Annotated in this window: 46 protein-coding genes, 1 tRNA gene and 2 pseudogenes (1 of these 49 running past the window's edge); 14 read left to right on the top strand and 35 right to left on the bottom strand. The window is 73.6% G+C overall.

Annotated features, from left to right (window positions below; all coding sequences use genetic code 11):
- The 15 genes from ACZ7C5_RS09345 to bldG form a co-directional block, all read right to left on the bottom strand.
- On the bottom strand, window positions 1-1,367 hold the 5' portion of the coding sequence (locus ACZ7C5_RS09345; RefSeq protein WP_470322340.1) for a type I restriction-modification system subunit M. Its footprint begins 1,234 nt before the window's first position; only the first 1,367 of its 2,601 coding nucleotides appear in the window; the start codon lies at window positions 1,365-1,367; the stop codon falls past the left edge of the window.
- A gap of 92 nt (window positions 1,368-1,459) precedes the next feature.
- Window positions 1,460-2,125 carry an RloB family protein gene (locus tag ACZ7C5_RS09340; protein WP_470322339.1) on the bottom strand — a complete coding sequence of 222 codons (666 nt, stop codon included), beginning with the start codon at window positions 2,123-2,125 and terminating at the stop codon, window positions 1,460-1,462.
- A complete protein-coding gene (locus ACZ7C5_RS09335; protein WP_470322338.1) occupies window positions 2,125-3,381 on the bottom strand; it encodes an AAA family ATPase in 1,257 nt (418 codons plus the stop codon). Before ACZ7C5_RS09335 ends, ACZ7C5_RS09340 begins: the two co-directional genes overlap by 1 nt.
- 281 nt (window positions 3,382-3,662) lie before the next feature.
- Window positions 3,663-3,739: transfer RNA gene (locus ACZ7C5_RS09330), tRNA-Thr, on the bottom strand.
- A gap of 83 nt (window positions 3,740-3,822) precedes the next feature.
- Window positions 3,823-4,473, bottom strand: a complete 651-nt coding sequence (leuE, locus tag ACZ7C5_RS09325) for a leucine efflux protein LeuE (protein ID WP_401080464.1) — start codon at window positions 4,471-4,473, stop codon at window positions 3,823-3,825.
- 109 nt (window positions 4,474-4,582) lie between these two features.
- A complete protein-coding gene (locus ACZ7C5_RS09320; protein ID WP_470322337.1) occupies window positions 4,583-6,262 on the bottom strand; it encodes an alpha/beta hydrolase in 1,680 nt (559 codons plus the stop codon).
- Window positions 6,263-6,434: 172 nt separating this feature from the next.
- Entirely contained in the window at window positions 6,435-7,613 is a 1,179-nt protein-coding gene (locus ACZ7C5_RS09315; RefSeq protein ID WP_470322336.1) for an alpha/beta hydrolase, read from the bottom strand.
- Window positions 7,614-7,906: 293 nt separating this feature from the next.
- Window positions 7,907-9,118: a DNA polymerase III subunit delta' gene (locus ACZ7C5_RS09310; protein WP_188299953.1), complete on the bottom strand. Its 1,212-nt coding sequence runs from the start codon at window positions 9,116-9,118 to the stop codon at window positions 7,907-7,909.
- 270 nt (window positions 9,119-9,388) lie between these two features.
- Complete coding sequence (tmk, locus tag ACZ7C5_RS09305; RefSeq protein WP_470322335.1) at window positions 9,389-12,952, bottom strand: dTMP kinase; 3,564 nt, start codon at window positions 12,950-12,952, stop codon at window positions 9,389-9,391.
- A gap of 157 nt (window positions 12,953-13,109) precedes the next feature.
- Window positions 13,110-15,977, bottom strand: a complete 2,868-nt coding sequence (gene topA, locus ACZ7C5_RS09300) for a type I DNA topoisomerase (protein WP_470322334.1) — start codon at window positions 15,975-15,977, stop codon at window positions 13,110-13,112.
- 357 nt (window positions 15,978-16,334) lie between these two features.
- Window positions 16,335-16,793, bottom strand: a complete 459-nt coding sequence (locus tag ACZ7C5_RS09295; protein ID WP_401080474.1) for a DUF3592 domain-containing protein — start codon at window positions 16,791-16,793, stop codon at window positions 16,335-16,337.
- Between the two features lie 252 nt (window positions 16,794-17,045).
- Window positions 17,046-18,578, bottom strand: coding sequence for a DUF7059 domain-containing protein (locus tag ACZ7C5_RS09290; RefSeq protein WP_470322333.1), 1,533 nt, complete (start codon window positions 18,576-18,578; stop codon window positions 17,046-17,048).
- A gap of 324 nt (window positions 18,579-18,902) precedes the next feature.
- Window positions 18,903-19,622: a hypothetical protein gene (locus ACZ7C5_RS09285; protein ID WP_401080478.1), complete on the bottom strand. Its 720-nt coding sequence runs from the start codon at window positions 19,620-19,622 to the stop codon at window positions 18,903-18,905.
- Window positions 19,623-20,084: 462 nt separating this feature from the next.
- Window positions 20,085-20,504 (bottom strand): ATP-binding protein, encoded by a 420-nt coding sequence (locus ACZ7C5_RS09280; protein ID WP_401080480.1) that lies wholly within the window; start codon window positions 20,502-20,504, stop codon window positions 20,085-20,087.
- 160 nt (window positions 20,505-20,664) lie between these two features.
- Window positions 20,665-21,006 (bottom strand): anti-sigma factor antagonist BldG, encoded by a 342-nt coding sequence (gene bldG, locus ACZ7C5_RS09275; protein ID WP_188301204.1) that lies wholly within the window; start codon window positions 21,004-21,006, stop codon window positions 20,665-20,667.
- A gap of 222 nt (window positions 21,007-21,228) precedes the next feature.
- Here bldG and ACZ7C5_RS09270 point away from each other — a divergent pair, with 222 nt between their 5' ends.
- A complete protein-coding gene (locus tag ACZ7C5_RS09270; RefSeq protein WP_401080483.1) occupies window positions 21,229-23,658 on the top strand; it encodes a DEAD/DEAH box helicase in 2,430 nt (809 codons plus the stop codon).
- Here ACZ7C5_RS09270 and ACZ7C5_RS09265 read toward each other — a convergent pair.
- The 7 genes from ACZ7C5_RS09265 to ssd form a co-directional block, all read right to left on the bottom strand.
- Entirely contained in the window at window positions 23,653-24,216 is a 564-nt protein-coding gene (locus ACZ7C5_RS09265) for an Rv3654c family TadE-like protein (protein WP_401080485.1), read from the bottom strand. The two genes, ACZ7C5_RS09270 and ACZ7C5_RS09265, sit on opposite strands and share 6 nt — an antisense overlap.
- Window positions 24,204-24,647, bottom strand: coding sequence for a TadE family type IV pilus minor pilin (locus ACZ7C5_RS09260; RefSeq protein WP_470322332.1), 444 nt, complete (start codon window positions 24,645-24,647; stop codon window positions 24,204-24,206). The genes ACZ7C5_RS09265 and ACZ7C5_RS09260 overlap by 13 nt, the downstream gene beginning before the upstream one ends.
- Window positions 24,637-24,909, bottom strand: a complete 273-nt coding sequence (locus tag ACZ7C5_RS09255; RefSeq protein ID WP_470322331.1) for a DUF4244 domain-containing protein — start codon at window positions 24,907-24,909, stop codon at window positions 24,637-24,639. Before ACZ7C5_RS09255 ends, ACZ7C5_RS09260 begins: the two co-directional genes overlap by 11 nt.
- Window positions 24,910-25,042: 133 nt before the next feature.
- Window positions 25,043-25,642: a type II secretion system F family protein gene (locus ACZ7C5_RS09250; RefSeq protein WP_470322330.1), complete on the bottom strand. Its 600-nt coding sequence runs from the start codon at window positions 25,640-25,642 to the stop codon at window positions 25,043-25,045.
- Window positions 25,643-25,815: 173 nt separating this feature from the next.
- Window positions 25,816-26,877: a type II secretion system F family protein gene (locus tag ACZ7C5_RS09245; RefSeq protein WP_470322329.1), complete on the bottom strand. Its 1,062-nt coding sequence runs from the start codon at window positions 26,875-26,877 to the stop codon at window positions 25,816-25,818.
- 147 nt (window positions 26,878-27,024) lie between these two features.
- Entirely contained in the window at window positions 27,025-28,362 is a 1,338-nt protein-coding gene (locus tag ACZ7C5_RS09240; RefSeq protein WP_470322328.1) for a TadA family conjugal transfer-associated ATPase, read from the bottom strand.
- Window positions 28,362-29,486: a septum site-determining protein Ssd gene (gene ssd / locus ACZ7C5_RS09235; protein ID WP_401080498.1), complete on the bottom strand. Its 1,125-nt coding sequence runs from the start codon at window positions 29,484-29,486 to the stop codon at window positions 28,362-28,364. The genes ACZ7C5_RS09240 and ssd overlap by 1 nt, the downstream gene beginning before the upstream one ends.
- An 831-nt stretch (window positions 29,487-30,317) precedes the next feature.
- On the opposite strand from ssd, the gene ACZ7C5_RS09230 reads away from it, so the two are divergent.
- A complete protein-coding gene (locus ACZ7C5_RS09230; RefSeq protein WP_188300236.1) occupies window positions 30,318-31,115 on the top strand; it encodes an HAD family hydrolase in 798 nt (265 codons plus the stop codon).
- 383 nt (window positions 31,116-31,498) lie between these two features.
- Here the strand turns inward: ACZ7C5_RS09230 and ACZ7C5_RS09225 are convergent, their stop codons facing one another.
- Window positions 31,499-32,389: a Fic family protein gene (locus ACZ7C5_RS09225; RefSeq protein WP_470322327.1), complete on the bottom strand. Its 891-nt coding sequence runs from the start codon at window positions 32,387-32,389 to the stop codon at window positions 31,499-31,501.
- Between the two features lie 220 nt (window positions 32,390-32,609).
- Between ACZ7C5_RS09225 and ACZ7C5_RS09220 the strand changes: the two genes are divergently transcribed.
- The 7 genes from ACZ7C5_RS09220 (at window position 32,610) to ACZ7C5_RS09190 (ending at window position 43,127) form a co-directional block, all read left to right on the top strand.
- Entirely contained in the window at window positions 32,610-33,617 is a 1,008-nt protein-coding gene (locus ACZ7C5_RS09220) for an ATP-binding protein (protein ID WP_401080502.1), read from the top strand.
- A 443-nt stretch (window positions 33,618-34,060) separates the two neighbouring features.
- Window positions 34,061-36,604 (top strand): SulP family inorganic anion transporter, encoded by a 2,544-nt coding sequence (locus ACZ7C5_RS09215; RefSeq protein ID WP_470322326.1) that lies wholly within the window; start codon window positions 34,061-34,063, stop codon window positions 36,602-36,604.
- Window positions 36,605-36,846: 242 nt separating this feature from the next.
- The gene (gene acs, locus ACZ7C5_RS09210) at window positions 36,847-38,805 is read left to right on the top strand and encodes an acetate--CoA ligase (RefSeq protein ID WP_401080506.1); all 1,959 of its coding nucleotides are present in this window, start codon (window positions 36,847-36,849) and stop codon (window positions 38,803-38,805) included.
- Between the two features lie 450 nt (window positions 38,806-39,255).
- A complete protein-coding gene (gene nhaA / locus ACZ7C5_RS09205; protein ID WP_401080508.1) occupies window positions 39,256-40,674 on the top strand; it encodes a Na+/H+ antiporter NhaA in 1,419 nt (472 codons plus the stop codon).
- Between the two features lie 248 nt (window positions 40,675-40,922).
- Entirely contained in the window at window positions 40,923-41,399 is a 477-nt protein-coding gene (locus ACZ7C5_RS09200) for a phage holin family protein (protein WP_401080510.1), read from the top strand.
- A 363-nt stretch (window positions 41,400-41,762) separates the two neighbouring features.
- Window positions 41,763-42,761, top strand: a complete 999-nt coding sequence (locus ACZ7C5_RS09195; RefSeq protein WP_401081345.1) for an alpha/beta fold hydrolase — start codon at window positions 41,763-41,765, stop codon at window positions 42,759-42,761.
- Window positions 42,762-42,917: 156 nt separating this feature from the next.
- The gene (locus tag ACZ7C5_RS09190) at window positions 42,918-43,127 is read left to right on the top strand and encodes a hypothetical protein (RefSeq protein WP_159028462.1); all 210 of its coding nucleotides are present in this window, start codon (window positions 42,918-42,920) and stop codon (window positions 43,125-43,127) included.
- A gap of 62 nt (window positions 43,128-43,189) precedes the next feature.
- Here ACZ7C5_RS09190 and ACZ7C5_RS09185 read toward each other — a convergent pair whose 3' ends face one another.
- The 4 genes from ACZ7C5_RS09185 to nth all read right to left on the bottom strand — a co-directional run bounded on the left by ACZ7C5_RS09185 (window position 43,190) and on the right by nth (window position 47,011).
- Window positions 43,190-43,891: a metal-dependent hydrolase gene (locus ACZ7C5_RS09185; protein ID WP_401080513.1), complete on the bottom strand. Its 702-nt coding sequence runs from the start codon at window positions 43,889-43,891 to the stop codon at window positions 43,190-43,192.
- A gap of 189 nt (window positions 43,892-44,080) precedes the next feature.
- Window positions 44,081-45,268, bottom strand: a complete 1,188-nt coding sequence (locus ACZ7C5_RS09180; protein ID WP_188300225.1) for a MarP family serine protease — start codon at window positions 45,266-45,268, stop codon at window positions 44,081-44,083.
- Between the two features lie 94 nt (window positions 45,269-45,362).
- On the bottom strand, window positions 45,363-46,139 hold the full coding sequence (locus ACZ7C5_RS09175; RefSeq protein WP_188300224.1) for an NUDIX hydrolase: 777 nt from the start codon (window positions 46,137-46,139) through the stop codon (window positions 45,363-45,365).
- The gene (gene nth, locus ACZ7C5_RS09170) at window positions 46,136-47,011 is read right to left on the bottom strand and encodes an endonuclease III (RefSeq protein WP_401080516.1); all 876 of its coding nucleotides are present in this window, start codon (window positions 47,009-47,011) and stop codon (window positions 46,136-46,138) included. Before nth ends, ACZ7C5_RS09175 begins: the two co-directional genes overlap by 4 nt.
- A gap of 123 nt (window positions 47,012-47,134) precedes the next feature.
- Here nth and ACZ7C5_RS09165 point away from each other — a divergent pair.
- Window positions 47,135-47,497, top strand: a pseudogene (locus ACZ7C5_RS09165) (response regulator); the annotation flags it as partial.
- 587 nt (window positions 47,498-48,084) lie between these two features.
- On the opposite strand, the gene ACZ7C5_RS09160 reads toward ACZ7C5_RS09165, so the two are convergent.
- Window positions 48,085-48,585 carry a MarR family winged helix-turn-helix transcriptional regulator gene (locus ACZ7C5_RS09160; protein WP_401080518.1) on the bottom strand — a complete coding sequence of 167 codons (501 nt, stop codon included), beginning with the start codon at window positions 48,583-48,585 and terminating at the stop codon, window positions 48,085-48,087.
- A gap of 42 nt (window positions 48,586-48,627) precedes the next feature.
- The gene (locus ACZ7C5_RS09155; protein ID WP_401080520.1) at window positions 48,628-50,265 is read right to left on the bottom strand and encodes an FUSC family protein; all 1,638 of its coding nucleotides are present in this window, start codon (window positions 50,263-50,265) and stop codon (window positions 48,628-48,630) included.
- Between the two features lie 275 nt (window positions 50,266-50,540).
- On the opposite strand from ACZ7C5_RS09155, the gene ACZ7C5_RS09150 reads away from it, so the two are divergent.
- Window positions 50,541-51,215 carry a Crp/Fnr family transcriptional regulator gene (locus ACZ7C5_RS09150; RefSeq protein WP_030240972.1) on the top strand — a complete coding sequence of 225 codons (675 nt, stop codon included), beginning with the start codon at window positions 50,541-50,543 and terminating at the stop codon, window positions 51,213-51,215.
- 79 nt (window positions 51,216-51,294) lie between these two features.
- Here the strand turns inward: ACZ7C5_RS09150 and ACZ7C5_RS09145 are convergent, their stop codons facing one another.
- The 5 genes from ACZ7C5_RS09145 to ACZ7C5_RS09125 form a co-directional block, all read right to left on the bottom strand.
- Window positions 51,295-52,134 carry an MBL fold metallo-hydrolase gene (locus ACZ7C5_RS09145; protein WP_401080522.1) on the bottom strand — a complete coding sequence of 280 codons (840 nt, stop codon included), beginning with the start codon at window positions 52,132-52,134 and terminating at the stop codon, window positions 51,295-51,297.
- Entirely contained in the window at window positions 52,131-52,304 is a 174-nt protein-coding gene (locus ACZ7C5_RS09140) for a hypothetical protein (RefSeq protein WP_188295892.1), read from the bottom strand. Before ACZ7C5_RS09140 ends, ACZ7C5_RS09145 begins: the two co-directional genes overlap by 4 nt.
- A 127-nt stretch (window positions 52,305-52,431) precedes the next feature.
- A complete protein-coding gene (locus ACZ7C5_RS09135) occupies window positions 52,432-53,298 on the bottom strand; it encodes an NUDIX hydrolase (RefSeq protein WP_401080525.1) in 867 nt (288 codons plus the stop codon).
- A 115-nt stretch (window positions 53,299-53,413) separates the two neighbouring features.
- Window positions 53,414-53,881 carry a RidA family protein gene (locus ACZ7C5_RS09130; protein ID WP_401080527.1) on the bottom strand — a complete coding sequence of 156 codons (468 nt, stop codon included), beginning with the start codon at window positions 53,879-53,881 and terminating at the stop codon, window positions 53,414-53,416.
- Window positions 53,878-54,036: a DUF4177 domain-containing protein gene (locus tag ACZ7C5_RS09125; RefSeq protein ID WP_094743074.1), complete on the bottom strand. Its 159-nt coding sequence runs from the start codon at window positions 54,034-54,036 to the stop codon at window positions 53,878-53,880. The genes ACZ7C5_RS09130 and ACZ7C5_RS09125 overlap by 4 nt, the downstream gene beginning before the upstream one ends.
- A 212-nt stretch (window positions 54,037-54,248) precedes the next feature.
- Between ACZ7C5_RS09125 and bagA the strand changes: the two genes are divergently transcribed.
- Entirely contained in the window at window positions 54,249-55,322 is a 1,074-nt protein-coding gene (bagA, locus tag ACZ7C5_RS09120; protein ID WP_188295895.1) for an ATPase BagA, read from the top strand.
- A complete protein-coding gene (bagB, locus tag ACZ7C5_RS09115; RefSeq protein ID WP_188295896.1) occupies window positions 55,319-56,509 on the top strand; it encodes an ATPase BagB in 1,191 nt (396 codons plus the stop codon). Before bagA ends, bagB begins: the two co-directional genes overlap by 4 nt.
- Before the next feature lie 48 nt (window positions 56,510-56,557).
- Here the strand turns inward: bagB and ACZ7C5_RS09110 are convergent, their stop codons facing one another.
- A complete protein-coding gene (locus tag ACZ7C5_RS09110; protein WP_030240986.1) occupies window positions 56,558-56,881 on the bottom strand; it encodes a WhiB family transcriptional regulator in 324 nt (107 codons plus the stop codon).
- Window positions 56,882-57,304: 423 nt separating this feature from the next.
- Between ACZ7C5_RS09110 and ACZ7C5_RS09105 the strand changes: the two are divergent.
- Window positions 57,305-57,671 (top strand): annotated as a pseudogene (locus tag ACZ7C5_RS09105) (hypothetical protein); the annotation flags it as partial.

Here is a 57,671-nt window from a genome sequence, read left to right as displayed (position 1 = left end):
GAGAAGCCCGGTACCTCCGCGTACGCGTGGAAGGTGGAGGTGATCTTCTCGGCGTGCTCGGGCAGCAGGACGTTCTGCGCCGACTCCTTGCGGTACTCCCGGTCCGCGTTGATGAAAAGGACCTTGTTCGCCCGTGCGGGGTCCTTCTTGCCCGGAGGACGCAGAAGCAGAATGCAGGCCGGGATGCCCGTGCCGTAGAAGAGGTTCGGGGCGAGGCCGATGACAGCCTCGATCGTGTCGTCGTCGAGGAGCTTGGTGCGGATCTCCTGTTCTCCACCCCCGCGGAACAGCACACCGTGCGGCATGACCGTGATGACCATGCCGCCGTGCCCCTCCCGTTTGGTCATCCAGAGCATGTGCTGGAGGAACATCAGGTCGGCCTTGCCGCGCTCGCTGGTGGCCCCGTAGGCCGAGCGCTGTGCGCCGAACCTGAGGTCGCTGAGCACGTAGTCCATGGAGAACGGGGGGTTGCTGAGGACGCCGTCGAAGCGGTCAGTATCAGATGTCGGCACGAGCGCCGGCTCGGCAAGGGTGTCGCCGGTGTGCAGGTCGAAGCGGCGCACACCGTGCAGCACCATGTTCATCGTCGACATGATCCAGGAGCCGCTGTTCGCGTCCTGACCGGCGAAGTACATGTCCGTGGTGTCGCCGCCGTGCTCCTCCACGTACTCCTTCGCGTGGATGAGCATGCCCCCCGAGCCGACGCACGGGTCGTAGATGCTCATCCCCTGCCGGGGGCGGAGCAGCTCGACCATCATCCGGACGACGGCGCGCGGGGTGTAGAACTCGCCGCCCTTCCGGCCGGCCGAATCCGCGAACTCCTTGATCAGATACTCGTACGCGGCGCCGATCAGGTCGGGGAACTCGAAGTCGTCGGTCCGCAACCGGATGCGCCCGAAGTGGGCGATCAGCAGCTTCAGCCGCTGGTCGGCGAGCTTGGCCGCGCCCGCCGCCGCGCCGGAGCCACCGATGCGGTTGAAGTCGAGGTGGTCGAACAGACCCTTGAGCTGGCTGTTCTGGCCTTCCAGCGCCTGAAGGGCGGGGCGCAGCCGTTCCTCGGTGATGTTGTGGGTAGCCGAGGAGATCCGCTCCCAGCGGGCGTCCTGCGGCACGAACAGCACGTCGCGGTCGCTGTACGCGGCAGGCTCGTCCATGTAGCTGTCCAGCGCCTCGCCGGTGAGGTCGAGTTCCTCAGCGACATGCTCCCTGATCCGGTCGCGGGCAGCCTCGAACTCGTCATTGGCACGCTTCAGGAAAAGCAGACCGAAGATGTAGTCCTTGTACTCGGAGGCGTCCATCGTGCCGCGGAGGATGTCCGCGGCGGCGAACAGATGCCGCTCCAACTGCGCGAGCGTGAGCTTGGCCAACGTACGACTCCCTACGACCGGTCTGACGTAGGAACCCTACGGGGACGGGGCGAACGAGCGGAAACCGTTCGCCCGAACCGGTGGGCTTCCGCTCAGTACGACGCGATGCCGAGCCCCTTCTCGACGAAGTCGTGCACGTCGGTGTACGGGTCGCGCTGGGTCAACGGCACGTGCTTGCCGTGCTCCCCGTTCATCTTCTCGGCCCGAGCCTTGGCCTTGATGAATCCGCCCTCGATCTGCGTCGGCAGCACCACCTTGATGTTCCCGGGCTCCTTGACGAACGGCAGCCTGGCTTCCGCATCCCCACACACGCCGCCGAAGGTGCCGGTCACCGGCTTGTGGTGGAGCAGCCGCCACACCTCGAAGCAGGGGTGCGAAAAAGCGACCTGGACATCACCCTCGCGGGCCTGCTTGAGCGCCGTATCGATCGATTCGTGATCGTCCCGGTCGAACAGGCACCAGACCTGCGGCCACAGCTCCTTCTTCACTCCACTGCGCTTCGCACTGCGGGCTTCGTCCCGCATGAGCCGCACCGCCGCCTCGACCAGCTTGATCGGCTTGCGCTGGGAGCCCGGGGCACTCGCGTTGGCGATCCGGACTTCGACCCCCTGGTCGTGCAGGAGGACCAGGCCGGAGACCGCCTCGATGTAGGTGGGTTCGGTGACCTTCCCCTCGGTGAAGACATGGACCACTCGACGGCGCCGGCCGCGCTGCTGCTTCGCCGGCCCCAGCGATTCGTTCCCCTTCGTGCGCGCCATCAGCTCCGCCCCGCCCCTTCCTCGCGCTCCTGCTCGCCCACGGCCAGCAGCCGCCGGGCGATCTGCCCCTCCAGGAGTGAGGGAACCCCCCCGAACGCACCGACCAGGTAGGACCTCATCAGGTCCTCGTCCTCACCAGGCGCCGCGGCGGTCAGCGGATACAGCTCGGTGGCCCCGTCCTCGTCCTTCTCGGTCAGCCACACCTGGTCCGGTTCCAACAGGCGGCCACCACTCGGAGTGGTGAGGACGGACGGGTCGTGCGAGGTGAAGACGAGCTGCGCTCCCCTGGGGTTGGCCTGGGGGTCGTGGAAGAGCCGGACGACCTCGGCGGCGAAGCGCGGGTGCAGGCTGGCGTCCAGCTCGTCGACGAGCAACACCGCCCCCTCGTCGAGCGCCAGTAGGAGGGGGCCGAGCAGTGCGAACCAGGAACGGGTGCCGAGCGACTCGTCACGCCAGTCGAAGGCCACGTCACCGTCGGTCGACCGATGGGTGAGCCTCACCCTGGTTACGCCCTTTTCCTCTTGGACGATCTCCGCTCCGGTGATCCCCAGGTCGGCGACCCGCAGCAGTTCATTGATCCGGCGGGCCTGGTTGCCGGAGAGGGCACGTGTCGTGAACTGTTCCCGTTGCTCCCGTTCGTCCTCCGGATTGATGATCCAGAGATTCCGGCGGAACCAGTGGAAGAGCGCGGAGAGCTGAGGGTGGTTGTCCGTGCCCGCCGTGGACAGGAGAAGGGCATTGGGTCGGGTACGCCGCGCCAACTGCGCGCGGTCCTTGACCCGGCCGCCCGGCCACTCGTACACGTCGGGCCGTGCGGCATCACGGTCGAGCCACACCTGGCGATGACCACGCGGGTAGCTGTGGATCCACTCGGCTTCAACGCGCTTCGGCCCCAGCTCGAACCCGTACGTCCAGCGCACCTCGTCGATGACGACATCGACTTCGAAGAAGCTGGGTTCGTTCTCGTCCGTGGCCTTCAAGGCGAAGGGCCTTCGCGGGATCCCCTCGTACGAAGCCCAACGAGCGTATGAGTTGAGAACGGCCGACCTCATGTCGGTCAGGGCAGCCAGCACGTTCGACTTGCCTGAAGCGTTGGCACCGAAGATTCCGATCAGAGGGAGCACGGATACCGAACGGTCACCGCCGGTTCGAAGCTCACGCGACGCAATCTCCGACTCGCCCTCGGAAAGGATGAAGGACAGCTCCTGTTCGTCCCGTAGTGATCGCACATTCGCGACACGGAAACGGAGCAACATCCCGTCCCCCTCTCTCGTCGATGCGATCAGCGTAGCGGCGTAGGCCTCGCCGGACTGCCCGAACGATGATCTTTGACTCAGCCCCTAGGAACGATTCCTGGCCCAACCCCACCGCAATCGACGAAACCACAAGTCACATATGCCATCCGAGAATCAGTGACTCGGAGGGGAACGACGACCTACGCATTGTGATGTATGGCGTCCAGGCACCCGATCCGCCTTCCCCCTGCCCGCCACAACGAGAAAACCCCAGGTCGGATGCCCGACCTGGGGTTTCACCATGGAGCCGCCTGCGGGATTCGAACCCGCGACCTACGCATTACGAGTGCGTTGCTCTGGCCAACTGAGCTAAGGCGGCACCGTTGCCGTGTGTGGCGGCAACGCGGGCCAGTCTACACAGGTTCGCAGGTGATCCGTAACGGGATGCCGGGGCCGCGGTGGTCAGGCGGAGGAGACGGCGAGCTTGGCGGCGAAGCCGGCGAAGAGGACGGCGACGCCGCTGGTGAGGGAGGCGGAGAGGCGCTTGCGGCGGCGGAAGGCGGTGGCGAGGGTGGTGCCCGCGAAGATCAGGAGGGAGAGGTAGAGGAAGCTGAAGGTCTGGAGGATGCCGCCGAGGAGGGCGAAGGAGAGGGCGGGCTGTCCGTAGGAGGGGTCGACGAACTGGGTGAAGAAGGAGAGGAGGAAGAGGATGGCCTTCGGGTTGAGGAGGCTGATCACCAGGGCGCGGCGGAAGGGGTTCTCGGTGGACTCGGGGGCCGGTTCGGCGGTGGGGTCGGCGACGGCCCGGCGTTCGCGCCAGAGCTGGCGGGCGGCGCGGAGCATGCCGTAGCCGATCCAGAGCAGGTAGGCGGCGCCGCCGAACTTGACCACGGCGAAGACGGCCGGGTTGGCCTTGAGCAGGGAGGCCGCGCCCAGCGAGGTGAGGCTGATCAGGGTGAGGTCGCCGATGAAGACGCCGGCCGCGGCCCGGTAGCCGGTGCGGATGCCCTTGCGGGCCGCGACGGACAGCACGTACAGGGAGTTGGGGCCGGGCAGCAGGATGATGACGAGGGCGCCGAGGACGTACGTCGCCAGGTCGTTGACTCCGAGCACGATGAGCTCCGGTGCGGGGGGAGGGTGGCAGGGGGCGCTCATCGTAACGTCGTACCGCTGATCGGTTGAAGTAGAAATCACCTGTCGGACGGTCGGCGCCGGCCGGGTCCTACCGCTCGCAGCGCTTGCCCTGTTCCGGGGCCTCCCCGGTCAGCAGGAAGCGGTTCACCGCGGTGTCCACGCAGGTGCTGTGCCTGCCGTACGCGGTGTGGCCGTCACCGTCGAAGGTGAGCAGACGGCCGGACTCCAGCTGGCCGGCCAGCGACTGGGCCCAGGCGTACGGGGTGGCCGGGTCGCGGGTGGTGCCGATGACGACGACCGGGGCGGCGCCGGCGGCCCGGATGGTGTGCGCCGCGCCGGTGGCACGGACCGGCCAGTAGGTGCAGGCCAGCGCCATCCAGGCCATGTCGCGCCCGAAGTGCGGCGAGACCCGTTCGAACTCCGGCACCGCCCGCTGGACGTCCTCAGGACCGCCGAACGGGGCCGGCAGGTCGAGGCAGTTCACCGCGGTGTTGGCGAACATCAGGTTGGGGTACGAGCCGTCGGCCTCGCGCCCGTAGTAGTCGTCGGAGAGCTTCAGCAGGCCGGTGCCGTCGCCGGCCTTGGCGCCGGCGAGCGCGGCGCGCAGCTGGGGCCAGAGGAAGTCCGCGTACATGGCCTCGATGACGCCGGTGGTCGCCTGGGCCCCGGTGAGCCGGCGGCCGTTGCCCGTGGTGGGCAGCGAGCCGGCGTGGACGCCCGCGAGCAGGGCGGTGAGCTGCTCGCCGGCCTCCTGCTCGGTGCGGCCGAGCGGGCAGTCCTCGCGCTTGGCGCAGTCCTTGGCGAAGGCGGCCCAGGCGGTCTCGAAGCCGCCCGCCTGGGCGCGGTTGCCGGTGACGGAGTCGAGCGCCGGATCCATCGCGCCGTCCAGCACCAGCCGTCCGGCCCGGCTCGGGAAGAGCCCGGCGTAGGTGGCGCCGAGGAAGGTGCCGTAGGACTTGCCGACGAAGTTCAGCTTCTCGTCGCCGAGCAGGGCGCGCAGCACGTCCATGTCCCGGGCGGCCTCGACGGTGCTGAGGTGCCCGAGCGCCGCCCCGGCCTGCTGCCGGCAGCCCTCGGCGAACTCCCGGTCGGCGGCGATCAGCGCGTCGATCCCGTGCTGGTCGCCCGGGTTCAGGTCGACGGTGGTGTAGGCGTCCATCCGGTCGCCGCTCAGGCAGCTGACGGGGTTGCTGCGGCCGACTCCGCGCGGGTCGAGGCCGACCAGGTCGTACCGGGCGCGCACCCCGCGGTCGTACGTCCGGGCCGCGGCCTCCAGGTACTCGATCGCCGAGCCGCCGGGCCCGCCCGGGTTGAGCAGCAGGGAGCCGAGCTTCGCGCCCGGTGAGGCGGCGGCGGACGGGGAACCGGACAGGGAACCGGCGTCCGAGCCCTCCGGTTCGGCCACCGCGCGGGCGGCCGCCAGGGTGAGGTCGCCGTCCCCGGGGTGGTCGTAGTCCAGCGGCACCCGGAACGTCGTGCACTCGAACCCGCTGTCGCACCGCTGCCAGGCCAGCCCCTGCGCGTAGTACGGCGCGAGCGGGGCCGGGACGGCGGCCGGCAGAGGCTCCAGCGGGGTCGCCCCGGACGTCGGGGCGGATCCGGCCGACGGGGTCCCTCCGGCAGCCGGGGCCGAGGGCCTGCCGGAGCTGGCCGGGTCCGTGGCGGAGGCCGCCGGAGGCCCGGACGGGTCCGTGCTGCATCCGCCCGCCGCCAGACCGAGGACGACCAGCGCCGCAGCCAGTGCCTGTGCCCGCCCGAAGGCCCTCATCCGCCACCTCTCCGCAATCGACCAGCACGTGGAACACACCGGGAGACACGCTTCCGAGCCAGGCCGGACGCGCACGACCGGACGAGCAGGCTCGGACGAGCACGCCGGAGGAAACGCCGCTGCCCGGTACCCGCCCCGGGTACCGGGCAGCCTAGCGCCGCCGGACCCGCGCTCAGGACGCCCTGGCCAGCGCCTCGGCCAGGAACTGCGCGGCCTGCCGGACCAGCCGCAGCCGCTCCCGGTCGGGGGTGAAGTCCTGCACGTTGTCCGAGATCCGCACCTCGGCCTTGGCCGCCGCCCCCGGGCCGGCCTTCAGGGCGGACTGGAGCTTGCGGGCGGCGTCCAGCCCCGCGGAGTCGGACCTGGCGGCGGCCAGCAGCAGCTTGGCCGAGCTGCCCGCCGGGGCCTCGGCGCCGGTCTGGGTGAGCGCGGTGGCGTCGTACCAGCCGGAGACCGCCGCGGCCGCGCCGTACAGGTCGGGCCTGGCCAGCCCGGCGGCGGCCGCGCAGGGCGCGCCGCCCTCGACGCCGAGGGTGCCCCAGGAGGCCGGGCCCGGCGGCAGGGTGCGGAAGGAGGCCGCGATGGTGGTGCGCAGCGTCGCGTCGTCGGCGACGGCGGCCGGGGCGGCGGCGACCAGCTCGCAGGGGTGCCCGGTGCCGTTCGGCGCCTCGGGGGCGACCAGGATGAACGGGCGGGCCTTGCCGGTCTGGAGGGCCGAGCCGATGCCCTCGAAGACGTCCGGTACCTCGGCGTCGGCGGTCTTCTGGGGCGCGGCCGCCTGCATCACGACGACCGGGAAGCGGGCGTTCGGCTCCTTGGCGTACTGCGGCGGGAGCCAGACCCGGACGTTGCGGGGGTGACCGTCGGGGCCGAACACGGCGGACTGCAGCAGCTCGCCGCCGCCCGGGTGGCCGACGCTGTCGAAGCGGCTGACCACGGCGGGAGCCGCCGCAGCAGCGGGAGCCGCGGCGGCCGGCGGCTCGGCGGCCGCGGGCGGCGCCGCCTGCTGCTGCCGGCCCGCCGTCCCCGAGCCGCTCCCGGTACCCGAACCGGCGTCCGCCTCCGCCCCCGTACCCGCCGAGTCCACGACGGTCTCCGCCCGGTCCGGCTCCTGGCCGCTCCTACCGAGGCCACCGAAGGCACCGAGCGCGGTGAGCACCGTCAGGGCGGTGACGCACACCCCGCAGACCATCGCCCCGGCCGCCCGCAGCAGCATCGGCCAGCGGTCGCCGGCCAGCTCGTAGGTCTCGGCGGCGCGCAGGTCGTGCCAGCGCTGTCGGGCTCCCCTGGCCAGCCAGATCCCGCCGAGGGCGGCGGCCAGCAGGGGGATGACGAGGAGCGAACGAACCACGGGACGCACCACCTCTGGAGGGGGCCGCGCCGAACCTGGACCGGCGCGTGCGGGAGGCGACCGCCCCGGCGGCGGGCGCGGTCGGCCCCAGCGTGCACAACCGGCGGACGGTCACACGACGGTGTGCCCGGCGAGTGTCGCTCGTTCACTCGAAGGTGGGACGGCCCGGACTCCGGGAGGCCTACGGGCGGCGCCCGGTGGAGCAGTCTCCAAGCCTGCGCGCTCGACGCGCTCGGCCCGCACGCTCAACGGGCTCGGCCCACCCCCTCGGCCCAGCCGCTCAGCTCAGCCGCTCAGCCCGCGCGCAGTGCCACCGTCATCGCCTCGACCGCGAGCAGCGGGTCCACGTTGCGGTCCAGCGCCCGGCGGCAGGCCAGTACCGCCTCGATCCGGCGCAGCGTGCCCTCCGCCGGCCCTGCCTGGGCCACCCGGTTCAGCGCCTGCCGCTGGTCCTCGTTGGCGAGCGCGCCGGTGGAGCCGAGCTGGATCGCCAGCACGTCCCGGTAGAAGCCGAGCAGGTCGAGCAGGGCGATGCCGAGGGTCTCCCGGCGGGTGCGGGTGGCGCGGCTCTTCTGCCGCTTCTCCAGTTCCTTGACCGCCCCGGCCATGCCGCGCGGCGCCTTGGTCCCCTCGGCGGCGCCGTAGACGGCCTTGAGGTCGTCCGTCTCCTTGGCGTCCTGGGTCTCGGCGAGGGCCTCGGCATCGGCCTTGGCGGTGTCGACCAGGCGCTGGGCGGCGCTCAGGCAGCCGCCGATGTCGCCGACCTCCAGCGGGATGCGCAGCACGTCGGTCCGGCGCGTCCTGGCCTGCTCGTCGACGGCTAGGCGGCGCGAGCGCTCGATGTCGCCCTGCCCGGCGAGCGCGGCGAGCCTGGCGGTCTCCGGGTCGACGCCGTCGCGGCGGACCAGGTTGTCGGCGACCGCCTCGGCCGCGGGAGTCCGCAGCACCAGCAGGCGGCAGCGCGAGCGGATGGTCGGCAGCACGTCCTGGACGGAGGGGGCGCAGAGCAGCCAGACGGTGCGCGGGGAGGGCTCCTCCACGCCCTTGAGCAGCGCGTTCGCCGCGGCCTCGGTGAGCCGGTGGGCGGCGTCCACCAGGATCACCGACCAGCGGCCGCCGGTCGGGTAGCTGGAGGCGCGCAGCACCAGGGCGCGCATGTCGCCGACGCCGATGGAGAGGCCGTCGGTGCGGACGTACTTCACGTCGGCGTGGCTGCCGGCCAGCACGGTGTGGCAGCCGTCGCAGAACCCGCAGCCGGGCGTGCCGCCGAGCGCGAGGTCGGGGCTGGTGCACTGGAGGGCGGCGGCGAAGGAGCGCGCGGCGGTGACCTGCCCGGCGCCGGGCGGTCCGGTGAACAGCCAGGCGTGCGTCATCAGGGAGGCGTTCACGCCCTCGACCGGAGCGGCTCCGCGACCGGCCTCGACCGTCGCCCCGGCCGCCCGGGCGGCGGCGGTCAGCTGCTCGACCACCCGCTCCTGGCCCACCAGGTCGTCCCAGACGGCCACTGCTGCTCCCAAGCTCCGTACGGCAGCGCCATGGCGCCTCTTCCCCGCCGTCGAGCATACGTCTCCGGTCCGACACCCACTGCTCCGTCCGGGTCACGGCGGACGGGAAGGCCGGCCCCGCGGGTGGCGGCCCGCTGCCCGACTGCTCCCCCGACCACCGCCCGACCACCGCCCGACCACCGCCCGACCACCGCCCGACGGAACGCCGCGGCGCCGCCGGGGACCTGCCCCGACGGCGCCGCGCACACGTGTCCGATCAGCCCCTGCGGCTCAGCCCCTACGGCCCCAGCGACGGCCCTTGCCCTTGCCGTCGTCCTTGCCCTGGTCTCCCCCGTCACGGCCCTCGGGCCGCTCCGCACCGGGCTGCGGGCCGGCGTACGGGCCCTCCTGGCCCGGGCCGCCACGCTCCCAGCGCGACCACTCGTCGTGCGAGCCGAGCAGGGTGTCGGTGAGGCTCGGCAGGTCGTCCAGCGGCGTCTCCTCGGCCCAGTCCGGCCTCGGCCGCTCGGCGCCCGACTGCGGCTTCGGCTGCGGGGCGGCAGCCGGCTCCGCGCCGACCACCGGCAGCTCGCGAGTGCCGTCCACCGGCTCCGTCCGCCGCGGCCCCTGGGCCGGCCGACCACCGGGACGGCCCTCGGAACGGCCCTCGGGGCGTCCCTCGGAACGACCCGGCTCGATCCGCGGCAGCACCTCGGTCCGGTCGGCCTCCGCCGGAATCCTCGGCAGCACGGCCGTCTCGTCCACCGCCGAAGCCGGCACCACAGGCAGCTTGGCGGTCTCGTCCACCCCAGCGGACACCCCACCGGACGCCCCACCGAACGCCCCGCCCGCGGCCCGGCGCGCCTCGGCGGCCTTGCGCGCCTCGACGGCCTCCGCCGCCCGGACCGCGGCCTGCCGGTCCCGCGGCGACAGCTCGCGCGTCGCCTCGTCCCCGAGCCCGCCCGACGCGGCCTGCGCCGAGCCCTGCGGCGCCCCCTGCGAGGAACCCCGCGAGGAATCCTGCGAAGCGTCCTCCGGAACATCCCGGATCGCCCGCAGCTCCGTGGTCACGGCATCTCCCGCAGCCGCCCTGGCACCCGAGCCCGAGCCGGAATCCGAATCCGGCCCCGGCCGCCCCTCGGCCCGGCCCTCCGCCGTCTCCGCGGCGGCAGCCGCGGCCGCGAGCGCGGCGGCCTGCGCCAGCCGCGCCTCCTCGGCCCGCTGGAGAGCCTCCTCCGCCCGGCGGCGCTGCTCCTCGCGGGCCAGCTCACGCTGCCGCTGGAGCTCCGCCTGGGCGGCCGCCTCCGCCGCGATCCGCTTGCGATCCGCGGCCTCCGCCGCCAGCCTGGACTCCTCCGCCGCGCGGAGCTTGGCCTCTTCCTCGGCGCGGCGCCTGGCCTCCTCCTCCGCCCGGCGGCGCGCCTCCTCCTCGGCCTTGCGCCGGGCCTCGGCGGCGGCCCGCTCGGCCTCCTCCTCGGCCAGCCGCTCCTTCTCCGCCTGCTCGGCCCGCAGCTGCGCGAGCACCTCCTGCCGCTTGCGCTCGGCGGCCTCCTCCTCGGCCTTCTTGCGGGCCGCTTCGGCGGCGCGGCGCTCGGCCTCCTCCCTGGCCAGCCGCTCCTGCTCGGCGCGGGCGGCCCGCTCCTGCTCGGAGAGCGGCAGCTCGCGGTCGAGCCGGTGCCGGATGGCGGTGGTGACGAAGCCGGGGGCCTGGCTGCCGTCCACGACCAGGTAGCGCTCCGGGTCCGCGGCGGCGAGGGCGAGGAAGCCCGCCCGGACCCGCTGGTGGAACTCGGTCGGCTCGGACTCCAGCCGGTCCAGCGCCTCGGTGAAGCGCTCCCGGGCCCTGGTCGGGTCGACGTCCAGGACGACGGTCAGGTCGGGCAGCAGTCCGCCGGTGGCCCAGCGGGAGATCCGGGCGACCTCGGTCGCGGCCAGGTCGCGCCCGGCGCCCTGGTAGGCGACGGAGGAGTCCATGTACCGGTCGGTGATCACCACGGCGCCGCGGGCGAGGGCGGGACGGATGACGTTCTCGACGTGCTCGGCACGGTCGGCGGCGTAGATCAGTGCCTCGGCCCGGTGCGACAGGCCGGTGTTGCCGACGTCCAGGACCAGGCCGCGCAGCCGCTGGCCGACCGGGCTGCCGCCGGGCTCGCGGGTGAGCACCACCTCGTGCCCCTTGCCGCGGATCCACTCGGCGAGCGCCTGGGCCTGGGTGGACTTGCCGGCGCCGTCGCCGCCCTCCAGGGCGATGAAGAAGCCGGTGCCCGTGCCGCGGTGCGGCACCGGGCCGCCCGGGCCGCGCACCGCGTCGACCAGGTCCCGGACGAACGGCGAGGTGCCGCGCCGGTCGTCGGTGCGCAGCAGCACGACGGCGGCGAGCACCAGCGTGAGCAGTCCTGCGGTGGCCACGGCCAGGGCCGCACCGCCGTGGATGAACGTGAAGGAACCGGGCTCGACGGTGCCGTACTCGACGTCCCCGTACCCGGCGGCGATCAGCGGGACGGCGACCAGCGCGGCGGCGACCACGACCCGCAGCACCGCGAACAGGTGCTCGGTGACCTTCGGCAGCCGGGCCTCCTCGACCTCCTGGGCGAGCAGGGTACGCCCGGCCGAGACCACGATCCCGGCGGCCAGCGCGGCCAGCACGGTGAGCAGCAGGACCAGCACGAAGTCCAGCACCAGCCCGGCCAGGATCAGCGCGACGCCCTGGGTGAGCAGCGCCAGCGCGAGCAGCCGGCGGCGGGACAGCGAGGGCAGCGTGGCCCTGGTGAGCCTGGCGCCCAGGGCGGGCGCCCCGGCGGCGGCGAGCACCAGCAGGCCGAAGCCGATCGGCCCGGCGCGGTGCTCGGCGGCGGTGAGCAGCGCGAGCGCGGCGACGCCCGCCATCGCGGCGTAGCCGGCCGCGACGGCGAAGGTGAAGTACGGGGCGCTGCCCGTACGGCCCTTGCTCAGCGCGGGGCCGGGGGCGGCGTCGGTCGGGGCGCGCAGGCCCTGGAGCGGCGAGACCGGGGCGACCTTCACCGGCCCGCCGGGCAGCTGCTGGAAGTAGCCGCGGACCGCCGAGGCGGCGAACAGCCCGGCCGCGCCGAGCGCCGCGAAGGTGAGCTGGTGAGAGCGCAGCCAGTCGGAGCCGAGCGCCGCGCCGATGTTGTTGAGCAGGGTGAGGACCACCAGGCCGACGGCGCCGAGCGGCACGGTCACCCAGCCGGTGAAGCGGTCGATGCCCCGGACGCTCTCCAGGTTGGCGGCGGCGGGACGCTGCTCGGCGGTCGGCAGGTACGGATCGGCCGACGGCAGCAGGCCGGGAACGGCGGCCGTCTTGGTGATCTCCCAGACCCGTTCGGCGGCGCCGGTCACGAACACGGTGGCGAGCAGGGCGTAGGTGGCGGCCCCCGAGGGCTTCGCCGCGGAACCCAGCCAGACGCTCCACCAGGGCGCGAGGCCGATCAGCAGGGCGCGCAGCACGTCGGCCCCGAACAGCGTCCAGCGCCGGTCCAGCCGGCCGGCGACCAGTTGGTGCACCGGGCCGAGCAGCGCGACCCCGACCAGCCCGGTGGCCAGCACCCGGACGGCGAGGACCGCGGCGAGGGCGAAGGCGAGGCTGCGCGGCAGGCTGCCGAACCGGTCGTCCTGCGCGGCGGCGATCACGGTGAGCGCGAGCAGCACCAGCAGGCCGAGCCGGTCGGCGGTGCCGCCGATCAGCTGGGTGGTCCACAGGCGCCGGTAGGGGCGTGTCCGCAGCAGCGCCCTGGCCCGGTCCGCCGGCGTGCCGGCGGGCGAGACCTCGGGCAGGTCGGACGCCCGGGCTCTGGCGGCCGGGGCGGCGCTGGGGGTGGGCTGCTCCTCGCTCGTCATACGGTCAGCGTAGCGGGCTGGGGTTGGCCGGATTGAGGCGAACGGGCTTCCGGATCGCGCTCATCACCGGGTTGTGACGTTCCCCGCACACCCCCGACGGACTTCGGGCCCGCGCCCCCGGGATCGGGGACGCGGGCCCGTCGGCGATGACCGGGGATCAGCCCTCGTCGGGCGCCGTCGTCTTGCTCGCGGCGGTCTTCTTGGCCGCCGTCTTCTTGGCCGCCGCCGTCTTGGTGGTGGTCTTCTTGGCCGCGGTCTTCTTCGCGGCCGCGGTCTTGGTCGCCGCGGTCTTGGTGGTGGTGGTCTTCTTGGCCGCGGCCTTCTTCGCCGGGGCCTTCTTCGCCACCTTCTTCACCGGTCCACGCGCCCGCTTCTCGGCGAGCAGCTCGTAGCCGCGCTCCGGCGTGATCGTCTCGACCTCGTCGTCCTTGCGCAGTGTGGCGTTGGTCTCGCCGTCCGTCACGTACGGGCCGAAGCGGCCGTCCTTGACCACCACGGGACGCTCGCTGACCGGGTCGTTGCCCAGCTCCTTGAGCGGCGGGGCGGCGGCGGCCCGGCCGCGCTGCTTGGGCTGGGCGTAGATCGCCAGCGCCTCGTCGAGGGTGATCGTGAAGAGCTGGTCCTCGCTGGTGAGCGAACGGGAGTCGGTGCCCCGCTTGAGGTACGGGCCGTAGCGGCCGTTCTGCGCGGTGATCTCCGCGCCCTCGGCGTCGGCGCCGACCACCCGCGGCAGCGAGAGCAGCCGCAGCGCGTCCTCCAGCGTGACGGTGTCCAGCGACATGGTCTTGAACAGCGAGGCGGTACGCGGCTTGACCGCGTTCTTGCCGGTCTTCGGCGTGCCCTCGGGCAGGATCTCGGTCACGTACGGGCCGTAGCGGCCGTCCTTGGCGACCAGCATGTTGCCGCTGACCGGGTCGGGGCCGAGTTCGAAGTCACCGCTGGGCTTGGCCAGCAGCTCCTCCGCCAGCTCGACGGTCAGCTCGTCCGGCGGCAGCTCGTCCGGGATGTCGGCACGCTGGCCGGGCTCGCCCTCGACGGTCGAGGCGCGCTCGACGTACGGGCCGTAGCGGCCGACCCGCAGGGTGATGTCGTCGCTGACCTTGAACGAGCTGATCTCCCGGGCGTCGATCGCGCCGAGGTCGGTGACCAGTTCCTTCAGACCGCCCAGGTGGTCGCCGTCGCCGTTGCCGGCCTCGGCGGCGCCGCCCGCGACGTGGCCCTCGCCCTCGCCGAAGTAGAAGCGCTTCAGCCACGGCACGGACTTCGCCTCACCGGCGGCGATCCGGTCGAGGTCGTCCTCCATCTTGGCGGTGAAGTCGTAGTCGACCAGCCGGCCGAAGTGCTTCTCCAGCAGGTTGACCACGGCGAAGGAGAGGAAGGACGGGACGAGCGCCGTCCCCTTCTTGAAGACGTAGCGGCGCTGGATGATCGTGTCGATGATCGACGCGTAGGTGGAGGGGCGGCCGATCTCCCGGTCCTCCAGCTCCTTGACCAGCGAGGCCTCGGTGTAGCGGGCCGGCGGCTTGGTGGCGTGGCCCTCCGGGGTGATCCGCTCGGCGGCCAGCGGGTCGCCCTGGGCGACCTGCGGCAGCCGGCGCTCGCGGTCGTCGAGCTCCGCGTTCGGGTCGTCGGCGCCCTCGACGTAGGCCTTGAGGAAGCCGTGGAAGGTGATGATCTTGCCGGAGGCCGAGAACTCCACGTCCCGGCCGTCGGCGGAGGCGCCGCCGACCTTGACGGTGACGGACTGGCCGACCGCGTCCTTCATCTGGGAGGCGACGGTGCGCATCCAGATCAGCTCGTACAGCTTGAAGTCGTCGCCGGTCAGACCGGTCTCGGCGGGGGTGCGGAAGCGGTCGCCGGACGGGCGGACGGCCTCGTGCGCCTCCTGCGCGTTCTTGACCTTGCTCGCGTAGGTGCGCGGGGCGGCCGGCAGGTAGTCGGCGCCGTACAGCTGGGTGACCTGGGCCCGGGCGGCGGTGATCGCGGTGTCCGACAGGGTGGTGGAGTCGGTACGCATATAGGTGATGAAGCCGTTCTCGTACAGCTTCTGAGCCACCTGCATGGTCCGCTTGGCGCCGAAGCCCAGCTTGCGGCTGGCCTCCTGCTGGAGCGTGGTGGTGCGGAACGGCGCGTACGGCGAGCGGCGGTAGGGCTTGGACTCGACGCTGCGGACGCCGAACGCCGTCTGCTCCAGGGCGGCGGCCAGCTGACGGACCGCCTGCTCGTCCAGGTGCAGGGTGTTGGCGCTGCCCGCCTTCAGGCGGCCGTCGGAGCCGAAGTCACGGCCGCTGGCGATCCGCTTGCCGTCGACGGAGAACAGCCGGGCGCCGAAGGTCTCCGGGCTGGCGGCGTCGGCCGCGGTCCTGCCGGTGCCGAAGGTACCGACCAGGTCCCAGTACGAGGCGGTGCGGAAGGCCATCCGCTCGCGCTCGCGCTCGACCACCAGGCGGGTGGCGACGGACTGCACACGGCCCGCCGACAGCTTCGGCATGACCTTCTTCCACAGCACCGGCGAGACCTCGAAGCCGTAGAGGCGGTCGAGGATCCGGCGGGTCTCCTGGGCGTCGACCAGGCGCTGGTTGAGCTCGCGCGGGTTGGCCACGGCCTCCTGGATCGCCGACTTGGTGATCTCGTGGAACACCATCCGGTGCACCGGCACCTTGGGCTTGAGCACCTGCTGGAGGTGCCACGCGATGGCCTCGCCCTCGCGGTCCTCATCGGTGGCGAGGAAGAGCTCGTCGGACTCCGCGAGCAGCGACTTCAGCTTGCTGACCTGAGACTTCTTGTCCGCGTTGACCACGTAGATGGGCGCGAAGTCGTGGTCGACGTCGACCCCGAGACGGCGCACCTCGCCCGTGTACTTCTCCGGCACCTCGGCCGCGGTGCTGGGCAGGTCGCGGATGTGCCCGACGCTCGCCTCGACGATGTAGCCGGGGCCCAGGTAGCCCTTGATCGTCTTCGCCTTGGCCGGCGACTCGACAATGACGAGTCGCTGTCCGTGCGCGGTCTCGCTGCTCGGGGACACCTTCGCTCTTCTCTCCCGGTCCTTATGTGGCTGGTCGGCGCCGGCAGCACGGGCTGCGCTCCGCCCGACCCCTCCACCGTCCCAGGGCTGTCGCGGCACGACACCCCCACCAGCGGAGTGTGACCGTACCCCGGCCACCCTTGTCAAACGGACGGATCCCGCTTTTTCACTTGCCGGGCTCACCGACGCCACTCGAACGGTAACCCGATGACGGAGGTTCGTGCCCCGCGGAGGGGGGCCTTCGACAGGTTCCGGAGGATGGAATGACGGATTTCGAGATCTGTCAACGGAAAATCGACGGGCGGGCACAGGATGGCGCGATTTCCGCCGACGGCACGTCGCCGTGGGTCGTGGGGCTCAGCCGCCGGCCGCGGCCAGGAGGCCGGCGCCCGCCGCCAGACAGCCGGCGCCCAGGACGCTCCACAGCAGGTCGACGAGGGCCGCCCGGCTGATCTCCCCGGCCGCCAGCACCACCCGGCTCGGGCGCTGGGGGTCGTAACAGATCCGCACCGAGGCGCCGGGCGCGAAACGATCCGGACGGCGCAGCGGGGTGTGTCCGCGCGGGCGGGCGACCACGAGGCCCGCGATCCCGCACGCGCCGGTGCCGCCCACCGCGGGCGGCACGGAGAAGGAGAGCAGCGGCGCGCTGTCCAGCCGACCGTGCACGTCGTCCTCGGCGATGACGGTGGCCACCGCCGACAGTCCCCGGCGGCGCACTCGCAGGCGCAGGCGCACTTCGGCGGCGCACCAGAGCAGCAGCACGCCACCGAAGAGGGCGAGCACCAGCCCGCCCACCATCGCCGTCGTCGTGTCCACCCCTGGCCCCCGACTCCTCAGCTCTGTCCACAGCCTGTGGACAGAGCTTCACAGCGGAGGGCCAACGGGAGGCGGCCGCCCGGCGGCGGTGGGACGAATCAGAGGGTACGGGCGGATGAACCGGGGCCGCCGGGGCCGGCCTGGTTCGCGGTCGGCCGGCTTTCGGCTGGCCGGTTCTCGGTTGGCCGGCCTTCGGTTGGCCGGCCTTCGGTTGGCCGGTTCTCGGCAGGCCGACTCTCAGCGGACCGGCTCTCAGCGGACCGGGTCGATGAACCCCTGCTCGGTCAGCAGCCGCAGCGACTCCGGCACCCGGTCCCGCAGGACCACCCGGTCCTCGCCGAGCAGTTGGGCGATGGCGTCCACGATCTCGCCCGCCGACAGCGTCCCGTCGCAGACCCCGACGAAGCCCGCGCCCACCGTGTCCACCTTGGTGGCCCGCCGCATGCCGCGGTTGTGGCGCAGGACCACGTGCTCCGGGTCCTCCGCCCCCGGCGCGCCGAGCTGCTCCTGGACCACCTCGTCGGCCAGCACGTAACGGGCCGCGAGCAGGCCCGCGTCGTCGTTCGAACGCAGGAAGTCCTGCCGGTCGAACCAGGCCTCGATGTGCGGGCCGAGCGGCTGCTCCACCGGGTGCGGCCACTCCTCCACCCGGACGGTCGGATGCTCGGCGCCACTCGCCCGCAGGGTGATCCAGCCCATGCCGATGCCCTCGACCCGGCCCGTCTCGAAGGCGTCCAGCCACTCGCCGTACCGGGCCTGGTAGTCGCCGCCGGGGCCGCGGTGGTCACCGCCGTCGCGCAGCCACAACTCCGCGTACTGGGCCACGTCCTGGACCTCGCGCTGGACGATCCAGGCGTCCAGCCCGGTGCCCGCGACCCAGCCGGCCAGCCGCTCGTGCCAGTCCTCGCCCCTGACGTGCTGCCAGTTGGCGAGCAACTGGCAGTAGCCGCCGGGCTCCAGGTGGTCGGCGGCCGAACGGACCAGGCTGCGGCACAGGTCGTCACCGGCCATGCCGCCGTCGCGGTAGGTGAAGCGGCCGGTCGGCGAGATGACGAACGGCGGGTTGGAGACGATCAGGTCGAACTTCCGCTCCCCGACCGGCTCGAAGAGACTTCCGGCGGACGCCTCGACGTTGTCGAAACCGGACAGCGCCACCGTCAGCTCGCTGAAACGCAGCGCGCGCGGGTTGAGGTCGGTGGCGGTGACGGACCCGGCGTGCCGAGCCGCGTGCAGCGCCTGCACTCCGGAGCCCGAACCGAGGTCCAGCGCGGCCCGGACGGGACGGCGCACGGTGATGTTGGCCAGCGTGGTGGAGGCACCGCCGACGCCCAGCACCAGGTCCTTGCGGGCCACCCCGTGCGCGGTCTCGCCCGAGCCGATGCCACCCGCGCCACCCACCGCGCAGCCCAGGTCGGAGACCACCCAGGCATCCGAACTGGGCATCCCGGCCACCTCGTTGGCGTACGGCCGGACGTCGACGGTGGCGCGCACCAGATCGCCGTCGGAACGCAGCCAGCCGTCCGCCAGGCAGTCCTCCACCGGCAGCGCGGCGGCGGCCGCCCGGTACGGGACCGGCTGCTGGAGCAGGAACAGCCGCACCAGCGTCTCCAGCGGGCTGCCACCGCGGGTCGCCCGCAGGGCCGGGACCGCCTCGCTGCGGGCCAGCGCCGAATAGCCGGTGGGCCCGAGCAGGTCCAGGCACCCGTCGGCGGTGAACGAGGCGGCGAGCAGCGCCTCACGGAACTTGGCGAGGCGGGTCGGGTCGAGAACGGGGCTACTGATCACCCCGCCATTGTCCCCCGCCGACCGGCCCCCGGCCGCCGCTGCGCCCCGCACTCACCGGACGGAAGCCTTCACCACCCCGCGCGCCCCCGGACGCCTCCACGCGCCGTCCGGGCGCGGGCGCCGAGTCATTCGGCGACGGCTTCGACGAGGGCTTCGACGAGGGCTTGTCGGGGTACCTCACGGGCCTTCCCGGCCGAGGCAGGCCTTCCCGGACAACGCGCGGCCCGGCCCAGGCGCCGCCACCGGTCTTGGCCGGCGGCGGCGTCTGGGACGGGCTCACGGGGATCGCGCGCGGTCCGCCCGGATTCGTGCGTTCCGCCCGGCTCAGCTCGTGCTGGGCGCGGGGCTCTCCGGAGTGGCGGGCGGGGCGGCCGGCGCGGTGGTCGCGCCGTCGGTCGCGCCGGGCGCGGGTGTGGAGGCCGGGGCGCCCGGGGTGTCGGTGGCGCCGGCAGCCGGGGCGCTGGTCGCGCCACCGGTCGGGGCCGTGGTCGGGGCGGTGGTCGGGGACGGCTTGCAGCCCTCCTGCTTGGCCATCGCCGCGCCGAGGTCACCGTGCTGGAGCTTGCTCTGCGCCTGGGTGGAGAGCGAGGCCAGCTGCTGCACCTGGTCGGCGACGCTGCGCAGCCCGTCGGCGAACTTCGCCTGATCGTTGTTGGGCAGCGCGTCCAGCTTCTTCTGGACCTCCACGTAGCCGTCGGCCGCCTTCTTCAGCTCGTCGACGGTGTCCTTCTGGAGGGTCGCGCCGTCCTTCACCTTGGGCGCCCCGGCCCCGTCGATGGCGGAGGCTATGTCCTGGTTGGTCTTGGCCAGCCGCCCGATGTCCGTGGAGAGCCGCTTCTGGAGGTCGGCAGGAGCCTCGCCGGTCTTCACCTGGCCGGTGTCGGCGAGCGCGGTCTGCGCCTGGGCGATCGGGTCCTTGGCCGCGCCGCAGACGGTCGACGCCCAGGACTCCAGCTGCTTGCTGTTGTCGTCGCCGCCGCAGCCGACGGCACCGAACGCGAGCAGCACGCCGAGGGCGGGTACGGCCAGCAGTCGCTTGTTCACCGGGAGAGGCCTTTCGGTTTCGGTCGTCATCGGTCGTCGAACCTACACGGCCGGTGCCCGTTCCCCGCTTCCCGCCTCCGCCGTCCGCCCCCTCACAGCTGACCCGCCGGCCGTCCCGCCGCCGTGCTGCGTCACTGCCGCCCCGCCCCGGCTCGGCGGCCCGGCGGCCCGGCTCGGCGCTGCGGCAGCGCGCTGCCGCAGCGCGCTACGGCTTGGCCATAGCCGGGCCGTGGGCCGGCCGACCGGCCGCAGGATGCGGAGCCGCGTGCCCGCCCGCCTGTGACGACGAGGGGTCGATCGGCGGGCGGTCCGGCCGGCAATCAGCCCTGTTCGGCAGTCGGACCGCTCGCGCCGGAAGCGGCGAAGGGCCTGGGCCGACAAGCCGGCATCAACAATGCGCCCATGCACGATCGGGGGCAGGACTCCCTGCCCCCGATCGTGCGTGGAAGTGGAAGCGGCCTCTCAGACCGCGACGGAGGCGACCGAAACCGGCCAACTCATCCGGATCAGGCCACCGTCGGCGCCGTTGGTGACCTCCAGGTCCTCGACCAGGCCGGTGATCACGGCGAGGCCCAGGGTGTCCTCGTCCGGCTCGCCGCCCTCGGCGGCGCCTGAGGCCGGGACGGCGGCAGGGCCGGCCTCGTCCTCGACCTCGATGAGGAAACGCTTCTCCTGGTCGGTCAGCGCGACCCGGACCGTGCCGCCGATGCCACCGCGCTGGTGCAGTCCGACCGCACGGGAGCACGCCTCGCCGACCGCGAGCCGTACCTCGTCGAGCACCGACTCGTCGACCCCGGCCCGTCTGGCGACGGCCGCGGCGACCAACCGGGCCGTCCGCACGTGCTCGGGAAGCGCGCTGAATCGAAGTTCGACGGTTGCCATCTCTCCCCCTCGGGGTGCTCCGACCGGGGCCGGAGATCCGGCCCCTGCGGGCCGGCGGAACCGGCCCTGATGCGCCCGGGGAAGCACCGGGCCACACGGGCCCGGGCACCCGGAACGCGAGGAACGGGCAGGGCCGACCGCGCGGGCCGGCCCGGCCGCGTCAGTCGGTCGCGGCGACCGCGTCGTCCACCGAAGTGTGAATCGGGAAGACCTTGGTCAGGCCGGTGATGCGGAAGATCTTCAGGATGCGCTCCTGGTTGCAGACGAGGCGCAGCGAGCCCTCGTGAGCGCGCACCCGCTTCAGACCGCCCACCAGCACACCGAGGCCGGTCGAGTCGAGGAAGTCAACGCCTTCCATGTCGACGACGAGGTGGTACTTGCCGTCGTTGACGAGCTCGACCAGCTGCTCCCGCAGCTTCGGGGCGGTGTACACATCGATCTCGCCGCCAACCTCGACGACCGTACGATCGCCGACTGAACGGGTCGACAGGGACAGGTCCACGGAACCTCCAGCACCTTGCCTTGCTACGTCATGTGCGATCCTCGGCCGGACGGCCGCCACCGCATGGTCGCGAGCCCGGGCGCGCCCAGCCAACGCGTGGCAAGCCTCAGCGCTGCGACCCACGGCCATACGGCCGTCACCGCCACATTCAACCACCTGCGACCATGCCCGCACGATGGCTTACGACGATTCTCCGTCACGCCGGTGACACACTGGGTCCCCATGCCGCCCCGACACAGCCCGCCCGAGGCACTGCTCACGACCCTGGCCACCAGCCGGGGGCGGTCCGACCGGCTCACCCATACGGAGCACCTTCCCGCCCGACCTGCACGTTATTCACCGTGGCCCGACTCGATCCGGCCCGAGGTCGTGGCCGCGGCGCTCAGCGCCGGTGTGGAACAGCCGTGGGCGCACCAGGCAGAAGCGATGAACCTGGCCAAAAGCGGCCAGACTGTGGTGATCGCCACAGGCACCGCCTCGGGCAAGTCGCTGGGTTACCTGGCCCCGGTGCTCAGCGATCTGCTGGACGGCACCGAGGCCCGCAACGGCCGCGGCGCCACCGCGCTCTACCTGGCCCCGACCAAGGCACTCGCCGCCGACCAGCGCCGTCGGGCCGCCGAACTCGCCCCGCCGCGGGTCCGCGCCGCCCTGTACGACGGGGACACCCCGCCCGAGGAGCGCGAGTGGGTCCGCCAGTACGCCTCCTACGTGCTCACCAACCCGGACATGCTGCACCGGGGCATCCTGCCCGGCCACGCCCGTTGGTCCTCCTTCCTGAAGGCACTGCGCTACGTGGTCGTCGACGAGTGCCACAGCTACCGGGGCGTGTTCGGCTCGCACGTCGCCCAGGTGCTGCGACGGCTGCGCCGCGTCTGCGCCCGTTACGGTTCGTCACCCGCCTTCCTGCTGGCCTCCGCGACCACCGCCGACCCGGCCGCGACCGCCCGGCGTCTGACCGGCCTGCCCGCCGTGGCCGTCACCGAGGACGCCTCGCCGCGCGGACCGATGGTCTTCGGCCTCTGGGAGCCGCCGCTGACCGAGAACGTCGGCGAGCACGGCGCGCCCGTGCGCCGTACCGCGACCGCCGAGGCCGCGCACCTGCTGACCGATCTGGTCGAGCGGGAGACCCGCACCGTGGTCTTCGTCCGCTCCCGCCGTGCCGCCGAGCTCGTCGCGCTCCAGACCCAGGACCAGCTCGGCCGCCCGCTCGCCGGACGGGTGGCCGCCTACCGCGGCGGCTACCTCGCCGACGAACGCCGGGCCCTGGAGCGCGACTTGCACTCCGGCCGACTGCTCGGCCTCGCTTCCACCTCCGCTCTCGAACTCGGCGTCGACATCTCCGGCCTCGACGCCGTGCTGATGGCCGGCTACCCCGGTACCCGGGCCTCGCTCTGGCAGCAGGCGGGCCGGGCCGGCCGGGAGGCCCAGGGCGCGCTGGCCGTCCTGATCGCCCGGGACGACCCGCTGGACACCTACCTGGTGCACCATCCGGAGGCGCTGTTCGCGGCCCCCGTCGAGGCCACCGTGCTCGACCCCGACAACCCGCACGTGCTCGCCCCGCACCTGTGCGCGGCCGCCGCCGAACTCCCCCTCACCGAGGACGATCTGGAACTCTTCGGGCCCTCCACCGCGCCACTGCTGCCGGTCCTGGAGCGGCGGGGCCTGCTGCGCCGGCGCAGCGACGGCTCCTGGTACTGGACCCGTCGCGAACGGGCGGCCGACGCGGTGGACCTGCGCGGCAGCGGCGGTGACCCGGTCCAGATCGTCGAGGCCGACACCGGTCGGCTGCTGGGCACGGTGGACGCCGCGGCCGCGCACACCACCGTCCACACCGGAGCCGTCCACCTGCACCAGGGCCGCACCTACCTGGTCCGGGAGTTCGACCTGGAGAACTCCGTCGCCCTGGTCGAACCGGCCGACCCGCCGTACACCACGGCCGCCCGTGACATCACCTCCATCTCCGTCCTCGACACCGACACCACCGTGGACTGGGGCGAGGGCCGGCTCAGCTTCGGCTCGGTGGAGGTGGTCAACCAGGTGGTCGGCTACCTCCGCAAGCGGATCTCCACCGGGGAGATCATGGGCGAGACCAAGCTCGACCTGCCGCCCCGCACGCTGCGCACCCGCGCGGTCTGGTGGACCGTCACCGAGGACCAGCTGCTCGACGCGGACATCCCGCCCGACCAGCTGCCCGGCGCCGCCCACGCCGCCGAGCACGCCTCGATCGGCCTGCTGCCGCTGTTCGCCACCTGCGACCGGTGGGACATCGGCGGCGTCTCCGTCCCGCTGCACCCGGACACCGGGCTGCCGACCGTCTTCGTCTACGACGGCCACCCGGGCGGGGCCGGCTTCGCCGAGCGCGGCTTCCAGCGGGCGGTCCAGTGGCTGACGGCCACCCGGACGGCGATCGCCTCCTGCGAGTGCGAGCGCGGCTGCCCGTCCTGCGTCCAGTCACCCAAGTGCGGCAACGGGAACGACCCACTGGACAAGGCCGCGGCCGTCCGGCTCCTGGACGTCCTGCTGGCCGGCGCGCCCGAGGCCACGGACGGGCCGGACGAGCCGGGCCGCTCGTACGGGCCTGACGGGCCTGGCGGACCTGAGGGGCCGGGGGCGGCCCCGGAGCCGGACGGTGGAGCGCCGGTCGGTTCATGAGGCCACTGCCTCTCTGCTCGGCTCGCCGTTCCGTGCCCTGTCCTGGACACCGCCCGGCCCGTCGCCCGGCGGGTCGCCACCCCGCCAGGCAGCCGGGACGTCCTCGGGGTCGGTGACCGGGGCCCGTACCGGACCGGCCCTGGCCCTCGCCCGCGCCGGGCCGACCGGTAGGCGCGCCGGAAGCCCGCGGACCCCGACCTCGGCCACCACCTCGACCGCGTCCGCCGACCGGTCCACCGCGCAGGACAGCAGCCCGGCACCCTGTGCGGCGGCGATCCCGGCAGCCCGGGCGCAGCCGCCGTCCGGGTCCAGCAGCAACCGGTCCGCCCCGGCGAGGGCCGCGAGGTCGGCGGCCGACTCGGCCCGGTGCCGGGCGGCGACCACCGAGCCGACCGCGAGCGTCGCGGCGAACACCGCCGTGCCCAGCATCGCCAGGGCGAGCAGCCAGACCGTCGCCGAGCCGGCGTCCGGCCCTCGCCCGCCCACCGCGACCGCGCGGGCCGCACGGGTGCGCGCCACCCGCGCCGCCGCTTCCCGCACCCCGGTCAGGACGGCCATGGGCCACCACCTCCGGCCGCGGTCGCCACCAGGACGTCCTCCCGCGCCGCCACGGCGGCCGCACTGAGGCGTACGGCCAGCAGCCCGCCGAGCCGGCCCGGCCCCGCGCAGGGCGCGTCCACGTCCACCCGCACCGTGTCGGCCGCCAGCGCCACCCGGACCTCCGCACCCGGCGGGGCCGCCGCACGGGCGAGTTCCACGGCGTCGGCCTCCCCGCGTGCGGCCGCCCTGGCGCCGACCCGGGCGGCGTCCACGCAGCGGATCTGTGCGGCCGCCGCGAGCACGCCCCAGATCAGCATCGCCGCGAGCAGGACGAGCGCGGGCAGCGCCACCGCCGTCTCCGCCGTGACGTATCCCGCGTCACCGCGCCGCCCGGGGCACAGTGACCACGCCCGACCGGCACCGCGCTCCACCGGCCGGCTAGGTCGCATGGAGCGCCCGCACCAGCATGTCGGTCAGCGCGCCCGTGATGGCCTCGCTGGTCACCACCTTGTACAGCGTGGCTGCGAGGGCACACGCGCCCAAGGTCCCGACGGCGTACTCGGCCGTGGTCATCCCGGCATCCGAGCGGCCCCTCAGCCGAGCCAACCGGCGTACCCGGCCGGCCAGTCGGCGGCTCTTCCGACGACGGGCCACCGCCGACGGGCGGAGCGGACGCCCGGTACCGGTCCTGATCGCGATCGTTGCGGTCATGAATCTCTCCTGTTCGTTCGATGTGCCGTCTGACATGTGTCGCCTGACGTGCCGTCTGATGTGGCGCTTGAGATCCCCTGCCGGCGGCGAGCCGCGTTCGGCGAGCAGCCGTCCCGCCGAAACCGGCCTCCGTTCACATCACTTGGGCGAAACGGCTGGTGAGGCCGATGACCACCGGCACCACGCCGATCAGGACGAAGGCCGGGAGGAAGCAGAGCCCCAGCGGCGCGGTGGCGAGCACCGCGGCCCGGCGGACCCGGGCATGGGCCGCACGGGCGGCCGCCGTGCGCTGCCCTTGGGCCAGCCCGACCAGCGCGCCCGCGGCGGGGACGCCACCGAGGCTGGTCCGTTCCAGACAGCGCGCCAGCGGCTCCAGCGACGGGTGTCGCCGCCCCAGTCGGCTCCAGCACAGCTCCGGCGGTGCACCCAGGGCCAGTTCGGCCCCGATCACCACCAGCCGGGGCCCCAGCGGCGCGCCGACGCTCCGGCCCACCGCCGCCACGGCCTCCGAGGGCAGCGCCGCCGAACCGAGGCAGGCCGCCAACAGTTCAGACCCCAGGGGGAGTTGCCTGGTCAGCAGCTCCTCCTCGCGGGCCGCCCGCCGGTCCACCGGTGACCGCGCCCGGGCGGACCACCGGTGGACGCCCACCGCCAGCAGCACTCCGACGACCAGGCCGGTGCCACCGCCGAGCAACACCGTCGCCGCGGCCCCGGCGACGACCGCCGTCACCACTCGCCGTCGCCTCACAACACCCGGGGCGGCCGGCCCTGTTCGCCCATCTGCGCTCGTTCCGCCCCTGCCCCAGGCAAGCGTCCGACGCCGCCTCGCCCGGCCACGTGCCGCCGTCCACGCAGCGGCGGCCGCAACCACCGGGAAGGTGACCGCCACCCACTCGCCGCCTCCCATCACCTCACCCCCGCACCCGCACCCGCACCCGCACCCGCACCGAGCGTCCGGGAACGCACCCGCGAAAGCCCGCAGTTCCACTCGCTCGGCCGCAAGGCAGGCGACGCACGGCCGGGCGCCCGACGCCGCCCACTCCGCCCCGGGGACGCCTCCAGCCCCCCGTGGGCCGCCGTCCGGACGATGCGCGCCGTCCAGAGCACGCCCAGTCCCTCCAGGACCGCCCCTGCCGCGAGGCAGCCCAGCCCGGCCGACGTGTGCAGCAGGACGTTCAGCGGACGCGCCCCGAGCGCCGCGCCGAGGAGCAGTCCGATGCCCGGCAGCGCGGCCAGGACGGCGATCGTCGTACGGGGCCCGGCGAGTTCCCCGGCGATCTCCTCCACCAGCGCCCGCTCGCCGCGCAGCGCCTCCGCGACCCGCTCCAGCGCGGCGGCCAGCCCCGCCCCGCTGTCCGCGGCCACTCGCCAGCAGGCCGCGATGGCCGCGGCCCCACTGCCGCCCGGCAGTTCGGCCAGCAGGTGCAGCGCGGCGGGCACGTCCCCGCCGTAGCGGCCCGCCGCGAGCCGGGCGACCGGTTCCTCACCGAGCCGGCGCAGCCCCTCCAAATCGGCGGCGAGCCGCGCGGTGACCAGGTGCAGTGCCTGCTCCGGCGTCGCCCCGCCGCGCAGCTCCCCCGCCAGCCCGGCGCAGAGCTCCACCACGGCCGCGGCTCTGTGCCTGGCCTCCGCCGTCAGGCGCCGCCGCAGCCGCCACCCGCGCAGCGGCAGGACGGCCAGCACGGCCGCGAGCGGCGGCACCGGCGAGTTGGCGGCCTGACCGGCGGCCAATCCGACCGGCAGGAGCAGCAGTTCGGGTGCCAGGAACTCCGGAAGCCGCCCCCGCAGCCGTTCCCGGCGCCTCGCCACGGCCTCCGGATCCGGCCCCCGCAGCGGAGGCCCGATGCCCGCCGGCACCAGCCTGGAGCGCCGCCCGCCCGGCAGCTGTTCCTGCACCGCGCGCCACGCCATGACGGCCGCCAGGCACAGCACCACCACCCAGCAGAGCATGAACTGACTCTGCGTCATGCCATCACCTCCGTTGTCGTCGGTCTTTCCGTCCCGAGCCGCCGAGCAGCGCCACGGCGGCCACCACACACCCGCCCTGCAGCAGGACGAAGGCGAGTTCCACCACCCGTACGTCCGGCCCGGCCGGCCCGGCCGCCGTCACCGCGATCACGACCGCCCCGACCCGAGCGACACCCCGCGCGCCGCCAGCAGGCCGACCAGCCGCTCCCAGCCCACGCCGGGGCACCACCCGCCGGACGCGGGAAAGGCCACCGCGGGTGTGGTCACGGCCAGCCCTGCGCGGTCCCCGGCCAGCGTGTGGATCTCCGCCACCCGGCGCCGCCCCGAGCCCGGATCACGGACCAGGTGCACCACCACGTCGAGCGCGGAGCGCAGTTGGCTGTGCAGGGCCGGCCGGTCGAGGCCGGCGAGCGAGCCCAGGGCCTCCAGCCTGACCGGCACGTCCGCCGCCGTGTTGGCGTGGACCGTGCCGCAGCCGCCCTCGTGCCCGGTGTTCAGAGCGGCCAGCAGGTCCGACACCTCGGCCCCGCGGACCTCGCCGATCACCAACCGGTCCGGGCGCATCCGCAGCGCCTGGCGGACCAGATCCCGCAGGGTGAACTCGCCCAGCCCCTCCTGGTTCGGCGGGCGGCCCTGCAACCGGACCACGTGCGGGTGGGCCGGTTGCAGCTCGGCGGAGTCCTCGGCGACCACGATCCGCTCGTCCGACCCGACCAGGCCGAGCAGGGCCGACAGGAGCGTGGTCTTCCCCGAGCCCGTCCCACCCGACACGAGCAGCGACAGCCGGGCCCGCACGATGCCCGCGATCAGCTCCGCCCCCTCCGGTGGCAGCGACCCGCCCGCCACCAACTCGTCGAGCGTGAACGGCCGGGGACGGCAGACCCGCAACGAGATGTGGGTGCAGCCGGCCGCGATCGGCGGCAGCACGGCATGCAGCCGGGTGCCGTCCGGCAGTCTGGCGTCCACCCACGGGCGGGCGTCGTCCAACCGCCGCCCGGCCGCGGTGGCCAGCCGGTGGGCCAGCCGCCGCACCGCCTCGGCATCGGCGAACCGGACTCCGGTGGCCCGGTGCAGGCCGCCGCCACGGTCGACCCACACCTCGTCCGGCCCGTTCACCAGGACGTCCGTGACGTCGGACGCCGCCAGCAGCCGGTCCAGCGGGCCCGCACCCACCAGTTCGGCGCGCAGCGAGCGCACGGTGTCCAGGACCTCGTCCCCGCCGAGCGGCGGACGGGTGGCCCGCAGCGCGGCCGCGACCGAGCCTGCCGTCGGGGCTGCCCCCGACTCGGCCAGTCGCAGCCGGACCGCGTCCACCAGGGCCGCCGTCCGCTGCTCGCGGGCCGTCCGGCCGTACGGGCAGGGCCCGTGCTCGGCCTCCGGCAGCCTGCCGGTCGGCGGCACGCTCCTGAGCGGCCGGTGCTCCCGCGCACCGGCACCCGGGCCGGACGAGCCGCCCCGCAGGACTGTTCGACGCAGACGGTCCATCAGTACACACCTCCTCCGACCACCGGCACCGGCGGCAGCACCTCGTTCAGGAAGGTCGCGCAGAAGCGCGCCAGCGGGCCGCTCTCCCGACTCCCGGGCGGGACGCCCCTCACCACGTCCTGGGCCAGGCCCGGCTCCGGTTCCAGCTCCCCGGCCAGTGCCAGCCCCAGCCCGCGGACGATCTGCCGGGTCGCGAGCCCGGCGGCCTGCACCGGTCGCACCACGGCCCTGACGTCCCCGAGCCGCATCCGGGCCGCCGCCGCGACCCGGTCCGCGGCGGCCACCGCGCGCAGTTCGGACGGCACCACCAGCAGTGCCAGGTCGGACTGCTCCAGCGCCTGCCCGGCGGCGGCGTCGAGGTGACGGGGCACGTCGACCACCACCAGCCCGCCGCGCCGTCTGGATGCGGCCAGCACACTGCGCATGGCCTCCGGCGGCACGGTCAGGGTGTCGCCGCGGTCCCAGGACAGGCAGGACAGCGCGGTGAGCCGTTTGAGCGCCGGCAGCGCCCTGGCCAGCTCGGCCCCGCTGACCCGCCCGCGTGAGCCGGCCAGATCGGGCCAGCGCAACCCGCTGACCCGCTCGCCGCCGAGCAGGATGTCGAGGCCCCCGCCCAACGGATCGCCGTCGATCAGCATCGTCCGCCGGCCCGCCCTGGCGGCGGTGACCGCCAGCGCGCAGGCCAGGGTCGAGGCCCCGGCCCCGCCGCGCCCGCCGAGCACCGACACGGTGACCGCCGGGCACCCGACGCCCTCGGCCGCGTCGGCGATCCGGTCGAGCAGCCAGGCTTCGGCGTCGGGCAGGAACAGCACGTGCTCGGCCCCGAGCCGGACGGCTCTGACCCAGACTCCGGGGTCGTCCAGGTCCAGCCCGAGCAGCAGCACGCCGCCGCGCCGCCCCAGATCGGAGCAGCGGACCGCCTGGTCGTCCCCGACCAGGACCAGCGAGGCTCCTTCCCAGAGCTCCCGCGTCGGCGGCGCACCCCTGACCAGCCTCGGCTCGGTGCCGGCCGCCGCGCAGATCCGCAGCAGGTGCTCGGCCAGGCCCTCGTCCTCGGTGACGACGAGCGGCCCGGCGACAGCGGGGCCCTCGGCGGTGATGTGGTCGGCGATCGGCGTCGACATGGTGGTCTCCCCTCCGCGCCGCCGGCCACCGGGGGTGGCCGGCGGCGCACGTCGGACGGTTCCGGCGGACAGCCGCCAGGCAGACCTCTGGGGGAGGAAGGGGGTTGAGGCCCTGCCCGGCGACCGCCGCCGGTCATCACGGTGGGGGGAGATCCGGATTCCGTCATCCGAGTTCCGATTGCCTGTGGATAACTCGTGGACTGTGGATGAAAACGTTCACCCGGGCGGGGGGCTAATCGGCGAAGAATTGACGAAAGGGGGTCACAGAGATGAACCGGTGACCCGCCCCGTCCCGTCCGGTCGTTCTCCGGACCACCGCCCGACACCGTCCGGGCACCGCGCTCCGAGAGGCCGGCGCCACCGATCGGAACCAGCCGTTCGATCTTCGACCGGCATGAGCAAATGGCGACACAGAGTGACGAAAGTCGGCCGGCGGCCCGAACCGCGGACACCCCTTGTAAGCCGCCGGAGCGGCGGCGCCGAATGCGCCGCGAAGGGCGTTCAAGCCCTGAAAATGGCCCCGGACGTGCGACGACCCCCGCCGGGGGGGAGAGCGGGGGTCGTCTATCCACAGCCCGACTCGGGGGGGAGGAGCCGGACCGGGTTAGCACGGTCGCGAACGATCCGTGACTTCCATGGTGTACCCGAGCGGCCAGAAACACAAACCCACACGCCCGCGAGTACGCCGAATGGCGGGGTCTTTTGCGGCTCCCTCTATCCTCGGTTCCCGTGGACACCACCGAGAACGCCGACGACCACGCCGACGAGTCCCAGGGCGACACCACCGGGCCCGGAGAACTCCGTCCGCCCGGCCTCCCCCGACCCGGCGGGCTGCGCACGGCGGCCTTCTTCGACCTCGACAAGACCATCATCGCCAAATCGAGCGCGCTGGCCTTCAGCCGCCCGTTCTACCAGGGCGGCCTGATCAACCGTCGGGCCGTACTGCGCAGTGCGTACGCCCAGTTCGTCTTCCTGGTCGGCGGCGCGGACCACGACCAGATGGAGAAGATGCGCGAGTACCTCTCCGCGCTCACCCGGGGCTGGAACGTCCAGCAGGTCCGCGAGATCGTCGCCGAGACCCTGCACAACCTGATCGACCCGATCATCTACGACGAGGCCGCCTCGCTGATCGAGCAGCACCACGCGGCCGGGCGGGACGTCGTGATCGTCAGCAGCTCCGGCTCCGAGGTGGTCGAGCCGATCGGCCGGCTGCTCGGCGCGGACCACGTGATCGCCACCCGCCTCCAGGTCGAGGACGGCTGCTACACCGGCGAGATCGAGTACTACGCCTACGCCGAGAACAAGGCCGCCGCCATCCGGGAGTTGGCCTCGACCGAGGGCTACGACCTGGCCGCCTCCTACGCCTACAGCGACTCCTCCACCGACCTGCCGCTGCTGGAGGCGGTCGGCCACCCGTCGGCCGTCAACCCGGACCGCGCGCTGCGGAAGGAGGCGCAGGCCCGGGAGTGGCCGGTGCTGGTCTTCGAGAAGCCGGTGGAACTGCGGCGCCGGCTGCCCGAGTTCTCCGCACCGAGCGGTTCGGTGCTGACCGCCGTGGCGGTCGGGACGGCCGCCGTGACCGCCGGGGTGATCTGGTACCTGGCCCGCCGGCGGCGCCCCGCGGCCTGAGGGGCCGTGTCGCCCGGCACTCCTTGGACAAAACGGTCAATCGGGACAGACTTCTCGTTTCGGGTTCCCCTTTCGCCCGAAACGCGATACAAATGAAGCACGGCCCGCGAGACCCGGTCAGGACCTAAGAGGTCAAACCGACAACGCAGTTAAGGCCCCACGGACCGCACGTACAGATATCCGGGTACCCACATGCAGCCGACCCGCTGTCGGGCCGCCGGACCAGACGAACGGGCAGGATCCCCGTCTGATCGGCACTTCCGGTGCATGCATGGTCACCCGGTATCTGCACCAGCGGCGGCACCCAGCAGAAGCGGGTGCCGCCGCATCATCGTGTCCGCACGCCCCTCGACGGGGCGCTCGCGCCGGTCAGGACCGGCCGCTCAGACCATCCCGCGCTGCATCGCCTCGCAGACCGCCGTGCTCTCGCGCACGCCGAGCCGCAGCGCCCGGCCGCAGTACGCGATCCAGGCCGCCATCCCCTCGGGGGTCCCCGCCAGATAGCCGGCGAGGGCCCGGCGGTGGGCGGCGGTGCCGAGTTCGGCCAGGCCGACCTCGGCCGGGCAGACCGACTTCGGGTCGAGGCCCTCCGCGATCAGCACGATCCGCTGGGCGGCCCGGGCGATCACCCCGTTGTGGGTGCCGAACGGCCGCAGTGCGAGCAGTTCGCCGTGCACCACCGAGGCCACGACGAGGGCCGGCGTACCCACGCCCTGGCCCTCCGCGCGCGCCACCAGCAGCCGGGAGAGCTGGTCGAGCCTGGCCGCGACCTCGTCCGCGCCCGGGGCGGGCGGCAGCACGGGCAAGGGCCCGTCCACGGCGTCGACCTCGACGCTCTCCACCGGCTTCAGCTCCAGCGGGAACAGTTCCTCGGCGCCCTCCCCGGCCCGCCGCGGGCGGCCCGCGGCCTGCTCGCCGTCGCCGACCGCGAGCAGGTGCAGCCGGGCCAGCACCTGGAGCGGCGAGTGCCGCCAGATGCTGAGCAGCTGACCGGCCTCGGCGGCGATCCGCAGGGCCGCGCCGACCGTCCTGGCCTCGGGTTCAGCGCCGAAGTCGCTGCGGCGGCGGACCTCCTCCAGCGACCAGTCGGCCCCGGCCAGGGCCGCCGAGGCGCGGGCGCCGCGCAGCGCGGACTCGGAGGTGACCTCGGCCGCGCGGCGGCGCATCACCCGGTGGCCGTAGAGCCGGTCGACGGCCTTGCGCACCTCGGCCACCGCGTCGGGCACCCCGGGGAGCTGGGCCAGCGGGGCGAGGGGATCAGTTCCAGTGCTCACCTACCCGAGAGTAATGAACAGGCCGCCCCTCCCGGAACAGCAACCCCGCATCACCCGTTAGAGGCAATCCTCACTTCCCGCCCCCGGCGGACCCCAAACCCCGGCTAGCATGGCCGCTATCGGAGACGATAACGATTTCCAACTAGGGGATCCCGCCCCCACGCGGCCCCTGGGCAGGCGGCCCGTCGCGAGGGCCCAGAGCGAGAGCCGGAGTCCCCAGATGAAGATCGCCTTCGTCGGCAAGGGCGGCAGCGGGAAGACCACGCTGTCCGCCCTGTTCATCCGCCACCTGGCAGCCAAAGGCCGGCCGGTCATCGCCGTGGACGCCGACATCAACCAGCACCTGGGCCCCGCGCTGGGGCTGACGGACGACCAGGCGGTCGGGCTGCCCTCGCTGGGCGGGCACCTGCCGGAGATCAAGGACTACCTGCGCGGCAGCAACCCGCTGATCCGCTCCTCCGACGAGATGATCAAAACCACGCCGCCCGGCCGCGGTTCGCGGCTGCTGCGGATCGTCGAGGAGAACCCGGTCTACGCCTCCTGCGCCCGCCCGATCGCACTGGACGAGGGCTCCGTCCGACTGCTGGCGACCGGCGCCTTCACCGAGGAGGACCTCGGGGTGGCCTGCTACCACTCCAAGGTCGGCGCGGTGGAGCTGCTGCTCAACCACCTGCTGGACGGCCCGGGCGAGTACCTGGTGACCGACATGACCGCCGGCTCGGACTCCTTCGCCTCCGGCCTGTTCACCCGCTTCGACCTGACCTTCCTGGTGGCCGAGCCGACCCGCAAGGGCGTCTCCGTCTACCGCCAGTACAAGGACTACGCCCGCGACTTCGGCGTGCAGCTGCGAGTGGTCGGCAACAAGGTGCAGGGCCCGGACGACCTGGCCTTCCTGCGTCGCGAGGTCGGCGACGACCTGCTGACCACCTTCGGGCAGTCGGACTGGGTGCGTCGCCTGGAACAGGGCGCCGAGCCGCCGCTGAAGGCCCTGGAGCCGGCCAACCGGGCCGTGCTGGAGGAACTGCGGATCGAGGCCGACACGGCGTACGGGCGGCGGGACGCGCGCCGCTACACCGAGCAGGCGGTGCTCTTCCACCGCCGCAACGCGGAGAGTTGGGCCAACTCCAAGGTCGGCATCGACCTCGCCACCCAGGTGGACGACGGCTTCGTCCTGGGCGAGTTCGCGGACGAGGACGAGCGCACGGCCCCGGCGGGCGCCCACGCCTGACCCGTTCCACCGTAGCCGGACGGGCCGTGGCCCTCCCCCATCCCGGGGAGGCCGCGGCCCGTCGGCATACCCGGCCCCGGCCGGTTCATCCGGGCCGACTGCCCCCACCAGCAGATTCCCGGCGGTTCGACCACCACCCATTGGGGTGAACGAGGGGGTTTTCCGCTTCCCTCCCGTAACCACGCTGTGCAAAGCTTTCATTACCCTCGGTTTACCGAGTCTTGATGGTTCGCCCGGCGGCCCTCGCGAGACGTCCCGCACCTCGCCCGGACCCCTGGCGGCCCTGATGGTCAACGCCGGCCGGTGACATCCCGCACTCCCCCGCCGCGCCCACGCCATCCCGCCACACCGTCGCGACCCACGACAGCCGATCCGCCCCGGCCCCACGCCGGACCCACCACCGGACCTGACTGCGTTCGCTCCCCCGGACAGACGGGAAGACAATGACCCTCGACATCTCCAGCGCCCCCATCGCCTCCGACACCACCGACCACGCGCCACCGGGCCCGGGCTCCCGGATCCGCTGGGCCCAGGACCTCTCCGCCTCCCTCGTGGTCTCCCTGATCGCCGTGCCGTTCTCCCTCGGCATCGCGCTCGCCACCGGCGCCCCGCTCGCCGCCGGCCTGGCCGCCGCGGCCGTGGGCGGGATCGTGGTCGGACTGTTCGGCGGCACACCGCTCCAGGTCAGCGGCCCCTCCGCGGCGCTGACGGTGATCACCGCCGGACTGGTCGCCCAGTACGGCTGGCAGGCCACCTGCGCCATCACCGTCGCCGCCGGGCTGCTCCAACTCCTGCTCGGCGCACGCCGGGTGGCCAGGACCGCGCTCGCCGTCTCGCCCGCGATCGTGCACGGCATGCTGGCCGGAGTCGGCATCACCATCGCCATCGCGCAACTGCACGTCGTCCTGGGCGGCTCGCCGCAGGGCTCCGCGATCGCCGACCTGCTCGCCCTGCCAGGGCAGTTGGCCGATCCTCGCCCACCCGCACTGGTGGCCGGCGCGGCGACCGTGGCCGTCCTGATCTGCTGGCCTCGGCTCGGCCGGCTCCCGGGCCGCGCGGGAGAGTTCGGCACCCGGCTGGCCGCAGTGCCGGGTCCGCTGGCCGGTGTCGCGCTGGCCACCGCGCTCGTGGTCGCCCTGGACCTGCGGCTCGCCCACGTCGAACTGCCCGCCTGGCGGCCGGACGTGTTCCTGCCCACCTTGCCGCACGGCCCGCTCCTTGGGCTGCTCGCCGCCGCCCTCACCGTCACCGCCGTGGCCAGCGTGGAGTCGCTGCTGTCCGCCGTCGCGATCGACCGGATGTCCCGCCGCACCGGCGACCTCGACCGTGAACTGCGCGGCCAGGGCCTGGCCAACCTGGTGAGCGGCCTCGTCGGCGGGCTGCCGATCGCCGGTGGCGCGGTGCGCGGCACCGCCAACGTGCGGGCCGGCGGCCGGACCAGGTGGGCCTCGGTGCTGCACGGCGTCTGGGTGCTGGCCGCCGCGCTGGCGCTGACCGGCGGACTGCGCCGGATCCCGCTGGCCGCGCTCGCCGCGCTGGTGCTGGTGGTCGGGCTGCAGATGGTGAGCTTCGCGCACATCCGCAAGGTGCACCGGCACCGCGAGTTCCCCGTCTACCTGATCACCGTGCTCGGTGTGGTGGCCGGTGGCGTGCTGTGGGGCGTCGCGATCGGCGCCGGCACCGCCGCACTGCTCGCCCTCCACCGGCTGACCCGGGCCCATGTGGACGTCGAGACCGGCCCCGACGGCACGGTCACCGTCCGGACCCACGGCCCGCTCACCTTCACCGCCGTCCCCCGGCTCGGCCGGGCCCTGGCCGGCATCCCGGCCGGGGCCGGGGTCGCCGTGGTCCACGACGGCTCCTTCCTGGACCACGCCGCGTACGAGACGCTGCACTCCTGGCGGGCCGGGCACCAGGGCGCGGGCGGCCGGGTCTCGATGGTGACGCGACGTCAGGACGACGAGGTGCTCGATCCGGACGGCACGGTGCGCGCGGGCAGTTCACCGGGCCCGCACCGGTGCCGGGCCTGGACGCCCTGGGTCGGCCACCACTGCATCGAACAGCGGGAGGACCCGCACGGCCGGCTGCTGGACGGCGTCCGGGTGTTCCAGTTGCACACCGCCCCGCTGGTCAGACCGGAACTCGCCAGGCTGGCCCAGGAGGGGCAGACGCCCTCCCAGCTCTTCCTGACCTGCGCGGACTCCCGGATGGTCACCAGCATGATCACCAACAGCGGTCCGGGTGACCTGTTCACCGTGCGCAACGTGGGGAACCTGGTGCCGGCGCCACACGAACCCGGTGCGGCGGACGACTCGGTGGCCGCCGCGGTGCAGTACGCGGTCGAGGTGCTGGAGGTGCGCTCGATCACGGTCTGCGGCCACTCCGGCTGCGGCGCGATGCAGGCCCTGCTGGACGGAGTGCACGAGCGCCCGGGGCAGCCCACCCCGCTGGCCCGCTGGCTGCGCAACGGCCGCGGCTCGCTGGACCGGCTCCGACGGGTGCCGGCGGAGTTCGCCGCCAGGCCCGTGGTGGACGTCGCGGAGCAGCTCTGCATCACCAACGTGGTCCAGCAGCTGGACCAGCTGATGGCGAACCCGGCGGTGGAGCGCCGGGTCGAGGAGGGCACCCTGCGGCTGGTCGGGATGTACTTCGACTTCGCGACGGCCCAGGCCTACGTCCTGGACCGGGCGGCCGGGACGTTCAGCCCGGTCGAGGCCCGCAGCGAGAACCGCGGTGAAGACCAAGGCGAGGACTGTGGCGAGGACTGTGGCGAGGAGCATCCCGGGAACGGCGCTGCGGCCCGAACCGCAGCCCGAGCCGCGGACGACGCCGGGAGCCACACCACAGGCAAAATCGAACACCACGCCGAGGCCGATGCCGGGACCGGCCCCCGTGCCCGACCCCACACAGCATCGGCCGAACGGGTGAATGAGGACGATCGGATTCCGGTAGAGGGTAGCGAGGAGGGCCCACAGCTGGCCGCCTGAGAGCCGGGTCCGTGCCCCCGCCGGGCGGGCCGGGGCACGGGCCCACCCACCCTCGCACGGATCGCCGGCTCTCCGCGGCGGACCGCACGGGAAGTCGGCCGCCCGTCGGTCAAAGGTCTACACCAATTCACAGGAGCCTCTTGTCAACTGCCCCGTTCGCCTGGTGAGCTGTGCGCTGGGACACACGGGACAATCCCCACGCACGGGATCGCCCCCGATCATGACTCGATGAGGAGTGCGCGTTGAGCAACGAGAGCCTGGCCAACCTGCTCAAGGAGGAGCGGCGCTTCGCCCCGCCGGCAGAGCTCGCCGCAGCCGCCAACGTCACCGCGGCGGCGTACGCGCAGGCCTCCGAGGACCGTCTGGGCTTCTGGGCCGAGCAGGCCCGTCGCCTCACCTGGGCCGTCGAGCCGACCGAGACCCTCGACTGGTCCAACCCGCCGTTCGCCAAGTGGTTCGCCGACGGCAAGCTCAATGTCGCGTACAACTGCGTCGACCGCCACGTGGAGAACGGCCTGGGCGACCGGGTCGCCATCCACTTCGAGGGCGAGCCCGGCGACAGCCGCTCGATCACCTACGCCCAGCTCAAGGACGAGGTCTCGCAGGCCGCCAACGCGCTGCTGGAGCTCGGTGTCCGCAAGGGCGACCGGGTCGCCGTCTACCTGCCGATGATCGCCGAGGCGGTCGTCGCGATGCTCGCCTGTGCCCGGATCGGCGCCACCCACTCGGTGGTCTTCGGCGGCTTCTCCGCCGACGCCGTCGCCTCCCGCATCCGGGACGCCCAGGCCAAGCTCGTCATCACCTCCGACGGCGGCTACCGCCGCGGCAAGCCCTCGGCGCTCAAGCCCGCCATCGACGAGGCGCTCACCAAGGTCGACGGCGTCGAGCACGTCCTGGTGATCCGCCGCACCGAGCAGGACATCCCGTGGACCGAGGGCCGCGACGTCTGGTGGCACGAGATCACCGCCCGCCAGTCCACCGAGCACACCCCCGAGGCGCACGACGCCGAGCACCCGCTGTTCATCCTCTACACCTCGGGCACCACCGGTAAGCCCAAGGGCATCCTGCACACCTCGGGCGGCTACCTCACCCAGGCCAGCTACACCCACCACGCGGTCTTCGACCTCAAGCCGGAGACCGACGTCTACTGGTGCACCGCCGACATCGGCTGGGTCACCGGCCACTCGTACATCGTCTACGGCCCGCTCTCCAACGGCGCCACCCAGGTCATCTACGAGGGCACCCCGGACACCCCCCACCAGGGCCGGTTCTGGGAGATCGTCCAGAAGTACGGCGTGACCATCCTCTACACCGCGCCGACCGCGATCCGCACCTTCATGAAGTGGGGCGACGACATCCCCGCGAAGTTCGACCTGTCCTCGCTGCGGGTGCTGGGCAGCGTCGGCGAGCCGATCAACCCCGAGGCCTGGATCTGGTACCGCGAGCACATCGGCGCCGGCAAGTGCCCGATCGTGGACACCTGGTGGCAGACCGAGACCGGCGCCATCATGATCAGCCCGCTGCCGGGCGTCACCGAGACCAAGCCGGGCTCGGCCCAGCGCGCCCTGCCGGGCATCGCGGCCACCGTGATGGACGACGAGGCCAACGAGGTGCCGAACGGTTCCGGCGGCTACCTGGTGCTCACCGAGCCGTGGCCGTCCATGCTCCGCACCATCTGGGGCGACGACCAGCGCTACATCGACACCTACTGGTCCCGCTTCGAGGGCCGCTACTTCGCGGGTGACGGCGCCAAGAAGGACGAGGACGGGGACATCTGGCTGCTCGGCCGGGTGGACGACGTCATGCTCGTCTCTGGCCACAACATCTCCACCACCGAGGTCGAGTCGGCCCTGGTCGGCCACCCGTCCGTGGCCGAGTCCGCCGTGGTCGGCGCCACCGACGCCACCACCGGCCAGGCCATCGTCGCCTTCGTGATCCTGCGCGGCGGCGCCACCGAGAGCCCCGAGCTGGTCGAGGAGCTGCGGGCGCACGTCGGCCGCACGCTCGGCCCGATCGCCAAGCCGAAGCAGATCAAGGTGGTCGGCGAGCTGCCGAAGACCCGCTCCGGCAAGATCATGCGCCGCCTGCTGCGCGACATCGCCGAGGGCCGCGAGGTCGGTGACACCACCACCCTGGCCGACAGCACGGTGATGAGCCAGATCCAGGCCCAGCTGCCGGCCTCGGACAACGGCAACGGCTGAACCCACCGGCCCGGCGACAGCCGGGTCCACCAGGCCGGCGACGGCTGAACCGGTCTGAACCGGACTAAGACAGACTGAGACGGGCTGAGACGGACAACGGCTGTGCCCCGGGCGGTGACCACCGCCCGGGGCACAGCCGTTCCGTCGCCACGACGCCGCGTTCACCCCCGCCCGCCACATGGGCGAGCGGCAGCCGTCCGGGACCGTCCGGGGCTCTCCAGGACCGTCCGGGTGGCGGTTCGGTGCTCCTCCGGAGTGCAGAACCGGCCCACAGGGCTTAAGTCCTTGAGTAGGACAATCCGGATGTCACCTGATCGCCCGCTAGACTGTTAGGGACGTATCAAGATCCCTTGACGGGACTCGCGGACGTCACAGGGCGCGCCGGGAAGTCTGGTCGGCAACTACACCACACGTGTATCCGTTGCCGCTCCCAGCCCCAGGAGGTCCCCCGTGACCGATCAGCCGCCCGTCCACGAGCCGACGACCCGCCGCCGGCAGTTCCTCGGCCGGCTGTCACTGCCCGAGCGCACGTTCATCACCGACGCCCTGCGCACCGAGACGGTCGGCGGCATGCTGCTGCTGGGCGCCGCGGCCATCGCGCTGATCTGGGCCAATGCCTGGCCGCAGGCGTACCAGAGCATGCTCGACTACACCGTCGGTCCCTCCGCCCCGCTGCACCTCGACCTTTCCCTGGCCACCTGGGCCAAGGACGGCCTGCTGGCGATCTTCTTCTTCGTCGCCGGGATCGAGCTCAAGCGCGAATTCGTCGCCGGCGAGCTGCGCACGCCCAGTGCCGCACTGCTGCCCGTGGCCGCAGCCGTCTGCGGGGTCGCGCTGCCCGCGATCCTCTTCGCCCTGGTGAACTCCGGCAGCGGCGGACACCCCGGTGGCTGGGCGATCCCGACCGCCACCGACATCGCGTTCGCACTCGGGGTGCTGGCCGTGGTCGGCAGCCACCTGCCGTCCCCGCTGCGTGCCTTCCTGCTCACCCTGGCCGTGGTCGACGACCTGATCGCGATCCTGATCATCGCGGTCTTCTACAGTCACGGCATCAAGTTCTGGGCGCTCGGCCTCGCCTTCGCCGGGCTGGTGCTGTTCTGGTTCCTGCACCGGCGCGGTGTCCACGGCTGGTACATCTTCGTGCCGCTGGCCGTCGTGACCTGGGCGCTGATGCACGAGAGCGGCATCCACGCCACGGTGGCGGGCGTCGCGATGGGCCTGATGCTGCGCTGCCACCGGGAGGGCGACGAGAAGCACTCCCCCGGCGAGCACATCGAGCACCTGGTCCGCCCGCTCTCGGCCGGCGTGGCCGTCCCGCTGTTCGCGCTGTTCTCGGCCGGGGTGGTGATCTCCGGCTCGGCGCTGCGCGAGGTGTTCACCCAGGCCACCCCGATCGGCATCGTGGTCGGGCTGCTGGTCGGCAAGTCGGTGGGCATATTCGGCGGTACATGGCTGACCGCCCGGTACACCAGGGCCGAACTGAACCCGCAGCTCAAGTGGTCCGACATGGTCGCCGTCTCGGTGCTCGCGGGCATCGGCTTCACCGTCTCGCTGCTGATCAGCGAGCTGGCCTTCCCCGACGACCCGGACCTCGCCAAGCGGGCCAAGACCGCCGTCCTGCTCGGTTCGCTGATCTGCGCGACGGTCGCCACCGTGTTGCTGAAGCTGCGCAACCGGCACTACCGCGCGCTGTGCGAGGAGGAGGACCGGGACGTGGACGGGGACGGCATCCCGGACGTCTACCAGGAGGACGACCCGGCCTGGCGGGCACGGGTCGGCGAGGCGGCCCGCCCGGCCACCGGCGAGGGCCCGGGCTCGGACCACCAAGGCCACCAGGACCACCAGGACCGGTCCGGACCGCAGGCCTGAGGCACGGCTGAGATCCGCCCGGGACAGCGCCGGAAAGCCCCTCCGGAAGGCCTCCGAACTGCGTCCGGAGGGCCCCGGCCGCCGGGACACGTCCCTCCGGCGGGGCCCCGGAGTGGTGTCCGACTGACCGGTAGGGGCATGATTCTGAGCTGTCGACAATCCACAGACGTCTCCGGAACCCCCACCGGCTCCCGGAACCGCACACCCGCGGCGGCGTCACGCCGCACAGCCGCAGAGGAGAACCGCTGATGCCCGCAGGAGCCGCAGACCCGTCCAGCAACGGCCGGGCGCCCTACGAGGGCGAGCGTTCGGTGGGGCAGCTGTTCGCGGCGGCCACCGCCGACCTGTCCGCGCTGGTCCACGACGAGATCGCGCTCGCCAAGGCCGAGATCCGGGCGGACGTCAAGCGCGGCGTCTCCGGCGGCGTCTCGCTGATCGTCGCCGGCGTGGTGGCGCTGTTCTCCATCCCGATGCTGAGCGCCGCCGCGGCCTTCGGCATCCACGCGCTGGGCCTCTCGCTGGGCTGGTCCTTCCTGATCGTGGCCGGTGCCTACCTGCTGCTCGCGGTGCTGCTCGGAGTGCTGGCCTGGCGCTCGTTCAAGAAGATCGAGAAGCCGGTCCGCACCATCGAGGGCGCCCAGAAGACGGCCGACGTGCTGAAGAACGCCCGTCCGCGCCCGGCCACCCAGGAGGAGATCGACCGGGCCCTCGGCCGCATCCCGTAGGTCCGTGGCTCCGTGAGCCCGCGACTCCGTGATTCCACGGATCCATGAGCCCGGGAATCCGTGCTCCGCGGATCCATGGGCCCACCGGCAGGGGCGTCGCCCTGACCCGCGGCGGGGCCCCGCGCCGACCGGCCACCGGACCCGCCGACAACGAGTGCCGGGCACGTGTCCGACGCGCGGATGTGACACGCTCTCGGTATGCCGCTTGACCAGAAGCCCGTGCCCGCGCAGCCGTCCGCCGACTCCGGTCCCGACTCCGGCGCCGGCCTCACCCCCGAAGGCCCCGGCACCGCCTCCGAAGGCCCGGCCGGTACCGCGCCGGACGGCCGCGACGGCCTCGGCACCGCGCCGGACGGCGCCGGCCTGGCGCCCACCCCGGAGCCGGAGCGGGAGCCCGGGCGGGAGCCGGCACGGGAACCCGTCGAAGCGGCCTCCGGCGACGCCCCGGCGCAGGGCGGCGAGGCCTGGAGCGTCCGGCAGGCCGGCCCGTGGACGCACCGCGACCTCGCGGCCAACGGCGCCCGCTTCCACATCGCCGAGCTGGGCTCCGGCCCGCTGGTGCTGCTGGTGCACGGCTGGCCCGAGTACTGGTGGGCCTGGCGCCACCAGCTGACCGCACTCGCCGCGGCCGGTTACCGGGCGGTGGCGCTCGACCTGCGCGGCATCGGCGGCAGCGACCGCACCCCGCGCGGGTACGACCCCGGCAACCTCGCCCTGGACATCACCGGCGTGATCCGCTCGCTCGGCGAGCGCCGGGCGCACCTGGTCGGGCACGCCTCCGGCGGCACCCTGGCCTGGGTGGCGGCGGTGATGCGTCCGTCCGTCATCCAGAGCCTGACCGTCGTCTCCGCCGCGCACCCGCGGGACCTGCGCCGGGCACTGCTGACCGACCGTCGGCAGTTCGCCGCCTTCGAGCACGTGCTGGGCTTCCAGCGGCCGTGGATACCGGAGCGCCGGCTGGTGGCCGACGACGCCGAGCTGGTCGGCGGCTACCTGACCTCCTGGACCGGCCCGAACGGCCTGGACGAGGCCGCCGTGCACGCGTACCGGCAGGCGATCCAGATCCCCAGCACCGCGCACTGCTCGATCGAGCCGTACCGCTGGCTGCTGCGTTCGCTGGCCCGGCCGGACGGCATCCAGTTCGCCCGGCGGATGAAGAAGCCGATCACCGCGCCGACCCTGCACGTCCAGGGCGCGGCGGACCCGGTGCTGCTGTCGCACACCGCGCTCGGGGGCGGCGAGTACGTGGCCGCGCCGTACCGCTGGCGGCTGCTGCCGGGGGTCGGGCACTTCCCGCACGAGGAGGCGCCGGAGGAGTTCACGGCCGAGCTGCTGGACTGGATCGGCCGTCACAAGGAGTAGCCGGTGACGGGTGGGGCAGGGCCGGACGTGCGGTCGGTGCCGGAAGGGCCGTTGGGCCCAACTCCCTTGGCTTGACGCTCATATGACATCCGCATAGGCCAATTTCGGCGAGGCCGGGGCGGTTACCCCCACCGGCCCAGGGGCATCCCTTCCGGTATGAGTTGGATGCCCGAAAGCGGCGGCGCTCCGCGCGGCCGACGCCACAACAGCCCCCAGCGTTCCGCCCACCGACCCGACCGGGCGGACGACCTCGGTTTCGACGGCCCCGACGGCCGTCAGCGCACGGAGCGGCGACAGCTCGGCATCCCCCGCATCCTCGGCCGGCGCGCCCGCTGGGTGGGCGCACGGCTGCGGCGCGAGACCTGAGCCTCGCGCCGCGTCACACCGGCCGTCACCTCGGCCGGGGTGCCGGGTACCCGGCACCCCGTTCAGTTCACGATCGTCGGCGACAGCGCGGTGAACCAGAGCAGGACGAAGGTCGCCACCGACATGATCGGCACCAGCACCTTGGTCTCGACGCTGTTGCCGCTGCGCTTGATCAGCACGATCTCGTAGCGCTCCTTGTGCGGCCAGAGCAGCGGCGCGCCCTTCTTCGTCAGGCAGTCGCCGAGCAAGTGCGCCAGCGTGCCCAGGGCCACCGCGTACGGGAGCCAGCCGGGCGAGTTGGGCATCCAGGTGTTCATCCCGAAGGTGCCGAGCGCGGCCAGGCCGATGACGGTGATCCACGCCTCCGGGCCGTCGCCCGGCGGGCAGAGCCGCAGGGCCCTGATCGCCAGCGCCAGTAGGAAGAAGGTCAGCCCGAGGGTGAAGTTGCGGCCCAGGAAGGTCACCCCGGCCCAGGTGCCGGCGCCCGTCAGCGCGACGAACAGCAGTGAGTGGGTGGCGTGCCGGTGGCCTCCCGAGGCCCAGGCCACGAAGCGGCAGAGCACCTTGGAGACCGGGCCGAGGAAGTTGGCGATCGAGCCGTCGTGGTGGTCGAGGTCCGGCAGCAGGGCCGCGCCCGCGCACAGCACCGTGCCCATCAGTATGTCCGCCGGCTGCAAGGTGGTGTGCAGCAGCAGCGGGGGCAGGAAGGGAGCCGAGGCCGCGTACAGCATCGCCCCGCTCACCGCGTGCGAGTGACCCATCATCGGACTGCCGGGACCTCCCGTCGGGCCCACTCCTGGACGGCGTCCGATTGAGCCGAACGGGTGAGCGCGGCCGACGCTATCAGGGCCGCCTGACGGTGTGACGGATATCGGGCGGTCCGGTCCGGCGCGCCCTCCGGAGCACGATCGGCGACCGGGGAGCGGCGGCCGGCGACCGGCCGCGCCGCCCGCTCAGAGCGCGCAGCCCTGGGTGTCCACCCGGGCGGTCGCGGCGACGCCCCGCTCGGCGTCCTCCCGGACCTCGGCCGCGGTCAGCACGTAGCCGGTGTCCGCGCTGTCCAGGGACTTGGCGAACACCACGCCGTACACCTCGCCGTCCGGGGTGAGCAGCGGCCCGCCGCTGTTGCCCTGCCGGACCACCGAGCGCACCGAGTAGACGTCGCGGACCACCTGGCCGCGGTGGTAGATGTCCGGGCCGTTGGCCTGGATCCGGCCGCGGATGCGGGCCGGCTGGACGTTGAAGGCGCCGTTCTCCGGGAAGCCGGCCACGATCGCGCTGTCGTTGGTCTTCGCCTCGCCCGCGAAGGTCAGCGCGGGCGCGTTCAGCTTGGGCACGTCCAGGACGGCGATGTCGCGCTGCCAGTCGTAGCGGACCACCGTCGCGTCGTACAGCTGGCCGACCCCGCCGATCTGCACGGTCGGCTCGTTGACCCCGCCGACCACGTGGGCGTTGGTCATCACCCGGTGCGGGGCGAAGACGAAGCCGCTGCCCTCCAGGGTCTTGCTGCAGGAGGTCGCCGTGCCGACCACCTTGACCAGGCTCTGCCGGGCCCGCGCCACCGCTGGGCTGGCGGCGAGCGCGGGGTCTGGGGTGTCGACCTGGGTGATCGGCTCGTGCTCGAAGGGGTTGAACACCTGCGGGAAGCCGTTGCGGGCGAGCACCTTGGAGAAGTCGGAGAACCAGTTCGGCGCGTCGCCGGGCAGCGCGTCCTGCACCCCGCCGAGGACCGCCGAGGAGCGGACCTGCTTGGAGACGGTCGGGAGTGACGCGCCGGCCAGCGCCGACCCGATCAGCCAGGCCACCAGCAGCATCGAGACGACGTTCACCACCGCGCCGCCGGACGCGTCCAGCACCCGGGCCGGGCGGCGTCCGATGTGCCCGCGCAGCTTCCAGCCGAAGTGCGCGGTGACCGCCTGGCCGATCGCGGCGAGGACGATCACCACCACGACGGCCACCACCGAGGCCGTGGTGCCGGGGCCGATGTGGTCGAGCACCAGCAGCGGCAGCAGTTCGACGGCCAGCAGGCCGCCGCCGAGGAAGCCGACCAGAGAGAGCACGCCGACCACGAAGCCCTGCCGGTAGCCCGACACGGCGAATGCCACGGCCGCGGCGATCAGCAGCACATCCAGGACGTTCACCCGGACACCCTCCCACGGTCCGCGCGCCGGACGCGCCGACGGCCCGTCACAACGGACCGGACCCGCCGGTCCCGCCGGACGCGCCGCCGGCCGGTCACGAGGCGCCGGAGTCGCCGCCCGGCAGCGCCCTGGAGTGTTCGAGGTCGCCCTGGACCAGGGCCAGCGCCTCGTCCGAGAGGTCGACGATCCGGGACGGGTCCCACGGCAGCTCCATGCCGCTGTGGTGCAGCACCCGGTCGATCACCCCGGCGGTGAAGCCCCAGACCAGCCGCCCGGCGACCGCGAAGGCCGACCCGAGGTGCCCGGAGGGGTGCCGCAGCCGCACCCGGTTCGCCGGGTCGGCCAGGTCCGCGAGCGTGACCCGGAACACCGCGCCGGTCTCGCCCTCGTCCACCGGGTGCACCGGCGACTCCTCGCGCCACCAGCCGAGCACCGGGGTCACCACGAAGTCGCTCACCGGGATGTACAGCCGGGGCAGCTCCGCGAACACCTGCACCCCGGCCGGGTCCAGGCCGGTCTCCTCCCAGGCCTCGCGCAGCGCCGCCGCGATCGGTCCCGGACCGTTCGGGTCGCCGTCCTCCGGGTCCAGCGCGCCGCCGGGGAAGGACGGCTGGCCGGCGTGCGAGCGCAGCGAGCGGGCCCGCTCGATCAGCAGCAGGTCGGGACCGTCCGGCCCCTCGCCGAACAGCATCAGCACGGCCGCGGGACGGCCGCCCTCGGCCGGCGGCAGGAAGCGGCTCAGCTGCTCCGGCAGCACCCGCTCGGCCGCCTCCTGCACGGGCGCGAGCCAGTCCGGCAGACCGTGGGGCTCGATGCCCCGCACGGCGCCTCCGGTCTCCGGGCCGCCGGGGTGCCCCCACCGCTCGCTCATGCGTCCACCGCCAGGTCCGCGACCCGCCCGTGGTGGACGGCGGCGTCCGCGCGGGCGGCCGCCTCACCGGGGAAGTCGGCCGGGGGCTGGAGCCGCTGCCCCGGCTGACCGCCCATCTCGTACTTCAGCAGCTTGCCCGCCTTCTCCGGGTCGGTCTCCCCCTCGCCGTACGCGGGGCAGAGCGGTGCGATCGGGCAGGCGCCGCAGGCGGGCTTGCGGGAGTGGCAGATCCGGCGGCCGTGGAAGACCACGCGGTGCGAGAGCATCGTCCACTCCGACTTCGGGAAGATCTCGGCGACGGCCGCCTCGACCTTCACCGGGTCCTCCTCGGTGGTCCAGCCGAACCGCCGGGCCAGCCGCCCGAAGTGGGTGTCCACGGTGATGCCGGGGACCCCGAAGGCGTTGCCGAGGACGACGTTGGCGGTCTTGCGGCCGACACCGGGCAGGGTCACCAGGTCGTCCAGCCTGCCGGGCACCTCGCCGCCGAACTCGTCGCGCAACGCTATCGAGAGGCCGATGAGCGACTTCGCCTTGTTCCGGAAGAAGCCGGTCGGGCGGATGACCTCCTCCAGCTCCTCCGGGTTCGCCGCCGCCATGTCCTCCGGCGTCGGGTACTTCGCGAACAGCGCCGGGGTGGTCTGGTTCACCCTCAGGTCGGTGGTCTGCGCCGACAGCACGGTGGCCACCAGCAGTTGGAAGGGGTTCTCGAAGTCCAGCTCCGGATGCGCGTACGGGTACAGCTCCGCCAGCTCGCGGTTGATCCTCCGGGCCCGCCGCACCATCGCCAGATGCGATTCCGGCTTCCTCGGCTTGCCCGCCGCCTTCTTCGCCACCGGCTTCGCCGCGGCCGTCCGGACCTTGCTCTCTGCCATGCACGAAGGCTACGCCGACCGGCGGACCGCTCGGGGCCGATCAAGCGCGGAAACGGCCCCTGGCAGGGCCTGTTGTCTGATGAACCCCGCCCGTGGCCGTCACCTGACAGGGGGAGAGTGCGGATGATCAGGGTCCTGCTGGCCGAGGACATGAGCATGGTGCGCGGCGCGCTCATGGCCCTCCTCGCGTACGAGGAGGACCTGGAGGTCGTCGCCGACGTGGAGCGCGGGGACCTGGTGGTGCCGACCGCCCTGGAGGTGCGCCCGGACGTCGCGGTGCTCGACATCGACCTGCCGGGACTGGACGGGCTGCGGGCGGCGGCCGAACTCCACGAGAAGCTCCCCGGCTGCCGGACGCTGGTCCTCACCGGACTGGTGCGACCCGCGTACCTGCGCGCCGCGCTCTCCGCCCGTGCGCTCGGGTTCCTCGGGAAGGACGCCCCGGCGCGGGAGCTGGCGGCGGCGATCAGGGAGGTGGCGGCCGGGTCGACGCGATCCGGATCGCCGGGGAGATGGGCTGGCTGCCGACGGTCCAGCTCCGCGGCCGGGCCCGGCGACGCCCGGCCCGGACGGCGGATCGCTTCGGTGACATGGCGCCTCCGGCGTTGACGGACCGTGCGTTTCGCATGGATCCGACCGTGACCGACCTCCGGCGAGGCTCAACGAGGCTTCCCTTCGTCAACGAAGGGCATGACGGCCGGTACGCCCGGAGCTAGGCTCGCGAGGACGTCGAGGGCGCCGTACCGGGGGGAGCCGAGCCATGTGTCGAAGCCTGCCTGGCGGACGGTACGGGGCCGGAAGGCGGGCTTCGCCGGCGCCTTCACCGCGCTCGTCTGCGCCCTGCGGGTCACCGGGGCGGGGCGGGCGCTCCGGGTGGGGGCGACCGTCGTCGTCCCGGTTCGCGCGGTGGCCCAAGGAGTGCTCCCGGCAGACGACTTGACACGTCGCACCCGAGCATAGTTTCCCGTCGACGGCGCTCCGCCGACGATCCGTCGACACCGAAGCCGGCACCGACGCCGCACCGACACCGACGCCGCACCGACACCGGCATCGGGCGTGGCCGGCCGCGGCGCTCAGCCCGGGGTGCGGCCGATGGTCCCCTCAAGGCTGTTGAGCAGGCCGCTGAGGGCCCCGGCGAGGCGGTCCTGCTCGGCGGGGGTGAGGCCGACCAGCAGGGCCCGGTCGTAGGCGACGAGTTCCTGGATCAGGCCGTCCACCAGGGCGCGGCCCTCCTCGGTGAGCGCGAGGTGGGCGACCCTGCGGTCCCGGTCGTCGGTGCGGCGGCTGACCAGGCCGCGCTCCTCCAGCAGCCGCAGGCGCTTGGTGACGGCGGCGCCGGAGGCGAAGCTCTCCCGGGCGAGCTGGGTGGGGGTCAGCTCGCGGTCGAGGCGGAGCAGGGCGCCGAGGATGTCGAACTCGGCGCGGGTGAGCCCGGCCCTGGTGAGCGGGTCCGGGGTCTGCTGGAGCAGCGCGGCGCAGCGGTTGATCCGGCCGAGGACGGCGATCGGACCGGTGTCCAGCCCCGGGTAGGCCCGCTCCCACTGGCGCAGCACACCTGCGACGACGTCCTCCACGCGTGCTGCTCCCGTTCTGCGGCCTGCCGATCGGCTTCGATCCTAAGGCGTGTCCGGCAGGTCCCGGCGGCCGCGCCGTTCCAGCAGGGCCGCCAGCAGGTGGTGGGCCTGCTGCTCGGTGACCGCGGCGCGCTGGTGCGGGAGGTCGGGGCGGCGCCACTCGCCGGCGGCGGTGTCGGCGGCCTCGCGCAGTTCCAGCAGGGCGGCGGCGAGGCGGGTGCGGGCGGCGTGGGCCTCCGGGGCACTCGAGGCACCGGCGGAGGCGCGCGCCCGGTGGCCGGCGGCCTCGGCGCCGGCCAGGGCGCGGGTCAGCCGGGCGGCGGTGCGGCGGTTGGTGACCAGCAGGCAGGCCGCGAGTCCGGTGAGCGCGCCGACGCAGGTGTCCAGCCAGCGGTCGGCGACCAGGGCCCCGGCCGGCTGCGGGCCCGCGAACTCCGTCATCAGCAGTGCCATCGGGGTGACGAAGACCGTCGCCAGCCAGTAGCTGCGGGCGATCGTCGCCTCAGCACCGAACTGGCAGACCAGCCCGAGCCCGATCAGCGCCACCGGGCCCGAGTGCGCGACCGGCAGCACGGCGGTGAACAGCAGCAGCCCGAGCAGGTTGCCGAGCACCCGTTGCAGCGCGCGCTGCCAGGTGAGCGTGCTGTTGGCCTGGAACACCGAGGCGGCGGTGACCACCGCCCAGTACGGCCGGCCGACGCCGAGCGCCAGCGACAGCCAGCCCGCCGCGGCGCAGCCGACCGCGACCCGCAGGGCGATCGGCAGCAGCGCGGACCCGGGGCGCAGCGCCCGGTGCGGTGTCCGGTGGAACGGACGGCGCGGGGCGGGGAGTCGGGCGCGCAGTTCGGCCTCCTCCGCGTCGGTGAGGTCCAGGAGTGGCAGCGGGCGGTCGCGGCGCAGGTCGCGGGCCCGGGCGAGGTACCGGTCGGCGTCCTCGGCCCGGCCCGGCCCGGTCAGGGCGGACTCCGCGTGCACGAGCAGCCGTTCCGGTCGGTCGCCGAGCGACCGCGGCCGGTTCGGGGAGGAGAGCGCGAGGCTCTGCCACGCCGCCTCGACCGCGCCGACCAGCGCGGTACGGGCGGCGGCCGCGCCCGGACCGTCCCGGTCGGTCCGCAGCAGCCGGGCGGCGGCCTCCAGGGCGCGGGCGGTGGCGATCCGCTCCGGCCCGTACGGGCGCACCAGGGCCGGGGCCATGCAGACCAGCCAGGCCAGCGCGGCGCCGAGCACGGTGAGCGCCAGGTGCGCGGGGACATCGGAGAGGCGCTGGGGCAGGAAGGCGCAGCTCGCCGTGGTGAAGGTGATGATCAGACTGCCGGGCGGGCCGACCCGGGCGGCGTCGCAGAACAGCTTGTGCAGGGCGGCGAGCACCGCCGCCACCGCGACCAGGACGGCGGCGTCGTGGGTCAGCGCCGCGGCGGTGAGGGCCGCTCCGGTGCTGAGCACGGTGCCGAGCAACACGCCGGCCAGTGTCCGGGCCCTGGCCCGGTACGGCAGGCCGTGCCCGTACAGGGCGCCCAGGCCCCCGGCGGAGGTGTAGAGGGCGAGGTCGAGCCGGCCGAGACCGAGCAGGGTCAGGTTGAGCGCACCGAGGGTGACCACGGCGCTGAGCGCGGGCTTGTGCCAGATGTCCCCGGACGGGCCGATCCGAAGTGCCTGCCGGAACTGGGCGGTTGTGGCCATGCACAAAAGATTAGCAGGTAATTTACCCGTAAAGCATATGCGGTCGGCCACTGTTCGACGAGACCGGACAAGCGTTCGTCCGATGGCCGCCCCGGGGCTCCCGCCACCGGGCCCGCACGGTGACCCGCCGGTACGAATGGCCCCGCACGGCACACCTCCGCACACCCCCTCCTCATATGATCGGAGCGACATGCGCCATGCTTGGTGATGCAGAACACTGAACGGAACTTGTGCCGGACGGCCCACCCGCCGTACGGCCGAGAAGGAGGAAGCACGTGGACGACGTTCTGCGGCGCGCCGCACTCTTCGCGGCACTCGACGACGAACAGGCCGGCGAGCTGCGCGCTTCCATGACCGAGGTCACCCTCGCCCGTGGGGAGTCGCTGTTCCACGAGGGCGACCCGGGCGACCGGCTGTACGTCGTGGCCGAGGGCAAGGTCAAGCTGCACCGCGCCTCGCCGGACGGCCGCGAGAACATGCTGGCCGTGCTCGGCCCCAGCGAGATGATCGGCGAACTGTCGCTGTTCGACCCGGGCCCGCGCACCGCCACCGCCAGCGCGCTGACCGAGGTCAAGCTGCTCGGCCTCGGCCACGGCGACCTCCAGCCCTGGCTGCACGCCCGCCCCGAGGTCTCCATCGCGCTGCTGCGGGCCATCGCCCGCCGTCTGCGCCGCACCAACGACGTGATGTCCGACCTGGTCTTCTCCGACGTGCCCGGCCGCGTCGCCAAGGCCCTGCTGGACCTCTCCCGCCGGTTCGGCGTGCAGTCCGAGGAGGGCATCCACGTCGCCCACGACCTCACCCAGGAGGAGCTGGCCCAGCTGGTCGGCGCCTCCCGCGAGACGGTCAACAAGGCGCTCGCCGACTTCGCCGGCCGTGGCTGGCTGAAGCTGGAGGCGCGCGCGGTGGTCCTGATGGACGTCGAGCGGCTGTCGCGCCGCTCGCGCTGACGCCCGCGAACGCCGAAGGGCCCGTCCGGATCGGACGGGCCCTTCGGCGTTCCCCGGGTCGGTCGCCGCCCCGGCGCGGTCAGTCGCCGCCCTGGCCCGGGATCAGCCCGTGCTCGACCAGGTAGTCCAGCTGGGCCCGCACCGACAGCTCGGCGGCCGGCCAGAGCGCCCGGTCCACGTCCGCGTAGACCCGGGCCACCACCTCGGACGCGGTCCGGCAGCCGTCCTCGACCGCGGTCTCCACCTGGGCGAGCCGGGCGGCCCGGTGGGCCAGGTAGTAGTCGACGGCGCCGAGCGCGTCCGCGAGCACCGGGCCGTGGCCCGGCAGGACCGTCCGCACGCCCTGGTCGGAGGCCATGGTGTGCAGCCTGCGCAGGGAGTCCAGGTAGTCCCCGAGCCGGCCGTCCGGGTGCGCCACCATCGTGGTGCCGCGGCCGAGCACGGTGTCCCCGGTGAGCACCGCGCCGTCGTCCGGCAGGTGGAAGGTCAGCGAGTCCGAGGTGTGCCCAGGGGTGGCCACCACCCGCAGGTCCAGGCCGCCGACGTCCAGGCGCTGTCCGCCCACCAGGCCCTCCGCGCCCAGCCGGTGCGCCGGGTCCAGTGCCCGCACCTCGGTGCCGGTCAGCTCGGCGAAGCGCGCCGCGCCCTCGGAGTGGTCGGCGTGGCCGTGGGTGAGCAGGGTCAGCGCGATCCGCTTGCCCCGCTCCTCCGCGAGGTCGATCACCCGGCGCAGGTGGCCCTCGTGCAGCGGGCCCGGGTCGATCACCGCCGCGAGGTCCGAGCCGGGCTCGGAGAGCAGCCAGGTGTTGGTGCCGTCCAGCGTCATCGGCGACGGGTTCGGCGCCAGCACGCACAGCGCCCGAGGGGTGGCCTCGCCGCCGACGACGGCGGCGGGGTCACCCGGCAGGAGTCCGCTCACCGGCCGCCTCCGAGGTCTCGGTGCAGGGCCCGCAGCGGCAGCGCCCGGACGAGGGCCCGCTGCGCCACCTCGACGAACGGGGCCTGGCTGTCGCAGGCGGGGACACGGGGAATCAGGCGGCGGGCGGGCATCTCGGGTGCCGTCCGGCGAGCCACGTCGTCGTGGGTCATCGGGCGTCGGTCCTCTCTCTGCGGAGGTGCGGGAAGGTCATGTCGTACGGGTCGTACGGATCTTGCGGGTCGTGCAGGTCGTGCGGGCCCTGCGGGTCGGGACGGGTGGTCCCGGTCGGTGGAACGGTCAGGAGCCCTCGGGGAACTCCCCGTCGATGGTCAGTTCCTCGTATCCGGGCCAGCGGACCGTCAGGCGGTCCCCGCGGACCTCGGCCCGGCCCAGCACCGGGGCCAGCGGGCGGTCGGCGGCCACGGCCAGGGCCTCGGCGGCGGTCCGCACCGGCGACAGTTCGCGCAGCACCGTCACGGTCGGCGGCAGCATCCCGAACCGGCCCTCCCGGTGGCCCCGCACCGCCTCGGCGGGGGTCAGCCAGGCGACCCGGTCGGCCTCGCCGACCTCCAGGGCCGCCCGCTGGCCGGCCGGCAGCGCGGCCACGAAGAACCAGGTGTCGTAGCGCCGTTCCTCGAACTCCGGGGTGATCCAGCGGGCCCAGCCGCCCAGCAGGTCGCTGCGCAGCACCAGGCCGTGGTCCCGGAGGAACTCGGCGAAGGACAGCTCGTGCGCCTCCAGCGCGGCCCGCTCGGCGGACCAGTCGCGCGGCGCGGCGACGCTGTCCGCGTCGGGGCCGGCCAGCAGCACGCCGGCCTCCTCGAAGGTCTCGCGGACCGCCGCGCAGACCACCGCCCGCGCCGTCCCGGCGTCCACCCCGAGCCGACGCGCCCACTCCTCGGGCGCCGGCCCGGCCCAGCGGGGCTCGACCTCGGCGTCCCGCGGGTCCACCCCGCCGCCGGGGTAGGCGTACATCCCGGCCGCGAAGGCCATCGAGGTGCGCCTGCGCAGCAGGTAGGCCTCCGGCCCCTCGGCGGTGTCGCGCAGCAGCACGACGGTCGCGGCGGGCCTGGGCAGCGGCGGGGTCACCGCGCCGGATTCGACCGCCCGGATCCGGGCAGGCCAGCCGGGCGGCATCGGGAGCGTCGTCGCTCGATGGTCCATGCCCGGATGCTAGGGCGTGTCCGACAATTCCCGCCAGGCTCACCGGTCGATCGGACACACCCCGGCAACACGGAGGTGGGGCCGAACAGGCCCGGCCCCGCCTCCGCGATCACGTTCAGGCGGTCTTGACCCGCACCTGGAGCTCGACCTCGACCGGGGCGTCCAGCGGCAGCACCGCGACGCCGACGGCGCTGCGGGCGTGCACGCCCGCCTCGCCCAGCACCGCGCCGAGCAGCTCGCTGGCGCCGTTGACGACGGCCGGGACGGCGATGAAGTCGGGGGCGGCGGCGACGAAGCCGACGACCTTGACGACCCGCTCGATCCGGTCGAGGTCACCGATCACCGACTTCACGGCGGCCAGGGCGTTCAGCGCGCAGATCTGCGCGAGCTCCTTGGCCTCCTCGGGGGACACCTCGGCGCCGACCTTGCCGGTCGTCGGCAGCTTGCCGCCGACCACCGGAAGCTGGCCGGAGGTGAACACCAGGTCGCCGGACTGCACGGCCGGCACGTACGCGGCGACCGGGGCGGCCACCGGCGGCAGGGTCAGGCCCAGCTCGGCGAGCTTCTCCTCGACCTTGCTCATGCGTTCTTCTCCCGCTTGAAGTAGGCCACCAGCTGCTCCGGGTTCGGGCCGGGCACGACCTGGACGAGCTCCCAGCCGTCCTCGCCGAAGTTGTCCAGGATCTGCTTGGTGGCGTGCACCAGCAGGGGCGCCGTCATGTATTCCCACTTGGTCATGGCCAGACTCTAGACGAGCCGTCGCGGCGATCCGCTCCGCCGGCCGCGAGGCGTGTGAGGTGGGGCACAAAGAGGGCATGATCAGGCCTGGCGGCCCCGGTGCTCCGGGCATCCGGCGCGGTCCCTGGTTACCCTCGCGGGAGGGCACCCTGGCGAGGGGCACCCTCGGCAGGAGGGAACGCCCACAGGACGGAGACGGACGGAGACGGAGCGTGGCACGCACCCCCGGCCAGACGGACCGGCGCGACCCCGACTGGGAGGGCGTCCGGCTGCACGTGGTCAGTGGCAAGGGCGGCACCGGGAAGACCACGCTGGCCGCGGCGCTGGCCCTGGCGCTCGCCGCCGACGGCGGGCGGGTGCTGCTGATCGAGGTCGAGGGCCGGCAGGGCATCGCCGAGCTGTTCGGGATCGCCGCGCTGCCGTACGAGGAGCGCCGGATCGCCTCGGTCTCCCGCACCCAGCTGGGACTGCCCGCCGGTGACGCCGGCGCCGGCGAGGTCTTCGCGCTGGCGATCGACACCGAGCTGGCGCTGCTGGAGTACCTGGAGATGTTCTACAAGCTCGGCCGGGCCGGGAAGGCGCTCCAGAAGGTCGGCTTCGTCGACTTCGCCACCACCGTCGCGCCCGGCGTGCGGGACGTCCTGCTCACCGGCAAGGCCTGCGAGGCGACCAGGCGCAAGGAGCGGGACGGCCGGCGGCGCTACGACGCGGTGGTGATGGACGCCCCGCCGACCGGACGGCTGACCCGGTTCCTGAACGTCAACGCCGAGGTCGCCGGGCTGGCCAGGATCGGCCCGATACACACCCAGGCGCAGGCCGTGATGCGGGTGCTGAAGTCGCCGGAGACCGCGGTGCACCTGGTCACCCTGCTGGAGGAGATGCCGGTGCAGGAGACGGTGGACGGCATCGGGGAGCTGCGCGAGGCGGCGCTCCCGGTGGGCGGGGTGATGGTCAACCTGGTCAGGCCGCCGGTGCTGGACGCGGCGGCGGTGGCCGCGGTGGACGGGGACCACCGCGAGGAGGTCGCCCTGGCGCTCGGGGAGGCCGGGCTGGGCGGCCGCCCGCGCACCGCGGAGAAGGTCAGGGCGGCGGTGGAGCCGCTGCTCGACCCGCTGCTGGAGCAGGCCAGGGAGCACGCCGAGCGGGTCGAGCTGGAGCGCGCGCAGCGCGCCGACATCCAGCAGCTGCGGCTCCCGACGTACGAACTGCCGCTGCTGGGCGAGGGCGTGGACCTCGGCGGGCTGTACCGGCTGGCCGGCGAACTGAAGCGGCAGGGGGCGGCATGACCACCAACGGCACCGGCGCGACAGGCAACGGGGTCCGGAGCACCGGGCAGCGGCTCGCGGTGGACGGGCTGATCGACGACCCGAAGACCAGGATCATCGTCTGCTGCGGCTCCGGCGGCGTCGGCAAGACCACCACCGCCGCCGCGCTCGGCCTGCGGGCGGCCGAACGCGGCCGCAAGGTCGTGGTGCTGACCATCGACCCGGCCCGCCGGCTCGCCCAGTCGATGGGCCTGACCGAGCTGGACAACACTCCGCGGGTGGTCAAGGGGGTCACCGGCACCGGGGAGCTCCAGGCCATGATGCTGGACATGAAGCGGACCTTCGACGAGGTCGTGCTGGCCCACGCCGAGCCCGAGCGGGCCCGGGCGATCATGGAGAACCCCTTCTACCAGTCCCTGTCGGCCGGCTTCGCGGGCACCCAGGAGTACATGGCGATGGAGAAGCTCGGGCAGCTGCGCGCCGCCGAGGAGTGGGACCTGATCGTCGTGGACACCCCGCCGTCCCGCTCGGCGCTGGACTTCCTGGACGCGCCCAACCGGCTCGGGTCCTTCCTGGACGGCCGGGTGATCCGGATCCTGACCGCCCCGGCCAAGGTCGGCGGGCGCAGCGCGATGCGGTTCCTGAACGCCGGGATGGGCCTGCTCACCGGCACCCTGGGCAAGATCTTCGGCGCCCAGCTGCTCACCGACGTGCAGACCTTCGTCAGCGCGATGGACTCGATGTTCGGCGGCTTCCGCGAGCGCGCGGACCGCACGTACCAGCTGCTCAAGGCGCCGGGCACGGCGTTCCTGGTGGTGGCCGCGCCGGAGCGGGACGCGCTGCGCGAGGCGGCGTACTTCGTGGACCGGCTGGCCGCGGACCGGATGCCGCTGGCCGGGCTGGTGCTCAACCGGGTGCACGGCACGGGCGCGCCGCAGCTCACCGCGGAGCGGGCGCTGGCAGCCGCCGAGGCCCTGGAGGAGAACGGCTCGGAGCACACCTCACCCGAGGCGGAGCTGCTCGCGGCAGGTCTGTTGCGGCTGCACGCCGAGCGGATGCAGATCGTGGGGCGCGAACGCCGTACCCGCGACCGCTTCGTCTCGGTGTACCCGGACGTGCCGATCGTGGAGGTGCCGGCGCTGCCGGGCGACGTGCACGACCTGGACGGACTGCGGGCCATCGGGGACCGGCTCAACGGCGCGGTGTAGTCCGCGCCCGCGGGGCCGACCGGCCCGGACCGCGTGGTGCGGCCGGGCTCAGCCCGCCTGGGCGTAGTCCGTCAGTATCACGCCGGTCGCGAGGGACTCCTCGTACTCGGTGCGTGCCGTCTCCAGCAGCCTCCGCCACGAGATGACGGTCGGGCGGCGGCGCAGCAGCGCCCGGCGCTCGCGTTCCGTCATCCCGCCCCACACCCCGAACTCCACCCGGTTGTCCAGGGCGTCCGCGAGGCACTCCGTCCGGACGGGACAACCGCTGCACACCGCCTTCGCGCGGTTCTGCGCCGCCCCCTGGACGAACAGTTCGTCCGGATCACTCGTGCGGCAGGCGGCCTGCGCACTCCAGTCGTCAACCCAGCCCATCCCGGCGCCGTCCTCTCCCGTATCGAGGCTCCCCCACGGCGGCAACGGCATGTTCACCGTTGCCAGTTGAGGACGTTACGGAAGAACGACAGCTTGCAACAGCCCCTTCGGGCTCAATCTCGCATGACCCGATCGGACTATGGGTATCTATCAGCTCACTCGTTGGAGTGATCGCAGGTCGTACACCTTGCCAAGGACCGAACCCTCACCCTCGCCACAGACGTCACCACGGAGCGTGACCGGCCACAGGGGTACAGCAGGCCACAGCTGCCTCAAAATCCGGCCATCGGCGGGTAATTCGGGCAAGTCTCCTCGCCCACACGAGTGAACGATGTTGACGCACCGAAGCTGTCGCAAGCTTGTGACAAGCCTAGGCGAACACCTGCCCCGGTGTGCGGGATTCCGCGACGTAGGGTTCTCCCCATGGCACCGAAGCGCCCCCAGGCACCCCAGCCCCCAGGCAACACCGGAGCTCCTCGCGACCGCTCCGGCGGATCAGCGCTGGAGCACGCCGGCAACGGCGTGAAGTTCCTGGGCGTCAGCGTGCTCTCCGGACTCCTGCTGGCAGGCCTCGCCCTGCCCGCCGTCGGCGCCATAGGGCTGACCGCCAAGGACACCGCGGAGAGCTTCGACAGCGTCTCCGACGACTTCAAGACCCCGCCGCTCACCCAGGCGACCCAGATCTTCGACGCCAAGGGCGGCCTGATCGCCAAGGTGTACGAGCGCGACCGCACGGTCATCCCCGCCGACCAGATGTCGCCGTTCATGCGGTACGCCCAGGTCGACATCG

The sequence above is a fragment of the Kitasatospora sp. NPDC036993 genome, assembly GCF_055607525.1.
The sequence above is the reverse complement of the archived record's forward strand: the minus strand, read 5'-3'. Positions and strand labels throughout refer to the sequence as shown.

Bases quoted from the DNA above. Each gene is read 5' to 3' on its own strand.
- ACZ7C5_RS09340 (WP_470322339.1), bottom strand. From the start codon at position 2,125: ATGGCGCGCACGAAGGGGAACGAATCGCTGGGGCCGGCGAAGCAGCAG.
- ACZ7C5_RS09335 (WP_470322338.1), bottom strand. From the start codon at position 3,381: ATGTTGCTCCGTTTCCGTGTCGCGAATGTGCGATCACTACGGGACGAA.
- ACZ7C5_RS09320 (WP_470322337.1), bottom strand. From the start codon at position 6,262: ATGAGGGCCTTCGGGCGGGCACAGGCACTGGCTGCGGCGCTGGTCGTC.
- tmk (WP_470322335.1), bottom strand. From the start codon at position 12,952: ATGACGAGCGAGGAGCAGCCCACCCCCAGCGCCGCCCCGGCCGCCAGA.
- ACZ7C5_RS09280 (WP_401080480.1), bottom strand. From the start codon at position 20,504: ATGGCAACCGTCGAACTTCGATTCAGCGCGCTTCCCGAGCACGTGCGG.
- ACZ7C5_RS09270 (WP_401080483.1), top strand. From the start codon at position 21,229: ATGCCGCCCCGACACAGCCCGCCCGAGGCACTGCTCACGACCCTGGCC.
- ACZ7C5_RS09265 (WP_401080485.1), bottom strand. From the start codon at position 24,216: ATGGCCGTCCTGACCGGGGTGCGGGAAGCGGCGGCGCGGGTGGCGCGC.
- ACZ7C5_RS09260 (WP_470322332.1), bottom strand. From the start codon at position 24,647: ATGCGACCTAGCCGGCCGGTGGAGCGCGGTGCCGGTCGGGCGTGGTCA.
- ACZ7C5_RS09255 (WP_470322331.1), bottom strand. From the start codon at position 24,909: ATGACCGCAACGATCGCGATCAGGACCGGTACCGGGCGTCCGCTCCGC.
- ACZ7C5_RS09245 (WP_470322329.1), bottom strand. From the start codon at position 26,877: ATGACGCAGAGTCAGTTCATGCTCTGCTGGGTGGTGGTGCTGTGCCTG.
- ACZ7C5_RS09240 (WP_470322328.1), bottom strand. From the start codon at position 28,362: ATGGACCGTCTGCGTCGAACAGTCCTGCGGGGCGGCTCGTCCGGCCCG.
- ssd (WP_401080498.1), bottom strand. From the start codon at position 29,486: ATGTCGACGCCGATCGCCGACCACATCACCGCCGAGGGCCCCGCTGTC.
- ACZ7C5_RS09220 (WP_401080502.1), top strand. From the start codon at position 32,610: ATGAAGATCGCCTTCGTCGGCAAGGGCGGCAGCGGGAAGACCACGCTG.
- ACZ7C5_RS09215 (WP_470322326.1), top strand. From the start codon at position 34,061: ATGACCCTCGACATCTCCAGCGCCCCCATCGCCTCCGACACCACCGAC.
- ACZ7C5_RS09200 (WP_401080510.1), top strand. From the start codon at position 40,923: ATGCCCGCAGGAGCCGCAGACCCGTCCAGCAACGGCCGGGCGCCCTAC.
- ACZ7C5_RS09190 (WP_159028462.1), top strand. From the start codon at position 42,918: ATGAGTTGGATGCCCGAAAGCGGCGGCGCTCCGCGCGGCCGACGCCAC.
- ACZ7C5_RS09185 (WP_401080513.1), bottom strand. From the start codon at position 43,891: ATGATGGGTCACTCGCACGCGGTGAGCGGGGCGATGCTGTACGCGGCC.
- ACZ7C5_RS09175 (WP_188300224.1), bottom strand. From the start codon at position 46,139: ATGAGCGAGCGGTGGGGGCACCCCGGCGGCCCGGAGACCGGAGGCGCC.
- nth (WP_401080516.1), bottom strand. From the start codon at position 47,011: ATGGCAGAGAGCAAGGTCCGGACGGCCGCGGCGAAGCCGGTGGCGAAG.
- ACZ7C5_RS09155 (WP_401080520.1), bottom strand. From the start codon at position 50,265: ATGGCCACAACCGCCCAGTTCCGGCAGGCACTTCGGATCGGCCCGTCC.
- ACZ7C5_RS09140 (WP_188295892.1), bottom strand. From the start codon at position 52,304: ATGACCCACGACGACGTGGCTCGCCGGACGGCACCCGAGATGCCCGCC.
- ACZ7C5_RS09135 (WP_401080525.1), bottom strand. From the start codon at position 53,298: ATGGACCATCGAGCGACGACGCTCCCGATGCCGCCCGGCTGGCCTGCC.
- ACZ7C5_RS09130 (WP_401080527.1), bottom strand. From the start codon at position 53,881: ATGAGCAAGGTCGAGGAGAAGCTCGCCGAGCTGGGCCTGACCCTGCCG.
- ACZ7C5_RS09125 (WP_094743074.1), bottom strand. From the start codon at position 54,036: ATGACCAAGTGGGAATACATGACGGCGCCCCTGCTGGTGCACGCCACC.
- bagB (WP_188295896.1), top strand. From the start codon at position 55,319: ATGACCACCAACGGCACCGGCGCGACAGGCAACGGGGTCCGGAGCACC.
- ACZ7C5_RS09110 (WP_030240986.1), bottom strand. From the start codon at position 56,881: ATGGGCTGGGTTGACGACTGGAGTGCGCAGGCCGCCTGCCGCACGAGT.